55 protein-coding genes and 1 pseudogene (2 of these 56 only partly in view) are annotated in these 55,167 nt (G+C 72.6%); 23 read left to right on the forward strand and 33 right to left on the reverse strand.

Annotated elements, in window-relative coordinates; all coding sequences use genetic code 11:
- The 7 genes from pulA to ASF78_RS05810 form a co-directional block, all read right to left on the reverse strand.
- Window positions 1-3,824 carry the 5' portion of a pullulanase-type alpha-1,6-glucosidase gene (gene pulA / locus ASF78_RS05780; RefSeq protein WP_056585643.1) on the reverse strand. It extends 1,948 nt beyond the left edge of the window, so the window shows 3,824 of its 5,772 coding nt (coding positions 1-3,824); the start codon lies at window positions 3,822-3,824; its stop codon lies beyond the left edge, outside the window.
- Between the two features lie 187 nt (window positions 3,825-4,011).
- Window positions 4,012-4,734, reverse strand: coding sequence for a cysteine hydrolase family protein (locus tag ASF78_RS05785; RefSeq protein WP_056585645.1), 723 nt, complete (start codon window positions 4,732-4,734; stop codon window positions 4,012-4,014).
- A complete protein-coding gene (locus tag ASF78_RS05790; RefSeq protein ID WP_056585647.1) occupies window positions 4,731-5,291 on the reverse strand; it encodes a cysteine hydrolase family protein in 561 nt (186 codons plus the stop codon). The genes ASF78_RS05785 and ASF78_RS05790 overlap by 4 nt, the downstream gene beginning before the upstream one ends.
- 52 nt (window positions 5,292-5,343) lie before the next feature.
- Window positions 5,344-6,495: a BMP family ABC transporter substrate-binding protein gene (locus ASF78_RS05795; protein WP_056585655.1), complete on the reverse strand. Its 1,152-nt coding sequence runs from the start codon at window positions 6,493-6,495 to the stop codon at window positions 5,344-5,346.
- A 32-nt stretch (window positions 6,496-6,527) separates the two neighbouring features.
- Window positions 6,528-7,439, reverse strand: a complete 912-nt coding sequence (locus ASF78_RS05800; protein WP_200940519.1) for an ABC transporter permease — start codon at window positions 7,437-7,439, stop codon at window positions 6,528-6,530.
- On the reverse strand, window positions 7,436-8,527 hold the full coding sequence (locus ASF78_RS05805; protein WP_082494811.1) for an ABC transporter permease: 1,092 nt from the start codon (window positions 8,525-8,527) through the stop codon (window positions 7,436-7,438). Before ASF78_RS05805 ends, ASF78_RS05800 begins: the two co-directional genes overlap by 4 nt.
- Complete coding sequence (locus ASF78_RS05810; protein WP_056585658.1) at window positions 8,524-10,050, reverse strand: ABC transporter ATP-binding protein; 1,527 nt, start codon at window positions 10,048-10,050, stop codon at window positions 8,524-8,526. Before ASF78_RS05810 ends, ASF78_RS05805 begins: the two co-directional genes overlap by 4 nt.
- Window positions 10,051-10,186: 136 nt before the next feature.
- Between ASF78_RS05810 and ASF78_RS05815 the strand changes: the two genes are divergently transcribed.
- A complete protein-coding gene (locus tag ASF78_RS05815) occupies window positions 10,187-10,831 on the forward strand; it encodes an alpha/beta fold hydrolase (RefSeq protein ID WP_056585660.1) in 645 nt (214 codons plus the stop codon).
- A 13-nt stretch (window positions 10,832-10,844) separates the two neighbouring features.
- Here the strand turns inward: ASF78_RS05815 and ASF78_RS05820 are convergent, their stop codons facing one another.
- The 3 genes from ASF78_RS05820 to ASF78_RS05830 form a co-directional block, all read right to left on the reverse strand.
- Window positions 10,845-11,234 (reverse strand): hypothetical protein, encoded by a 390-nt coding sequence (locus ASF78_RS05820; RefSeq protein WP_156374049.1) that lies wholly within the window; start codon window positions 11,232-11,234, stop codon window positions 10,845-10,847.
- A 13-nt stretch (window positions 11,235-11,247) separates the two neighbouring features.
- Window positions 11,248-12,237, reverse strand: coding sequence for a malate dehydrogenase (locus ASF78_RS05825; RefSeq protein ID WP_056585664.1), 990 nt, complete (start codon window positions 12,235-12,237; stop codon window positions 11,248-11,250).
- 104 nt (window positions 12,238-12,341) lie between these two features.
- Complete coding sequence (locus ASF78_RS05830) at window positions 12,342-13,559, reverse strand: NADP-dependent isocitrate dehydrogenase (protein ID WP_056585665.1); 1,218 nt, start codon at window positions 13,557-13,559, stop codon at window positions 12,342-12,344.
- 272 nt (window positions 13,560-13,831) lie between these two features.
- On the opposite strand from ASF78_RS05830, the gene ASF78_RS05835 reads away from it, so the two are divergent.
- Window positions 13,832-14,902 (forward strand): aquaporin, encoded by a 1,071-nt coding sequence (locus tag ASF78_RS05835; RefSeq protein WP_056585667.1) that lies wholly within the window; start codon window positions 13,832-13,834, stop codon window positions 14,900-14,902.
- Between the two features lie 64 nt (window positions 14,903-14,966).
- Here ASF78_RS05835 and ASF78_RS05840 read toward each other — a convergent pair whose 3' ends face one another.
- On the reverse strand, window positions 14,967-15,320 hold the full coding sequence (locus ASF78_RS05840; protein ID WP_235518406.1) for a DUF3017 domain-containing protein: 354 nt from the start codon (window positions 15,318-15,320) through the stop codon (window positions 14,967-14,969).
- A gap of 131 nt (window positions 15,321-15,451) precedes the next feature.
- Between ASF78_RS05840 and ASF78_RS05845 the strand changes: the two genes are divergently transcribed.
- Window positions 15,452-16,714: an NAD(P)/FAD-dependent oxidoreductase gene (locus tag ASF78_RS05845; RefSeq protein ID WP_235518407.1), complete on the forward strand. Its 1,263-nt coding sequence runs from the start codon at window positions 15,452-15,454 to the stop codon at window positions 16,712-16,714.
- A 3-nt stretch (window positions 16,715-16,717) separates the two neighbouring features.
- Here the strand turns inward: ASF78_RS05845 and purH are convergent, their stop codons facing one another.
- A complete protein-coding gene (gene purH / locus ASF78_RS05850; RefSeq protein ID WP_056585673.1) occupies window positions 16,718-18,313 on the reverse strand; it encodes a bifunctional phosphoribosylaminoimidazolecarboxamide formyltransferase/IMP cyclohydrolase in 1,596 nt (531 codons plus the stop codon).
- Between the two features lie 204 nt (window positions 18,314-18,517).
- On the opposite strand from purH, the gene ASF78_RS05855 reads away from it, so the two are divergent.
- Window positions 18,518-19,309: an alpha/beta fold hydrolase gene (locus tag ASF78_RS05855; RefSeq protein WP_056588240.1), complete on the forward strand. Its 792-nt coding sequence runs from the start codon at window positions 18,518-18,520 to the stop codon at window positions 19,307-19,309.
- Between the two features lie 15 nt (window positions 19,310-19,324).
- Entirely contained in the window at window positions 19,325-20,116 is a 792-nt protein-coding gene (locus tag ASF78_RS05860; protein ID WP_056585675.1) for a MerR family transcriptional regulator, read from the forward strand.
- A 58-nt stretch (window positions 20,117-20,174) separates the two neighbouring features.
- Here ASF78_RS05860 and purN read toward each other — a convergent pair whose 3' ends face one another.
- Window positions 20,175-20,765: a phosphoribosylglycinamide formyltransferase gene (gene purN / locus ASF78_RS05865; protein ID WP_056588244.1), complete on the reverse strand. Its 591-nt coding sequence runs from the start codon at window positions 20,763-20,765 to the stop codon at window positions 20,175-20,177.
- A gap of 139 nt (window positions 20,766-20,904) precedes the next feature.
- Here purN and ASF78_RS05870 point away from each other — a divergent pair, with 139 nt between their 5' ends.
- Window positions 20,905-21,432: a hypothetical protein gene (locus ASF78_RS05870; RefSeq protein ID WP_056585677.1), complete on the forward strand. Its 528-nt coding sequence runs from the start codon at window positions 20,905-20,907 to the stop codon at window positions 21,430-21,432.
- A 6-nt stretch (window positions 21,433-21,438) separates the two neighbouring features.
- On the opposite strand, the gene ASF78_RS05875 is transcribed toward ASF78_RS05870, so the two are convergent.
- The 3 genes from ASF78_RS05875 to sucC all read right to left on the reverse strand — a co-directional run bounded on the left by ASF78_RS05875 (window position 21,439) and on the right by sucC (window position 24,930).
- Window positions 21,439-22,722 (reverse strand): DUF6350 family protein, encoded by a 1,284-nt coding sequence (locus ASF78_RS05875; RefSeq protein ID WP_056585678.1) that lies wholly within the window; start codon window positions 22,720-22,722, stop codon window positions 21,439-21,441.
- 108 nt (window positions 22,723-22,830) lie between these two features.
- Window positions 22,831-23,706, reverse strand: a complete 876-nt coding sequence (sucD, locus tag ASF78_RS05880) for a succinate--CoA ligase subunit alpha (protein ID WP_056585680.1) — start codon at window positions 23,704-23,706, stop codon at window positions 22,831-22,833.
- 42 nt (window positions 23,707-23,748) lie between these two features.
- Window positions 23,749-24,930 (reverse strand): ADP-forming succinate--CoA ligase subunit beta, encoded by a 1,182-nt coding sequence (gene sucC / locus ASF78_RS05885; RefSeq protein WP_056585681.1) that lies wholly within the window; start codon window positions 24,928-24,930, stop codon window positions 23,749-23,751.
- 224 nt (window positions 24,931-25,154) lie between these two features.
- On the opposite strand from sucC, the gene ASF78_RS05890 reads away from it, so the two are divergent.
- The 3 genes from ASF78_RS05890 to ASF78_RS05900 all read left to right on the forward strand — a co-directional run bounded on the left by ASF78_RS05890 (window position 25,155) and on the right by ASF78_RS05900 (window position 26,864).
- Window positions 25,155-25,847 (forward strand): uridine kinase, encoded by a 693-nt coding sequence (locus ASF78_RS05890; RefSeq protein WP_056585684.1) that lies wholly within the window; start codon window positions 25,155-25,157, stop codon window positions 25,845-25,847.
- Between the two features lie 256 nt (window positions 25,848-26,103).
- Complete coding sequence (locus ASF78_RS05895) at window positions 26,104-26,316, forward strand: hypothetical protein (RefSeq protein ID WP_056585686.1); 213 nt, start codon at window positions 26,104-26,106, stop codon at window positions 26,314-26,316.
- Entirely contained in the window at window positions 26,316-26,864 is a 549-nt protein-coding gene (locus tag ASF78_RS05900; protein WP_056585687.1) for a Clp protease N-terminal domain-containing protein, read from the forward strand. Before ASF78_RS05895 ends, ASF78_RS05900 begins: the two co-directional genes overlap by 1 nt.
- A 52-nt stretch (window positions 26,865-26,916) precedes the next feature.
- Here the strand turns inward: ASF78_RS05900 and pcrA are convergent, their stop codons facing one another.
- Genes pcrA through ASF78_RS05915 form a run of 3 tightly spaced genes read right to left on the reverse strand, consistent with a single transcriptional unit; the run spans window position 26,917 to window position 30,267 of the window.
- Window positions 26,917-29,358 (reverse strand): DNA helicase PcrA, encoded by a 2,442-nt coding sequence (pcrA, locus tag ASF78_RS05905; protein ID WP_056585689.1) that lies wholly within the window; start codon window positions 29,356-29,358, stop codon window positions 26,917-26,919.
- A 59-nt stretch (window positions 29,359-29,417) separates the two neighbouring features.
- Window positions 29,418-29,900, reverse strand: coding sequence for a DUF456 domain-containing protein (locus tag ASF78_RS05910; protein WP_056585691.1), 483 nt, complete (start codon window positions 29,898-29,900; stop codon window positions 29,418-29,420).
- A 19-nt stretch (window positions 29,901-29,919) separates the two neighbouring features.
- The gene (locus ASF78_RS05915; RefSeq protein ID WP_056585693.1) at window positions 29,920-30,267 is read right to left on the reverse strand and encodes a hypothetical protein; all 348 of its coding nucleotides are present in this window, start codon (window positions 30,265-30,267) and stop codon (window positions 29,920-29,922) included.
- Window positions 30,268-30,373: 106 nt separating this feature from the next.
- On the opposite strand from ASF78_RS05915, the gene ASF78_RS05920 reads away from it, so the two are divergent.
- The 9 genes from ASF78_RS05920 to ASF78_RS05960 all read left to right on the forward strand — a co-directional run bounded on the left by ASF78_RS05920 (window position 30,374) and on the right by ASF78_RS05960 (window position 38,226).
- Complete coding sequence (locus ASF78_RS05920; RefSeq protein WP_056585695.1) at window positions 30,374-31,126, forward strand: SDR family oxidoreductase; 753 nt, start codon at window positions 30,374-30,376, stop codon at window positions 31,124-31,126.
- Window positions 31,127-31,141: 15 nt separating this feature from the next.
- A complete protein-coding gene (locus tag ASF78_RS05925; protein WP_056585697.1) occupies window positions 31,142-31,717 on the forward strand; it encodes a TetR/AcrR family transcriptional regulator in 576 nt (191 codons plus the stop codon).
- Between the two features lie 4 nt (window positions 31,718-31,721).
- The gene (locus ASF78_RS05930) at window positions 31,722-32,699 is read left to right on the forward strand and encodes an NADPH:quinone oxidoreductase family protein (protein WP_056585699.1); all 978 of its coding nucleotides are present in this window, start codon (window positions 31,722-31,724) and stop codon (window positions 32,697-32,699) included.
- Window positions 32,696-33,427 (forward strand): glucose 1-dehydrogenase, encoded by a 732-nt coding sequence (locus ASF78_RS05935; protein WP_056585701.1) that lies wholly within the window; start codon window positions 32,696-32,698, stop codon window positions 33,425-33,427. Before ASF78_RS05930 ends, ASF78_RS05935 begins: the two co-directional genes overlap by 4 nt.
- Window positions 33,428-33,526: 99 nt before the next feature.
- Window positions 33,527-34,267, forward strand: a complete 741-nt coding sequence (locus ASF78_RS05940; RefSeq protein ID WP_200940520.1) for an ABC transporter ATP-binding protein — start codon at window positions 33,527-33,529, stop codon at window positions 34,265-34,267.
- A complete protein-coding gene (locus ASF78_RS05945) occupies window positions 34,264-34,974 on the forward strand; it encodes an ABC transporter ATP-binding protein (RefSeq protein WP_056585705.1) in 711 nt (236 codons plus the stop codon). The genes ASF78_RS05940 and ASF78_RS05945 overlap by 4 nt, the downstream gene beginning before the upstream one ends.
- The gene (locus ASF78_RS05950) at window positions 34,974-35,852 is read left to right on the forward strand and encodes a branched-chain amino acid ABC transporter permease (protein ID WP_056585707.1); all 879 of its coding nucleotides are present in this window, start codon (window positions 34,974-34,976) and stop codon (window positions 35,850-35,852) included. Before ASF78_RS05945 ends, ASF78_RS05950 begins: the two co-directional genes overlap by 1 nt.
- The gene (locus tag ASF78_RS05955) at window positions 35,849-36,955 is read left to right on the forward strand and encodes a branched-chain amino acid ABC transporter permease (protein WP_082494812.1); all 1,107 of its coding nucleotides are present in this window, start codon (window positions 35,849-35,851) and stop codon (window positions 36,953-36,955) included. The genes ASF78_RS05950 and ASF78_RS05955 overlap by 4 nt, the downstream gene beginning before the upstream one ends.
- A gap of 5 nt (window positions 36,956-36,960) precedes the next feature.
- Window positions 36,961-38,226, forward strand: coding sequence for an ABC transporter substrate-binding protein (locus tag ASF78_RS05960; protein WP_056585708.1), 1,266 nt, complete (start codon window positions 36,961-36,963; stop codon window positions 38,224-38,226).
- A 53-nt stretch (window positions 38,227-38,279) separates the two neighbouring features.
- Here ASF78_RS05960 and ASF78_RS05965 read toward each other — a convergent pair whose 3' ends face one another.
- From ASF78_RS05965 to ASF78_RS05985, 5 genes are read right to left on the reverse strand one after another with little or no spacing between them, the layout of a single operon-like run.
- Window positions 38,280-39,860 carry a long-chain fatty acid--CoA ligase gene (locus ASF78_RS05965; protein WP_056585710.1) on the reverse strand — a complete coding sequence of 527 codons (1,581 nt, stop codon included), beginning with the start codon at window positions 39,858-39,860 and terminating at the stop codon, window positions 38,280-38,282.
- A gap of 1 nt (window position 39,861) precedes the next feature.
- Window positions 39,862-41,058, reverse strand: a complete 1,197-nt coding sequence (locus tag ASF78_RS05970; RefSeq protein ID WP_056585712.1) for an acyl-CoA dehydrogenase family protein — start codon at window positions 41,056-41,058, stop codon at window positions 39,862-39,864.
- The gene (locus tag ASF78_RS05975; protein ID WP_056585714.1) at window positions 41,058-42,137 is read right to left on the reverse strand and encodes a phosphotransferase family protein; all 1,080 of its coding nucleotides are present in this window, start codon (window positions 42,135-42,137) and stop codon (window positions 41,058-41,060) included. The genes ASF78_RS05970 and ASF78_RS05975 overlap by 1 nt, the downstream gene beginning before the upstream one ends.
- A gap of 58 nt (window positions 42,138-42,195) precedes the next feature.
- Entirely contained in the window at window positions 42,196-42,606 is a 411-nt protein-coding gene (locus ASF78_RS05980; protein WP_056585716.1) for a thioesterase family protein, read from the reverse strand.
- Complete coding sequence (locus ASF78_RS05985; RefSeq protein WP_056585718.1) at window positions 42,603-43,238, reverse strand: QsdR family transcriptional regulator; 636 nt, start codon at window positions 43,236-43,238, stop codon at window positions 42,603-42,605. The genes ASF78_RS05980 and ASF78_RS05985 overlap by 4 nt, the downstream gene beginning before the upstream one ends.
- A 101-nt stretch (window positions 43,239-43,339) precedes the next feature.
- Here ASF78_RS05985 and ASF78_RS05990 point away from each other — a divergent pair, with 101 nt between their 5' ends.
- The gene (locus ASF78_RS05990; protein ID WP_082494813.1) at window positions 43,340-44,557 is read left to right on the forward strand and encodes an acyl-CoA dehydrogenase family protein; all 1,218 of its coding nucleotides are present in this window, start codon (window positions 43,340-43,342) and stop codon (window positions 44,555-44,557) included.
- On the forward strand, window positions 44,557-45,780 hold the full coding sequence (locus ASF78_RS05995; protein WP_056585720.1) for an acetyl-CoA C-acetyltransferase: 1,224 nt from the start codon (window positions 44,557-44,559) through the stop codon (window positions 45,778-45,780). The genes ASF78_RS05990 and ASF78_RS05995 overlap by 1 nt, the downstream gene beginning before the upstream one ends.
- A 96-nt stretch (window positions 45,781-45,876) precedes the next feature.
- On the opposite strand, the gene ASF78_RS06000 is transcribed toward ASF78_RS05995, so the two are convergent.
- The 3 genes from ASF78_RS06000 to ASF78_RS06010 are packed head-to-tail and all read right to left on the reverse strand — an operon-like array spanning window position 45,877 to window position 48,193.
- A complete protein-coding gene (locus ASF78_RS06000; protein ID WP_056585722.1) occupies window positions 45,877-46,332 on the reverse strand; it encodes a MaoC family dehydratase in 456 nt (151 codons plus the stop codon).
- Complete coding sequence (fabG, locus tag ASF78_RS06005) at window positions 46,329-47,078, reverse strand: 3-oxoacyl-ACP reductase FabG (RefSeq protein ID WP_056585724.1); 750 nt, start codon at window positions 47,076-47,078, stop codon at window positions 46,329-46,331. Before fabG ends, ASF78_RS06000 begins: the two co-directional genes overlap by 4 nt.
- Window positions 47,075-48,193, reverse strand: a complete 1,119-nt coding sequence (locus ASF78_RS06010; protein ID WP_056585726.1) for an alcohol dehydrogenase catalytic domain-containing protein — start codon at window positions 48,191-48,193, stop codon at window positions 47,075-47,077. The genes fabG and ASF78_RS06010 overlap by 4 nt, the downstream gene beginning before the upstream one ends.
- A gap of 138 nt (window positions 48,194-48,331) precedes the next feature.
- Between ASF78_RS06010 and ASF78_RS06015 the strand changes: the two genes are divergently transcribed.
- On the forward strand, window positions 48,332-49,468 hold the full coding sequence (locus ASF78_RS06015; RefSeq protein WP_056588248.1) for a serine hydrolase domain-containing protein: 1,137 nt from the start codon (window positions 48,332-48,334) through the stop codon (window positions 49,466-49,468).
- An 83-nt stretch (window positions 49,469-49,551) separates the two neighbouring features.
- Here the strand turns inward: ASF78_RS06015 and ASF78_RS06020 are convergent.
- From ASF78_RS06020 to ASF78_RS06040, 5 genes and pseudogenes are all read right to left on the reverse strand, one after another.
- Window positions 49,552-49,962, reverse strand: a pseudogene (locus tag ASF78_RS06020) (NUDIX hydrolase); the annotation flags it as partial.
- Between the two features lie 10 nt (window positions 49,963-49,972).
- Window positions 49,973-50,398, reverse strand: coding sequence for a type II toxin-antitoxin system VapC family toxin (locus tag ASF78_RS06025; RefSeq protein WP_056585728.1), 426 nt, complete (start codon window positions 50,396-50,398; stop codon window positions 49,973-49,975).
- Window positions 50,395-50,637 (reverse strand): type II toxin-antitoxin system prevent-host-death family antitoxin, encoded by a 243-nt coding sequence (locus ASF78_RS06030; RefSeq protein WP_056585730.1) that lies wholly within the window; start codon window positions 50,635-50,637, stop codon window positions 50,395-50,397. The genes ASF78_RS06025 and ASF78_RS06030 overlap by 4 nt, the downstream gene beginning before the upstream one ends.
- Window positions 50,638-50,673: 36 nt before the next feature.
- Window positions 50,674-51,330: a response regulator transcription factor gene (locus tag ASF78_RS06035; protein ID WP_056585732.1), complete on the reverse strand. Its 657-nt coding sequence runs from the start codon at window positions 51,328-51,330 to the stop codon at window positions 50,674-50,676.
- Window positions 51,327-52,631, reverse strand: a complete 1,305-nt coding sequence (locus ASF78_RS06040; RefSeq protein ID WP_056585734.1) for an ATP-binding protein — start codon at window positions 52,629-52,631, stop codon at window positions 51,327-51,329. Before ASF78_RS06040 ends, ASF78_RS06035 begins: the two co-directional genes overlap by 4 nt.
- Window positions 52,632-52,789: 158 nt before the next feature.
- On the opposite strand from ASF78_RS06040, the gene ASF78_RS06045 reads away from it, so the two are divergent.
- Both ASF78_RS06045 and ASF78_RS22935 read left to right on the forward strand, forming a co-directional pair.
- Window positions 52,790-54,190 carry a PspC domain-containing protein gene (locus ASF78_RS06045; protein ID WP_056585735.1) on the forward strand — a complete coding sequence of 467 codons (1,401 nt, stop codon included), beginning with the start codon at window positions 52,790-52,792 and terminating at the stop codon, window positions 54,188-54,190.
- A complete protein-coding gene (locus tag ASF78_RS22935) occupies window positions 54,190-54,846 on the forward strand; it encodes a hypothetical protein (protein WP_056585737.1) in 657 nt (218 codons plus the stop codon). Before ASF78_RS06045 ends, ASF78_RS22935 begins: the two co-directional genes overlap by 1 nt.
- Before the next feature lie 63 nt (window positions 54,847-54,909).
- Here ASF78_RS22935 and ASF78_RS06055 read toward each other — a convergent pair whose 3' ends face one another.
- Window positions 54,910-55,167, reverse strand: partial view of an aromatic ring-opening dioxygenase LigA gene (locus ASF78_RS06055; protein ID WP_082494816.1) — the final stretch only. Its footprint extends 312 nt past the window's final position; only the last 258 of its 570 coding nucleotides appear in the window; the start codon falls outside the window, past its right edge — the gene reads right to left on this strand; it ends in the stop codon at window positions 54,910-54,912.

Consider the following 55,167-nt stretch of genomic DNA (forward strand, 5'->3'; position numbering starts at 1 on the left):
TCGACCGGCCGCACGACCGGCTGCTTCGCCTTCTCCCACTCGCGCGGACGGAACGCCTTGTCGGCGAGGTCCACGAGCACCGAGTGGGTGGAGTTCAGCGTGAGAGCCACCGAGTACGGGTCCGTGACCCGGTTGACCTCGACCTGGTCGGTCGTCGGCGCGTACACCGTGACCTCCCAGAGGTACCGGGCGCCGGCCCAGGACTTCTTGCCGTCCACCGTCCAGGAGCCGTCCGACTGCCGCTTCGCGGCCACGCGCTGGTCGGTGCCGAGCAGCAGCTCGACCTTCTGGGCCGTCGGCGCCCAGAGGGCCAGCGACGGGACACCCTTCTTCCACGTCGCGCCGAGCGTGCGCTTGGCGGCCTTGGCCGCGTACAGGTCGTCCAGGACGCCCGGGACCTGCACCCCGGTCGCCGCCTGGTACGTGCCGTCGGCCGCGGCCTGGGTGACCAGGAGCGCACCGCGCAGGAGCTCCGCGACCGGCGTCCCGTCGGGCACGCGCAGGGCGAGGTAGCCCGCGAGCGCCGGGAAGCGGTCGAGCTGTGCCTCGGACAGACCGGCCGGGTCGAACGTCAACGGCACGGCCGGGCCGTCGCCGAGGTCACCCACGGACAGCCCACCGGTCGGCGACCCGTGCAGCGCGAAGGTGCTGGTCGCCGGGGTCGGTGCCCAGGCGGCCGGCCACGCGATCGTCTCCGCGTCGATCCAGTGCGCGCTCTCCTCCCCCGTGCCGGGCAGCGGCGGGTCCGTGACCTCGATCGTCAGGACATGGGTGGCCAGCACGTAGGAGAAGGTCACGGGCTTGCCGCCGGGTGCGGAGAACGGGATGTTCGCCCCGTCCCGCACGCCACCGGCGCCGTAGTTCTCCGCCCAGCCGAGGTCGTGCGCGACCTTCGCCTCGTACGCACCCTCGGGCAGGTCGGTCGCGGTGAACGTGTACGTCCCATCGCCGTCCAGGTCCTGCAGCCAGGACTTCAGGCAGTCCGGCATCCAGTCGCCGGAGCAGCCGAGCTCGCTGTTGGCGGAGCCGGGGACCGTGAGGATCGGACCCTGCGCGGTCGACGTGAAGTAGTGCGTGGTCGCGTCGTAGTAGAACGTCACGGGACCGGCCGTCGCGACCGTGTAGGCCACGTTCGCCCCGCCGAGGGCGCCGCCCGCGCCGTAGTTCTCGTCCCACGAGCCGCCCACGGCGACCTTGTACTCGTAGCTGCCCGCGGGCAGCGTGAACGTGCCCGCGTAGACGCCGTCGGTGCGCTTGGTCAGCTGGGCCTCCGCGCAGTCCGGCTGCCAGTCGCCCGGGCAGCCCATCGCGGCGTTGTGGCTGCCGGGGACGGTGACGAAGAGGTCCTCGCCCGGGTCCGGGCCGGGGTCGACCACCCCGTCGATCGCGCCGCCGACGCCGCCGTACGTCGACGCGGCCGACTGCTGGCCCGCGGCGTCGACGGTGACCGCGCGGTACTCGACGACCGCGCCGTCGGGCAGGTCGGCGATCGTGTGGAACACGCGCGGCGACGTCGTCTCGGACGTGCCCAGCGGGGTCCACTCGTCGTCGCCGAGCACGCGGTAGGCGAACGACGTCTGGCTCCACACGTCGTCGGCCACGTCCGCGGTGACCGCGACGTCACCCGTCAGCCCGGCGCCGGGCGCCGGGGCCGTGAGGGTGAGGTCACCGGCGATGGCCGGTGCACCGACGGTCGTGCCGGCCCGCAGCACGATCGCGCCCAGGGCAGGGACCGTCACGGAGACGGTCCCGTCGGCGGCTGCCGTCACGCCCGTGGACGTCCCGTACAGGGGCGCGAACGTCGCGCCCGGCGTCAGGGTGTCGACGGTGACGGTCGCCGGGGCGGTGCCGTTGTTCGTCGCGACGAGGTGCTCGACCTTCTCAGCGGCGTCGACCCGGCTGAACGCGTAGACCGCGCCGTCGGCGTACCGCTCGATCTGGGCGCCCGTGCGCAGGGCCGGGTGCGCGCTGCGGAGCGCGGCCAGCTCGGCGATGTGGTCGTACAGCGCGGTGTCGGTGTCGTACCGGCCGACGGAGCCCGCGAGCGTCCCGTCGAGCAGGTTCTGGTCGGCGTACTCGTCCACCTGCGTCGCGAACATCGACTGGCGGGCGTCCTTGTCTCCACCGGTACCGACGAACCCCTGCTCGTCGCCGTAGTAGACGACCGGCTGACCGCGAGTCAGGTACATCAGCGAGTGCGCGAGCTCGGAGCGCTGCTCGCGGTTGTCCGCGTCCTTGACGAAGTACCCGATGCGGCCCATGTCGTGGTTGCCGAGGAACGTCGGCAGGGCCTGCGCGTTCGTCGTCGGCGTCGTGTACCGGTCGTCGCCCGCGTACAGCGCCGCCAGCCCGCCCGACGAGAAGCCCTTGGCGTAGTTGCTGGCCGCCGACTGGAACGTGAAGTCGAGGACCGCGTTCATGTCGCTGTCGCGCAGGTACGGTGCGAGCTTGACCGGGTCGGCGTCGTAGACCTCGCCGAACATGAAGAAGTCGTCGTTGCCGATCGAGGCCGCGTGGTCGCGCACGCCCGTCGTGAACTTCTCCCAGAACTCGAAGTTCACGTGCTTGGCGGTGTCGATGCGGAACCCGTCGACGCCCAGGTCGACCCACTGGTTGTAGACGTCCACGAAGCCGTCCACGACCGCCGGGTTCTCGGTCATGAGGTCGTCCAGGCCGGAGAAGTCGCCGTACGTCGTCGACTCCCCGGTGTAGGTCGAGTTCCCGCGGTTGTGGTAGAGCGTCGGGTCGTTCAGCCAGCCCGGGACCTTGACGTCGACGTCCTCGGGGTCGATCACCGGCGTGTACGGGAAGCTCGTGGCGGGGTCCAGCGTCGGGAACGTGTCGGTGCCGGCGTAGGTGTCCGGGTCGAACACGGTTCCCGCGGCGTCCGTGTAGGGCGACGCCGCCTTGTCGACGTAGCCGTACTGGCCCTCGGCGTAGTCGATGACGTCGGCCGTGTGGTTGGTGATGATGTCGAAGTAGACGTCGATGCCGCGTGCGTGGGCGTCGGCGATCAGCGCCTCCAGCTCCGCGTTGGTGCCCAGGTGGGGGTCGATCTGCGTGAAGTCGGTGATCCAGTACCCGTGGTACCCGGCCGACACGTCCGCGCCGGAGCCCTGCACCGGCCGGTTCTTGAACGACGGGGTCAGCCAGATCGCCGTCGTCCCCAGGCCCTCGATGTAGTCGAGCCTGTCGTGCAGGCCGGCCAGGTCGCCGCCCTCGTAGAAGCCCTTGTCGGTGGGGTCGAAGCCCGTGACCAGGCGGTCTCCCGTGAGCCCGCCGGTGTCGTTGGAGTCGTCGCCGTCGGCGAACCGGTCGGTCATGACGAAGTAGAACTGCTCGTCGGCGCCGGGGTCCCGCACGGGGGTCGCGACGAGGGCGTCGTCGGCCGCGGTGTACTCGCCGCCGAGGTCCAGCGGGGTCAGCGCGATGCGGTGCGTGGTGTCGTCGTACGTGAAGCGCAGGCTCGACGGGCCTGCGACGACCAGCGGGATGTTCGCGTCGCCGCCGTCCTTGCCGTACGCCTCGTCCCAGCTGTCGTCGAGGGCGACCTTGTACTCGTAGGAGCCCGCGGGGACCGTGAAGTCGGCGGTGTACACGCCGGCCGTCCCGGTCGGGGCGAGCTCGGTCGCGGCGCAGGCGGGCTGCCAGTCCTCGGGGCAGCCGAGCTCGCTCTGCAGCGAGCCGACCAGCGCGACCGTGCGGTCCGCTGCGGTGGCGGGGGTCACGGCGGCGGCGACGATCCCGACACCGGCGACCGCGACGGCGGTCAGCGCGGCGAACGCTCGGGAGAGGCGACGGACGGGGGCGTCGACGGGCGACATGGCGACTCCTTCGTCTCCCCGCACGTCGATGTGCGGGGCAGGTGTCGCCGACCGTATCCGCTTGCAGCAAGTTGCAGCAAGCGATACGGGCGAATTGCTGAAGCCGGGAGGGATCGGACGCGCCGAACCGGCCCTGAGTGACGCGACGAGAGAGTCAACCGTCACTCAGGGCCGGTTCGCGCACCGATCAGGCCGGACGCGGGTTCGTCAGCGACGCCAGCAGTGCCGCCGAGTCCGCGACCGCCCCGAACACGCCGCCCTGCATCGTCACCATCTTCAGCGCCGCCAGGTAGTTGCCGTAGTCCGTGGCACCCGTGCAGTCCGACAGCAGCAGGCACTCGTACCCGCGGTCGTTGGCGTCGCGCATCGTCGTGTGCACGCAGACGTCGGTCGTGATGCCGGTCAGGATGATGTGCGTGATCCCGCGGCTGCGCAGGATCAGGTCCAGGTCGGTGGCGTAGAACGACCCCTTGCCGGGCTTGTCGATGACCAGCTCCCCCGGCAGCGGCGCGACCTCGGGCACGATCTCCCAGCCGGGCTCGCCGCGCGTGAGGATGCGACCGCACGGGCCGAGGTCCCCGATGCCGGCGTCGATCCGTCGCGAGCGCCACAGCTTGTTCGCCGGCAGGTCCGACAGGTCCGGACGGTGGCCCTCGCGCGTGTGCAGGATGTGGAACCCCAGGTCACGGGCCACGGCGAGCATCGCCGCCGTCGGCTCCAGGCCCGCACGGGTGAGCGCCAGGTCGTAGCCCATCGCGTCGACGTAGCCCCCCGGACCGCAGAAGTCCTGCTGCCAGTCGATGTTGAGCACGGCGGTCGTCGCGGCGGAGAAGGAGCCGTCGTACGGCCAGGCGTAGGGGTCGGCCTCGACGGGACCGAAGGTCGTGGTGGTGGTCAGCAGCTCGGTCATCGCAGGGCTCCAAGAGGCTCGGGAAGGCTGGACAGGGCGGTCATGACCTCGGCGCTGGTGCCGACGGCCCCGAAGATGCCGCCCGACATCTCGATGCTCGACACCGACGCCGCCACCAGGGAGGGGTCGACCGGGACGCACACGTCGAGCACGAGCAGGCACTCGTACCCGCGGTCGTTGGCGTCGCGCATCGTGGAGTGCACGCAGGTCTCCAGACCCACACCCGCGAGCAGCAGCCGACGGACCCGACCCGTGCGCAGGACGAGGTCGAGGTCGCTGGCGTAGAACCCGTCGACGCCACCCGCGGTGAGGTCGAGGTCGGCGACGCCGGCTGCAGCCTCCGACGGGATGCCGGGTGGGCGCAGCGCGCCCGGTGCGGGTGCTGTCGTGCGCACGACGACGACCATTCCTCCCGAGGCGCGCACCGCGGCGGCCAGGGGCTCCGTGTCCTCCGGCGGGTCGACGCCGGCGGGCAGGACGACGAGCAGCGCGGTGCCTGCCCCGCGCAGGTCGCCGTCGTACGGCCAGGGGTAGGGCGTGGTGCCGGAGACGTGCATTGCCCCTCCAGGAAGAGGACGGGGGCCGGCGTACGCCGGCCCCCGCCAAGGGTCAGGAGACGGTGCCGGTCACGCCCTGGACGAAGTAGTCCATCTGCTCGATGGTCTCGATCGGCGGCGTCTCGCCGTCGGGCACCGCCACGGAGCCGTCCTGCGCGGTGACCGGTCCGGTGAACGGGCTGCCCCCCGCCTCCAGCTCGGCGGCCGCGGCGGCGATGAGCGCCTTCGTCTCGTCCGTGACGCTGGACCCGAAGGCCGAGGCGACGAACGGGTTCTCGCCGCTGGCCATGGTCGCGCGGTAGTTGGCGTTGTACTCGCTGCCCGTGAAGCCGCCGTCGATCGCCGTCTGCACGATGTCCGTGTACAGCGGACCCCAGTCCCACTCGGACCCCGTGAGCCAGCCGTCGGGCGCCAGCGACGACGCGTCCGCGTGGTAGCCGACCGTGTACGCGCCCGCGGCCTCGGTCGCCTCGATGATCGTCTTGGTGCAGTCCTGGTGCTGCGTCATCACGTCGACACCCGAGCTGAGCAGCGACGCCACCCGGTCCGCCTGCGTGGCCGGGTCGCACCAGCTGGTCGTCGAGACGGCCGTGACGTCGACGTCCGGCCGGACCGACTGGGCGCCGAGCGTGAACGCGTTGATGTTGGCCAGGGTCTGCGGGATCGGGATCGCGTAGACGTACCCGAGCTTCCCGGTCTCCGTCGCGGCGCCCGCGGCGATGCCCGCCAGGTACACCGGCTCGAACACGCTCCCGAAGTACGTGCCCATGTTGGCGGGCACCGGGTCGAGCAGGCCGCCCTGGTGGACGACGACGACCTCGGGGTGCGCCTCGGCCACCTGCTTGGCGGCGTCCAGGTGGCCGTAGCTCGTCGCGAAGATGATCGTCGCGCCCTGCGCGACCATGCTCTCCATCGTCGTGGCGGCCGTGTCGTCCTCCGGGATGTTGTAGGCCTCGAGGACGTCCAGGTCGGGGAACTCCTCGCGCAGCGCCTCGACGCCCTGGAAGACGGCCTGGTTGTAGCCGAAGTCGTCCTTCGGCCCGACGGCGATGACGCCGACCGTCGTGGCGTCCGCGCCCGGGGCCGAGTCTCCGGCCGGCGCGGAGCCGTCGGTGTCGGGGGCGCTCACGGCGGGGCTGCACGCGGCGAGGACCGCGACCACCGCCGCGACGAGACACACGCGTGCTGTTCGGGAGATGTGCATGGTGGACCTTCCGTTCACGGGGGTGGGGACCGTCAGGTGGTGCGGCTGTTGTCGAAGACCTTGAGCAGCTCGTCCGGGGCGGCGAGCATCGTGCGGCGGCCCAGCACCGCCAGGACCACGAGGGTGAGCACGAACGGCACGGCGTTCAGTGCGAACTGGTTCACGGCGATGCCGGAGGTCTGCAGCACCGACGCCAGCGACAGCGCGGCACCGAACAGGTACGCGCCGGCCATGATCCGGATCGGGTTCCACATCGCGAAGATCACCAGGGCGACAGCGATGAAGCCGCGGCCGGCGATCATGTTCTCGAACCAGCTGTTCGCGTACGCGATGGAGATGTGCGCGCCGCCGATGCCGGCCAGCGCGCCGCCCGCGACGGTCGCGCAGTACCGGACGGCCTTCACCGAGTACCCGTGCACCTCGAGCGCCTCGGTCCGCTCACCGGCCGTGCGGACCAGCAGACCGACGCGGGTGCGGAACAGGACCCACCAGATGACGGGTGCCGCGACGTACGCGATGTACACCAGCGGGTCGTGGTCGAACAGGATCGGGCCGATGCCCGGGATCTCGCTCAGGCCCGGCACGGCGACCGGGGTGAACGCGTTGATCTGCCGGCTCACGTAGCCGACGCCGAACAGCGCGGTCACGCCGAGCGCGAGGAAGTAGAGCGTCAGGCCGCTGGCGAACTGGTTGGCCCGCCGGCTGACGACGAGGACCGCGTGCACCAGGCTCAGCAGCGCGCCGGCCAGCGCGCCGCCCAGGACGCCGAGCCACGGGTTGCCGGTCTCGGCCGTCACCGCGTACGCACCGAGGGCTCCGAGCAGCATCGCGCCCTCGGTGCCGAGGTTGATGACGCCGCCCCGCTCCGAGATCGTCTCCCCCAGCCCCGCGTACATGATGGACGTTCCGCCGCGGACCGCCCCGGCCAGGATGTCGATGATCACGAGCGCACCTTCCGCGGGCTGGTCCAGCCGAGGACGGCCAGCAGCACCAGCCCCATGAGGATGTTGACGCTCGCGGCCGGCAGGCCCGAGCCGATCTGGAGGCTGTTCCCGGAGACGGCGATCGCGGCGAGCACCAGCGACGCGATCAGCAGCGGCAGCGGCCTGTGCCGCGACAGCCAGCTGGCCAGGAACGCGACGTACCCGATGGTCAGCCCGAAGGTCGGCCGCAGCTTGTACTCCATCCCGGCGAGCTGGATGAAGCCCGCCAGACCGGCCAGCGCACCGCCGATGAGCAGCGCGGTGAGGAGCAGCGTCACCACCGGCAGCCCCGCCCGGCGGGCCGCCTCCGCGTTCCCCCCGACCACGGAGAGCCGGAAGCCCCACGTCGTGCGGGTCAGCGCGAACCAGACGGCTCCCGCGGCGACCACCGCGAGCGCCACCCCGACGTGGATCGCGGTGCCGCCGAAGACCGGCAGCTTCATCGCGTCGTTCAGCTCCACGCTCGTGGACTGCCCGAGCGCCGCCGGGTCCTTCCACGGGCCGAGGATGAGGAAGAGCATCGAGTAGAGCGCGACGTAGTTCAGCAGCAGGGTGGTGACGGCCTCGTTGACCTTGACGACGAGCCGCATCGCCGCGGCGATGCCTGCCCAGGCCGCTCCCGCCACCGCCGCGCCGACGACCATGAGCAGCAGGACCAGCCACGGCGACGCGACCGGGGTGAGCCACAGCGCGACACCGGCCGCCGCCACGGCACCGATGATGAGCTGCCCCTCACCGCCGACGTTGACGAGGCCGGCGCGGGCGGGGACGACGACGGCCAGCCCGGCGAGCGCGATGGGTGCCGCCCGCAGCACGATCTGCTGGAACTGCCCCGGCTGGGTGAGGGTCGACGTCCAGATGTCGGCGTAGACGGCGAACGGGTCGGCACCGTTGGCCAGCACGAACGCGCCGAACACGACGAGGCCCGCGATCAGCGCGCCGACCCACCGCAGCAGGCCGGTACCCCGGGTCAGCAGCCGGCGCCGGGGCTCGACCGATGGCGCGGGCGCGGGCCGCGCGGGCGCCTCCTTCGACACGTCCTGGCTCATGCCACGCCTCCGAGCATCAGTCGTCCGATGGACATCCGGTCCGCACCGGCGGTGTCGACGACCCCGACGAGGTGCCCGTCGTGCATGACGGCGATCCGGTCGGCCACGGCGATGAGCTCGTCGAGGTCCTCCGAGACCATGAGCACCCCCGCGCCGCGCGCCCGGTGCTCCAGGAGCAGCTCCTGCGTGCGGCGGGTGTTCGCGACGTCCAGCCCGCGGCTCGGGTAGGCCGCGACGACGAGCGACGCGTCCTGGCCGAGCTCCCGCGTGAGCAGGACCCGCTGGATGTTGCCCCCCGACAGCGACGAGAGGGTCCTCTTCGTCGGCGCCATGTGCAGCCCGACGCGCTCGTCCAGCACCGCGGTCCGCGCTCCGACGGCCGGCCAGTCGATCCCGAGCCCACGCCGCGGCACCGCCCGGCCGTCGAGCACCATGTGCTCCAGCACCGTCAGCCCGGGCACCACGGAGTCCACGACCGGGTCCTCCGGCACGGCGACCGCCCCGGTCAGCCCGGGCACCGACTCACCGACTCGGACCGTGCCCGACGTCACCGGCCGCAGCCCGAGTGCGACCTCGCACAGCTCCTTCTGGCCGCTCCCGGCGACCCCGGCCACGCCGACCAGCTCGCCCGGGTGCACCTCGAGGTCGACGCCCTTGAGCGCCACGTGCCCGCGGTCGCCGAGCGCCGTGGCACCCACGAGCTCCAGCACGGCACGGTCCCGCGGCGGGACCGCGACGCGTTCCACGGCGAGCGGCGGCACCCGTCGGCCGACCATCGCCTCGACCAGGTCGGCGTCGGAGAAGTTGCCGGGGTCCTCGGCGTTGAGGATCACCTGCCCCCCGCGCAGGACGGTCACCTGGTCGGCGATCGTGCGGACCTCCCCCAGCTTGTGCGTCACCAGCACGACGCCGAGGCCCCGGTCGCGCAGCTGCGCGACGACGCCGAACAACGCCTCGACCTCCTGCGGCGCGAGCACGCTCGTCGGCTCGTCGAGGATGACCAGCCGCGCACCGGTCATGAGGACCTTGAGGATCTCCGCCCGCTGCCGCTCGCCGATGGACAGGTGCCGGACCCGTGCGGACGGGTCGACGGCGAGCCCGTAGGCCTCCGACGCCTCCGTGATCCGCGCCGCCAGCCGGGCCAGCCGCAGGGTCGGCCCACCGGGGAGCGCGAGGGCGATGTTCTCCGCCACCGTCAACGCCGGAACCAGCCGCAGGTCCTGGAACACCATGCCGATGCCGAGCGCCCGCGCGTCGGCGGGACTGCCCGGCGACACCGGGGCGCCGTCGACGAACATGCGTCCCTCGTCGGGCGTGTAGACGCCGTAGATCATCTTGAGCAACGTGCTCTTGCCGGCGCCGTTCTCCCCGATCAGGCCGTGCACGGTGCCGGGCAGGACGGTGAGGTCCACGTCCCAGTTGGCCTGCACCTCGCCGAAGCGCTTGGACAGGCTGCGCACCTCGAGGAGCGCGGCGGGCTTGCCCACCCGGCCCCGGGCGCGGGCGACGGCGTCGGTGGTCATGCGCGTGGCCGCTGCGTATCCAGAGGCGTATCCGCTGGCGTATCCATGACGGGAGGCTAGAAGTGCGATGTTTCGGACATTCGAGACATAGGTAACGCTTGCGTGTCTGACCTGGGACGCCGCCTACGCTCACGCCATGGCGACCACCCGCGTGCTCCTCGTGCACGGCGCAGCGACGACGGCAGGGGTGTGGGACCGGGTGCGGGGTCTCCTGCGCGACGACGGCCTCGACGTCGTCGCCCCCGACCGGGCAAGCGGCGGCGACCTCGGCGGCGAGCTCACGGCACTGGGAGGCGACACGGACGGCACGGTCGTCGTGGGCGTCTCCGGAGGCGCGACCCTCGGTCTCGCCCTCGCCTCGGACCGGGTGCTCGCGGGTGCCGTCCTGCACGAGCCGGCCGTCGGGTCCCTGGTCCCCGGCCTGCTCGACCATGTGGTCGCAGGGTTCACCTCAGGGGGCGTCCCCGGCTTCGGAGCCGCGCTCTACGGGCCCTCGTGGACGCCTGCGATGGCGCCCGCCGACCCGGACGCCGTCGCGCGCGACCTCGCGATGTTCCGCAGGTTCGAGCCGACCCCGCTGCACCCCGGGCAGGGTCGGGTGATCGTGACCGTCGGCGAGCTCTCCCCTCCGGCGCGGCACCGGGCGGCCTGGGCGCTGCACGACCTGCTCGGGGTGGAGGTGCGCGTGCTGCCCGGCGCCGGACACTTCGTCCAGCACGACGATCCCGAGGCGCTGGTCGCCGTGGTGCGGTCGGTCGTCCGGAGCGCTCAGCCCCGCTGACCCGTGCCGCGCCTCAGACCCGTCGGGTGCGGACGAACAGCACGACCCCGACGACGACCACGACCACGCCCACGAGCACGTACGGCCACGGGTTCGACTGCACGACACACGCGGACGCACCGGTCACCCCCTCGCTGCAGAACGTCCCCGGGCCTCGCCGGTTCAGCCACGCGAGCGCGAACGGGAGGGCGGCCAGGCCCGTGACGACGCCGAGCTGCGCGGGCTGCAGGCCCTGCCGCACGACGAGCAGACCGCCGACGAGCAGCAGCGCCAGCGCGACGAACAGCCCGCCCGGGATCCCGAGCCCGAAGCCTGCGCCGATGCCCGCACCGAGCAGCACCCACCCGAGGAACGCCGCGACGCCCGTGCCGGGACGCGAGACATGCACTTCCTCGGCCCACATGGTGAGCAGCAGCTCAGAGCAGGCCCAGCGCCTGCACCGCGTCGCGCTCCTCGACGAGCTCCGCGACGGACGCATCGATCCGGGACCGCGAGAACTCGTCGACCGTCAGGTCGGGGACGATCTGCCAGCGACCGTCGACCGCCGTCACCGGGAACGACGAGATGAGCCCCTCGGGCACACCGTAGGAGCCGTCCGACACGATGCCCGCCGAGGTCCAGTCGCCCGCGGGAGTGCCGTGCACCCAGGTGTGCACGTGGTCGATGGCCGCGTTGGCCGCCGACGCCGCCGACGACGCCCCGCGCGCCTCGATGATCGCCGCACCCCGCTTGGCCACCGTCGGGATGAACGACTCACGCACCCACGCGTCGTCGCCCACGACCTCGAGCGCGGGCCGCCCGCCCACCGTGGCGTGCGACAGGTCGGGGTACTGCGTCGCGGAGTGGTTGCCCCAGATGGTCAGCCTCGCGATGTCCCCGACCTTCGCGCCGGTCTTCGTCGCCAGCTGCGACACCGCGCGGTTGTGGTCCAGGCGCGTCATGGCCGTGAAGCGCTCACGCGGGACGTCCGGCGCGTGCGACGCCGCGATGAACGCGTTCGTGTTGGCGGGGTTGCCGACGACGAGCACCCGCACGTCGTCCGCGGCACCGGCGTTGATGGCCGCACCCTGGGGCTTGAAGATGCCGCCGTTGGCCGACAGCAGGTCGCCGCGCTCCATGCCGGCCGTCCTCGGTCGCGCCCCGACGAGGAGCGCGACGTTGACGCCGTCGAACGCGGCCGTCGCGTCGTCGTAGATCTCGACGCTGTCCAGCGTGGTGAACGCGCAGTCGTCGAGCTCCATCGCGGTGCCCTCCGCCGCCTTGACGGCCTGCGGGATCTCCAGCAGGCGCAGGCGCACCGGCGTGTCGGGGCCGAGCAGCTGGCCGGACGCGATGCGGAAGAGCAGCGCGTAGCCGATCTGCCCGGCAGCTCCGGTGACGGTGACGGTGACGGGCGAGCTGGCCACGGAACGGGCTCCTTCGATCGGCGACGACGGCGCCCTCACGCTACCCCGCAGACGACGGACGGCGCCCACCCTGGTCGGGTGGACGCCGCCTCTCGTGAGCCAGGTCAGGCGAGCTTGGCCGCCAGGTTGGCGTCGAGCGTCGCGAGGAACTCCTCGGTGGTCTGCCACGCCTGGTCGGGGCCGACGAGGGCCGCGAGGTCCTTCGTCATGGCACCGGACTCGACGGTCTCGATGACGACCTGCTCGAGCGTCTCGGCGAACTGCGTCACCTCGGGGGTGCTGTCCAGCTTGCCGCGGTGCTTCAGGCCACCGGTCCAGGCGTAGATCGACGCGATCGGGTTGGTCGACGTCGGCTTGCCGGCCTGGTGCTGGCGGTAGTGACGCGTGACGGTGCCGTGCGCGGCCTCGGCCTCGACGGTCTTGCCGTCGGGCGTCATGAGCACGGACGTCATGAGGCCGAGCGAGCCGAAGCCCTGCGCGACGGTGTCGGACTGCACGTCGCCGTCGTAGTTCTTGCAGGCCCAGACGTAGCCGCCCTCCCACTTCATGGCCGCGGCGACCATGTCGTCGATGAGGCGGTGCTCGTACGTGAGGCCGGCGGCCGCGAAGTCGGCGGCGTACTCGGCGTCGAACACCTCCTGGAAGATGTCCTTGAACGCACCGTCGTAGGCCTTGAGGATCGTGTTCTTCGTCGACAGGTACACCGGGTAGCCGCGCTGCAGGCCGTACGCGAACGAGGCCCGCGCGAAGTCGCGGATCGAGTCGTTGAAGTTGTACATGCCCATGGCCACGCCGCCGCCGTCGGGGTACGTGACGACGGTCTGGTTGATCGGCTCCGAGCCGTCCGCGGGCGTGTACGTCAGCGTCAGCGTCCCGGCGCCGGGGACCTTGAAGTTGGTCGCCTTGTACTGGTCGCCGTGGGCGTGACGGCCGATGATGATCGGCTTGTTCCAGCCCGGCACCAGGCGCGGGATGTTGCTGATGATGATCGGCTCGCGGAAGACGACGCCGCCGAGGATGTTGCGGATCGTGCCGTTGGGCGAGACCCACATCTTCTTCAGGCCGAACTCCTCGACGCGCGCCTCGTCGGGCGTGATCGTCGCGCACTTGACGCCGACGCCGTGCTCCTTGATGGCGTTCGCCGCGTCGATGGTCACCTGGTCGTCGGTGGCGTCGCGGTGCTGGATCGACAGGTCGTAGTAGCGCAGGTCGATGTCGAGGTACGGGTGGATCAGGCGGTCCTTGATGAACTGCCAGATGATGCGCGTCATCTCGTCGCCGTCGAGCTCGACGACCGGGCCGACAACCTTGATCTTCGCCATGCGGGGATCTCCTGTGCTGGGGACGGAAGGGGGCACGGCACGGGTGCTGCGGGGTGCCGGCGCGGGTCCGGGGACAAGATTACTCGACGTCGAGAGATCTGCGTGAGTCCGCCCCTCGGCGCTCCCCGTGACCGAATCCGCCGGGACTGGCATGCTGGCACCCGCCAGGGGCACGACGCCGACCCACCGCGTTCGCCACGACCGCACCGCCGGACGTGGCACGCTCCGCGCGCACCGCCCTTCCACCGACGAATACTGACGACAGGATCGACATGTCACAGGACAACCCCGACAAGGCCGCAGGCTCCCCGGAGCCCGACGAGGCCACCGCCGGCACGCCCACACCCGAGGAGGCGACGGCAGCAGCAGACGCCGACGCCACCGCGCCCGCCGCCGCCGAGCCGGTCGCGGCGGAGCCGGTCGCCGCCGCGCCGGTCGCCGCCCCCGACGAGGACGAGGACGAGGACGTCGTCGTCGAGGAGCTCGACGCCTACGTCGTCCCCGCGGGCACGGTCGTCGTGACGGGCCCGAGCCTGGTCGCCCGCCTCGGCGCCGAGGCGTTCGGCACGTTCGCGCTCGTCCTCGTGGGCCTGGGCATCGCGCTGTACACCGGCCTGAGCCAGCTGAACGGCCTCGCGGTCGCGCTCGGCTTCGGCCTCGCGGTGCTCGCGGCGATCATCGCGGTCGGCCACGTCTCGGGCGGCCACTTCAACCCGGCGGTGACGCTCGGTGCAGCGATCGGTGGCCGCACAGCCTGGAAGGACGTCCTTCCCTACTGGCTCGCGCAGCTGGTCGGCGGCATCCTCGCGGCCGCGATCCTGTTCATCACGATCCCGAGCACCCTGCCGAGCCTGATCGCGCAGGGCCAGGAGGGCGCCTCCGCGCGCACCTTCTTCACCAGCGTCGCCAACGGCTTCGGCGAGCACTCGCCGCTGGCCACCCTGTCGCAGGGCCAGGTCGAGTTCTCCCTGGTCACCGCTCTGCTGGTCGAGATCGTCGCCGCCGCGGTGTTCGTCGGCATCATCCTCGGCGCCACGGACCGCCGCTCCGCCAACGTGCAGGCACCGTTCGCCATCGGCCTGGCGCTCGCGGTGCTCATCCTCGTCGCCATGCCCGTCACCAACGCGTCGCTCAACCCGGCGCGCTCGTCGGCAGCGGCGATCTTCTCCGAGGGCTGGGCCCTCAGCCAGCTCTGGCTGTTCTGGGTCGCCCCGCTGGTCGGCGCGGCCCTGGCCGGGCTGATCTACCGCGCGTTCGCCGCGGAGCCGGCCGAGGACAACCTGCTCGAGGAGGACGACGCGTACGTCACGACGGACGACGTCCTCGTGGTCTCGGAGCGCTGACAGCGCGCCTGACCCCGCACGACCGGACGCCCGGGACCTTCGCGGTCCCGGGCGTCCGTGCGTGTCAGCGAGGCAGGATCTGCGCGAGCACCGTCAGTCCCGCCCCCAGCAGGACGAGCACGGCGACGTCCAGCGCCCGGGCGCGCACGGTGATGGCGACGGGACCCGGTGACGGCAGCACGGCGCGCAGCACGGCGCACACGAGCACGACTCCCGCGAGGACGAACGCACCCGCGCGGGTGCCGACGACGAGCGCCACGACCGTGGCGACGACGATGCCGGAGCTGGTCCACCACAGCGACACGTTGCGCGCGGCGTCGAGCGACGCCCGTGCGATGGCCCGCGGGTCCAGGGGAACCTGCTCGACGGGGATCGGGCCCGTGGACGGGGGCAGGTCGCGAGCCGGCCAGTCAGGCACAGGAGCCTCCTGACGGACAGGGTCGACGGTGTGCGGGTGAGCGCCAGTGGCGCGGCGTACCCCGGCTGCCCCGCTCATGCGCTCCTTCACCATCTCGCTCGTGCCTCCCGACGGGAGACTACCGTTGCGAGGTGACCGACCGGACCCACGACGACCACCTGGACTTCCGACCACCCGGTGAGGTGCTCGTCGTCGGGGCCGGTCTGGCGGCCACGCAGACGGTCGCGGCGCTGCGTGAGCGGGGGTACGACGGACGGGTCGTGGTCCTCGGTGCCGAGGGGGTCGCCCCGTACGACCGCCCGCCGCTGTCGAAGCACCTCCTCGACCGGCCGCGTCCGACGTGGCTCGCCGACGAGCTCGGTGCCGACCTGCTGACCCTCGCGGACGAGGTCCACCTGAGCACCCCGGCACGGGCCCTCTCACTGTCCGGGGCCCGCCCGCAGGTGCTCACCGACGACGGCCCCGTGACCGCGGACACCCTCGTGGTGGCCAGCGGCGCGCACGCGGTCCGCCCACCGGGCTGGGAGGCGGCCCTGACCCTGCACACGGCGGCCGACGCCGAACGGCTCCGCGAAGCGCTCGTGCCGGGCGCCCGGCTCGTCGTGATCGGCGCGGGGTGGATCGGCGCAGAGGTCGCGGGCGTCGCCGCCGCAGCCGGTGTCGAGGTCGTCGTGGTCGAGGCGAACGGGTGCCCGCTCGCGGCAGCGCTCGGCTCGACCGTCGGGGAGCTGACCGCACCCTGGTACGCCGCGGCGGGCGTCCGGCTCCTGACCGGAGAGCACGTGGTCGAGGTCGGTACCAACGGGGTGGGCCTCGCGGACGGCAAGCTGCTCGCCGCCGACGTCGTGCTCGCGGCGGTGGGTGCGCGCCCGACGACCGACTGGCTGGCCGGTGCGCTGCCCCGGGAGCCCGACGGTTCGCTACGGGTCGACGAGCACCACCGGGTCGTCGGCGCGCCGCGCAGCGTCCGGGCGGTCGGCGACGTCGCGCTCCGTCGCTCCCCACGCCACGGGTGGGTTCCCGGCGGGCACTGGGACGGCGCGCTCCGCGGACCGGCCGGGCTCGTCGCGGACCTGCTGGGCAGCCCGGACGAGGGCACCGACGTGGCGCCGTACGTGTTCTCGACGCAGCTGGGCCACGAGCTCGCCCTGTTCGGCAGCCCGCACGTCGACGACGAGGTCGTCCTGCGCGGGGACCCGGCCGCCGCCGGGGAGGGCTGGGGTGCGCTGTGGTTCCGGCGGGGTTCCGACGAGGTGGGCGCGATCCTCACGGTCGACCGGCCGCGCGACGTCGGCGCCGCGCGGAGGCTGTTCACCGCGACGGGACTGCCCCGGCTCGACCGCACGCTGGCGCTCGACCCGGGGCGGCCCCTGCGGGAGGCGTCCCTCGTGTAGTGCTCAGTGCGCGAAGTGCCGGGTGCCCGTGAGGTACAGCGTCACCCCGGCGGCCTGCGCCGCGGCGACGACCTCCTCGTCCCGGACCGATCCGCCCGGCTGCACGATCGCGCGCACGCCGGCGTCGATGAGGACCTGCGCACCGTCGGCGAACGGGAAGAACGCGTCCGAGGCAGCCACGGCACCGCGGGCCCGCTCGGTGTCCCCCGCGTTGGCGCGCTCGACCGCGAGCCGGCACGAGTCGACGCGGTTGACCTGCCCCATCCCGACACCCACCGAGGCTCCGGCGTCGGCGAGCAGGATCGCGTTCGACTTCACGGCCCGCACGGCCCGCCACGCGAACGTGAGGTCGGCGAGCGTCGCGTCGTCGGCCGCGGCCCCGGCCGCCCGGGTCCAGCCCGACGGGTCGTCGCCGGCCGCGTCCACCTGGTCGAGCTCCTGCACGAGCAGGCCGCCGCTGACGGCACGGCGCTCGGTGCGCACGCCGTCCACGGGGGTCACCTGCAGGAGCCGGATGTTCTTCTTGCGCGCGAGGATCTCGATCGCCTCGGGCTCGAACCCGGGCGCCACGACGACCTCGGTGAACACGGGCGCGATCTGCTCCGCGGCGGCGGCCGTGAGGGTGCGGTTGGTCGCGATGACGCCGCCGAACGCGGAGACCGGGTCGCACGCGTGCGCCTTCGCGTGGGCGTCGGCGACGTCGGTGCCCACCGCGATGCCGCACGGGTTGGCGTGCTTGATGATCGCGACGGCGGGGTCGGCGTGGTCGTGCGCCGCACGCCACGCGGCGTCGGCGTCGACGTAGTTGTTGTAGCTCATCGCCTTGCCGTGCAGCTGCTGCGCTCCGGCCAGCCCGCGTCCCGCCGCGCCGTCGGGCGTCAGGTAGAGCGCCGCCTGCTGGTGCGGGTTCTCCCCGTAGCGCAGCACCTCCCCGCGCACCCAGGTGGTCCCCGTGAACGCCGGGAAGCCGGAGCCCGCAGCCTCCTCGTCCGGCGCGTAGTCGGCGGCGAACCAGCTGGCGACCGCGGCGTCGTACGCGGCGGTGTGCGCGAACGCGTCCGCCGCGAGCAGGCGACGCGCACCGATCGTGAACCCGCCTGCCTCGACGGCGGCCACGACCTCGGTGTACCGCGCGGGGTCGACGACGACCGCGACGCTCGGGTGGTTCTTCGCCGCCGCACGGACCATCGACGGACCGCCGATGTCGATCTGCTCCACGCACTCGTCCGGACCGGCACCGGACGCGACGGTCGCCGTGAACGGGTAGAGGTTGACGACGACCAGCTCGAACGGCGCGATGCCCAGCTCGTCCAGCTGCGCGAGGTGCTCCGGCAGGCGCGTGTCCGCGAGGACACCCGCGTGCACGCGCGGGTGCAGGGTCTTGACCCGGCCGTCGAGGCACTCGGGGAAGCCGGTGAGCTCCTCGACGCGCGTGACCGGGACGCCGGTGGCGGCGATCGTCGCGGCGGTCGAGCCGGTGGAGACGATCTCGACACCGGCCGCGTGCAGGGAGGTCGCCAGCTCGGTCAGTCCGGTCTTGTCGTAGACGCTGACGAGGGCGCGACGGACGGGTCGCTGGTTCTTCTCAGGGGAGGACATGCGCGGCGGCTCCTGATGCAGGGTCGGCTAGGGCGGACCCATGCACCCAGGCGGGCGGTGCGAGGCGGGGCACTGCGGCCGCTCCCCGGTGGTTGCACCCACCTGCGCCAGTCACGACCGGGGTCGAGTCTAGCCGAACGGGGCTTGACCCTGACGCAGCGTCACACCTGCACGCTGGATCGCACGACGCAGAACGGAGGCACCATGATCGACACGACCTCGGCCCCGCCCTGGAGCGGCATGGTGCCGGTCGACGACACTGCTCTGGCCGTCACCGACTCGGGTGGCTCCGGCACGCCGGTGGTCTACCTCAACGGCCAGTTCGCGACCCAGGGCTACTGGCGGCGGGTCGTCGCCGAGCTCGGGCGGGACTGGCGGCACATCACGTTCGACGAGCGAGCCCGTGGGCGCAGGTCCGGACGTTCGGCGGACTACTCGTTCGAGGCCGCCGTCCGCGACGTCGACGCCGTCCTCGACGCGCGAGGCGTCGACCGGGCGCTGGTGGTGGGGTGGTCGTACGGCGCCTTCGTCGCCGCACACTGGGCGAGCCGCCACCCCGACCGGACGATCGGCGCCGTGCTGGTCGACGGAGCCCAGCCGCACGACTGGCTCACGGACGAGATGGAGCAGGGGATCCGCACGGCCTTCCGTCGACTCCAGTGGCTGATGGTGCCCCTCCGCGTGACGGGACTCACGCCGCGCATGACCGCCCGGGAGATGGCGGAGTGCAACATCGACGTCGGCAGGCTCGCGCGTGAACGGGAGCTCGGCCCGGTGATGGACAGGATCACGGTCCCGACCCGATACGTCCTCGCCTCCGGGACGTCGTTCGGCAGCACGGGGGACGGGCAGGAGAGAATCCGCGCCAGCGTGCCCGCGGTGGCCGAGCGCAACCCGCACATCACCCTGCACGCCAAGGTGGCGAGCACGCACGGCGCGATCCTGCGCAAGGACTTCCGGTCGATCGCCGAGGCGGTCCGCGGCGTCGCCACCTGAGGCAGGCTGAGGCCCATGCTCACGATCGGCCAGCTGGCCTCCTACGCCGGGGTGACGGTGCGGACGGTCCGGCACTATCACCAGATCGGCCTGCTCGCCGAGCCCGGTCGCGACCACTCCGGCTACCGCAGCTACGACGCGGCCGCCGTCGTGCGGCTGGTCCGGATCCGCGTGCTGGCGGATGCGGGCGTGCCCCTCGCTCGGGTGCAGGAGCTCCTCGTCGCCGACCCCGACGAGTTCGCCCGAGCGGTCGAGGAGATCGACAAGGCCCTGAGCGCCGACATCCGTCGCCTCCAGAGCAACCGCGAGCGGATCTCCCGGCTCGCTGCCGGGGATCACCTGGCTCTCCCCCAGACAGTCGTGGACTACCTGGACCGGCTGCGGGGGCTCGGCGTCGGCGAGACGTACATCGAGCTCGAGCGGGACGCGTGGATCATGCTCGCCCCGCAGATTCCGCTCGACATCGAGTCCGTGATCGCCGCGAAGAACCGGCAGCTGGACGAGGACCCGGACCTGACCCGCCTCTACCGCCTCCTCAGCTCCGTGTCCGAGTGGTCGGCCGACGATCCGCGGGTCGTCGAGCTCGCCGACATCATCGAGAGCCTCCGTGTCCGCGCTGTGCAGAGCGGTGCGGTGGAGATCGGTGACGCCGATGCGTCGGACCCTTTCGCGGTCCTGCTGGACGCAGCCATGGCCGAGTCCACGCCGGTCGCCCGACGGCTGCTGGCGATCCTCGAGCAGCGCGGGTGGCGCGGCTGGACGCAGCTCGAACGTGTCCCCGAGGACCGGATTCCCCGCGGTCCCTGAGACCCCACCGCGTGCCCCGCACCCGACGACACGGCGCCCGGCCCGGCGGCGCGAGCGCTCAGGAGCGTCCGACGATCGCGTGCCGGCCCTCGACCCGCAGCCCGTCACGGGCGACGCGACCGACCCACTCCACGAGCAACGGCTGCTCGACGGCCTTGATCCGCTCGTGCAGGGTCGCCTCGTCGTCGTCGGGCTCCACCGCGACCGTCGCCTGCGCGAGGATCGGCCCCGTGTCGACGCCCTCGTCGACCACCATGACGGTGCAGCCGGTGACCTTGACCCCGTACGCGAGCGCGTCCCGCACCCCGTGCGCACCGGGGAACGACGGCAGGAGCGCAGGGTGGGTGTTGACGATCCGTCCACCGAAGCGCCCGAGGAACGTGTCCCCGAACAGCTTCATGAACCCGGCCAGGACGATCAGGTCGGGCGAGAACACGGCGACCGTCTCCGCGACGGCGGCGTCCCAGGACGCGCGGTCGTCGAAGTCCTTGATCGACACGACCGCCGTCGGGATGCCCGCCTCGCGCGCGATCTCCAGCGCCCGGATGTTGCCACGGTCCGCGACCACCGCCACCACGCGCGCACCGTAGGCGGGGTCGTCGTGGGCGGCCAGCAGCGCCGCCAGGTTCGAGCCGGTACCGGAGACCATGACCACCAGCCGACCGGTCCCGCGGGTGGCCGGGGCGGGGCGCTGAGGCGTCTCGTGCGTCACGCGCCGACCCTACCGGCGGACGGCTCGCGACGGACGGACCGTCCGGCGCCGGGCATCCGTGGGCGAGAATGCACGCGTGAGCAACCCGTACGCGCCGCCCGAGAACCGTCCCGGCACACCGGACGACGCCCCGGTCCAGGACGCCCCCGTGTGGCCGCCCGCCGGAGGCGCGCCACAGGCTCCGGTCGTCCCGGAGCGGCCGCCGGCCGACCCGGAGGGCGCCGCACGCGCCACGAGCCTCACGCGTCTGTTCGCGGTGCTCGTGCTCGCATCCGTTCTCGTGGCCACCCTCCGGCTGCCCTGGCAGGCTGCCGCTCTCCCGTTCGTGCTCGCGGCGGTCGTGGTCGGTGTCCGCGCGGTGGTGGTCGCCCTTCGCGCCCGGGCGCGGGGACTCGCACCCGTGCTCGCCGTCGGGCTGGTCATCTCCCTGCTCTGGACCTTCAGCCTGCTGGTCCAGCTGGCCCCGTGGCAGGCGCAGCAGGACAAGCAGGACTGCCTCGCACGCGCCCTGACGATCGGGGCGAGGAGCGCCTGCGAGACGCAGTTCGAGAAGGACCTCGACGACCTGTACACCTCTCTGACCGAGCGCAGCACCGGCTCCTGAGCCGCGTCAGGTCGGGTCGCGCCGGACCAGCGCGCGCAGGCCCCGACCGATCTCCGAACGCAGCAGCGCGTCGCCCGGCAGCGCGACGAGCAGGGACCCGGCGAGCACCCCGGCGCCCCCCAGCAGCCCGACGACACCTCCCTGCGCGCCGACCTCCGCCAGCCGGTCCGGGCCGATCCCGCCGCTCGCCAGGGTGACGAGGATCGTGACGATGACGGCGACACCCGCCGCAGCCGTGGCGCACGCGAGCGCCGTGTCCCACCACCGCTGCGGCGTCAGACGGCGGTGGACGTAGAGCCCCACCAGAGCTCCGACGGCCACGAGCGCGAGCGGGACCAGGGCAGTCGCGGGTCCGACCACGTCGGAGGACGGGAGCGCGCCGAGCATCGGCACCGCGGGCAGCGCCCCGCCGACGACGTCGTCGGGTGCGAAGTGCGTCCCCTCACCGACCGCGAACCCCGCACCCGTCAGCCAGGAGAGCGCCCACACCACCAGGTTCGGCAGGTAGGCGAGCTCCGCGACGGCCAGGACCACGCCGCCGACGGCGTCGAGCCCGAGCCCGCGCACGACGTCGCCGATGGTGGCTCGTCCCGCCACGACCCACAGTGCGGTCACCAGTGCGGCGACGAGGACCAGCGCCGCCGACCCGAGCACCCCGCCGGTCGCACCGGTCCGCACGGGTGCCGGGCAGCGGGACCACGCGGGCCGGGTCAGCATGCGGAGCGACGGCGCCTCCGGGCGGGCGAGCAGACCGGCGCCGAGACCGGTCGCGGACACCGCGGCACCGCCCGCGAACGCACGCGCCAGGTCCGCGCCCTCGACCCCGGTGACCAGGGCGAGCAGCACGGCGACCACGGTGTACGTCGCGACGCCCGCCGCGTACCCCGACCAGGTGGCGAGCCCGGACCGGCGGGCCGAGGCGTAGCAGACGAAGAGCGCGACCGCCGTCACCCCGAGCGGCACGAGGGTCACGACGACCGGACCCACGTGTGCCGGGACCCCGTGCCCGAGCAGCCAGAGCGCCGACCCGACGCCGACCGAGCGGAACCAGCCGACCCCGCTGTTCGACGGGTCCGCCGAGGTCGCGACGTACGCCGCGACGGCGGGGAGCGTGAGGACGAGGAACGAGAGGAGCGCGGCCTGCAGCGCGGACAGGACGCCTGCGACCCAGCGCGGCGCACCGTCGAGGGCGCTCGTGAAGAACGTGGGCGTCGGGTCGTCGGACAGCGTGCGGCGACGCCGACGGTCGATGACGGGGGTTCCCCCCGTGCGGGGGCCGGTGGCGCTCACCGTGCCATGGTCGCTGGCGGGCTCGCCGGAGCGACGAACCCGGTGCGGCGCGTCGGCGTCCGGGTACGCGAAAGGCGCCGGTCCGCGGACCGGCGCCTCTCGGACGGGCTAGGAGAGCAGCTGGCGCGCGAGCTCGGCCGTCTCGGACGGCGTCTTGCCGACCTTGACGCCCGCGGCCTCGAGGGCCTCCTTCTTGGCCTGCGCGGTGCCCGACGAGCCGGAGACGATGGCGCCGGCGTGGCCCATGGTCTTGCCCTCGGGAGCCGTGAACCCAGCGACGTAGCCGACGACGGGCTTGGTGACGTGCTCGGCGATGTAGGCCGCGGCGCGCTCCTCGGCGTCGCCACCGATCTCGCCGATCATCACGATGACCTCGGTGTCGGGGTCCGCCTCGAACGCCGCGAGGGCGTCGATGTGCGTGGTGCCGATGATCGGGTCGCCGCCGATGCCGATGGCCGTCGAGAAACCGAAGTCCCGCAGCTCGTACATCATCTGGTAGGTCAGCGTGCCGGACTTCGACACCAGGCCGACGCGGCCGGGACCCGTGATGTCCGCCGGGATGATGCCGACGTTGGACTTGCCGGGGCTGATCAGGCCGGGGCAGTTGGGGCCGATGAGCCGCACGCCCTTGTCCAGCGCGAGCGCGAAGAACTCGGCGGTGTCGGCCACCGGGACGCCCTCGGTGATGATGACGACGAGCGGGATGCCGGCCTCGATCGCCTCGACGACCGCGGCCTTGGTGTGGGCCGGCGGCACGAAGACGACGGAGACGTCGGCACCGGTGGCGTCCATGGCCTCGGCCACAGAGCCGAACACGGGGACGTCGGTCTCACCGAACGCGACAGAGGTACCCGCCTTGCGGGGGTTCACCCCGCCGACGACGGACGTGCCGGACGCGAGCATGCGGGTCGTGTGCTTCTGGCCCTCGGAACCCGTCATGCCCTGGACGATGACCTTGGATGCCTCGGTCAGGAAGATCGCCATGGTGGTGTCTGCTTCTCTCTGCGTCTGTCTCGGTCAGCGGTCTCAGGCAGCGGCGTGGGCGAGCTCGGCCGCCTTGTCGGCGCCGCCGTCCATCGTGTCCGCGATCGTGACCAGCGGGTGACCGGCCTCGGCGAGGATGCGACGACCCTCGAGCACGTTGTTGCCGTCCAGGCGGACGACCAGCGGCTTGGAGGCCTCGTCGCCGAGGATCTCGAGGGCCGCCACGATGCCGTTGGCGACGGCGTCGCACGCCGTGATGCCGCCGAACACGTTGACGAACACGGCCTTGACCTGCGGGTCCGTGAGGATGATGTCCAGGCCTGCGGCCATGATCTCGGCGCTGGCGCCGCCGCCGATGTCCAGGAAGTTGGCCGGCTTCACGCCACCGTGCGCCTCACCGGCGTACGCGACGACGTCGAGCGTGCTCATCACGAGCCCGGCACCGTTGCCGATGATGCCGACCTCGCCGTCGAGCTTGACGTAGTTGAGGTCCTTCTCCTTGGCGCGCGCCTCGAGCGGGTCCGCCGCGTCGGCGTCCTCGAGCTCGGCGTGCTCCGGGTGCCGGAAGTCGGCGTTCGCGTCGAGCGTGACCTTGCCGTCGAGCGCGACGATCTCGCCGTCCTCGGTGAGCACCAGCGGGTTCACCTCGACGAGCGTGGCGTCCTCGCTGCGGTAGACGGTCCAGAGCGTCTGCAGGACCGCCGCGACCTTGGGCGCGATCTCGGCATCGAAGCCGGCGGCCGCCACGATCTCGTCGGCCTTCGCCTGGTCGATGCCCGTGCGCGGGTCGACCGCGACCTTGGCGAGCGCGTCGGGACGCTCCACCGCGAGCTGCTCGATGTCCATGCCGCCCTCGACCGAGCACATCGCCAGGTAGCGGCGCTCGGCGCGGTCGAGCAGGAGGGAGAAGTAGAACTCGGTGGCGATCTTGGCGCCGGCCGCGATCATCACGCGGTGGACCGTGTGGCCCTTGATGTCCATGCCGAGGATCTCGGTGGCCTTCTCGGCCGCCTCGTCCGCGGACCGGGCCAGCTTGACGCCGCCCGCCTTGCCGCGGCCACCGACCTTGACCTGCGCCTTCACCACGACGACGCCGGGCTGGCCGCCCAGGAGCTGCTCCGCGCCGGCGCGAGCCTCCTCGGGAGTCGTGGCGACGACGCCGCCGAGCACGGGGACGCCGTGCTTCTCGAAGATGTCACGTGCCTGGTACTCGAACAGGTCCACCTGGTCTGGGTCCTCTCATCACCGGCGTTCGACGGCCTCTGTGCGGCCGAAACGCCCCGGTCGATGGTAGCGGGCACCCACAGATATCTTCACATCGAGAGATGTGGCGTACGCGACGCTGAATCGTCCACACATTCTCCGCAACCCCTCCCCCGAAACGTCCCGATCCGCTACGTTCCCCGCATGGATCCGGATGCGGTCGTGGCTGCACTGCCTCACGCCCGATGAGCGCCCCCTCGGACACGGCGCCCACGGCGTCCGTCGCGCGCCTCGCCGTGCTGCGGGAGGTGGCGCACAGGATCGCCGACCCCCGCGCGCTCGGCCGCCCCGTCCTCGTCGGGATCGACGGCATCGACGGCGCGGGCAAGACCAGGTTCGCCGACGAGCTCGCCGCCGAGCTCCTGCGCGAAGGGCGCACCGTCGTGCGAGTCAGCGTCGACGGTTTCCACCGCCCTCGCGACGAGCGCTACCGTCGCGGCCGGCACTCCCCGGAGGGCTTCTGGGCGGACTCCTACGACTACGACGCCTTGCGCACCCAGGTCCTGGAGCCGTTCGCGCCCGGCGGGTCCCGGCGCTTCCGTCGGGCGGTGCGCGACGTCGCGACGGACACCGCACTGGACCTCCCGCGCGAGCACGGCACGGACAGCACGGTGCTCGTCGTCGACGGGATCTTCCTGCACCGCGACGAGCTGGCCGCCTGGTGGGACTTCTCGGTGTACCTCGACGTCGACTTCGCGGAGACGTTCGCCCGCATGGCCGTCCGTGACGGGTGCTCACCGGACCCGACCCACCCCGCCAACACCCGGTACGTCGAGGGGCAGCGCCACTACCTCGCCGCGTGCCGGCCGGCGTCCCGCGCCACGGTCGTCATCGACAACCGCGTCCTGACCCACCCCCAGGTCATCCCTCACCCCTGACCCCACGTCGGGTCGGACGTCCGCGAGCGCGCGGTCGTCCGCGGGGATGCGAACACCCGTCCCCCCGGACGTCCGCAGATCCGGTCGTCCCGACGCGCGACTGTGCGGACGCAAGGCCTCCCATCCCCGGACGTCCGCAGATCCGGTCGTCCCGACGCGCGATTGTGCGGACACATCGCCGTGCTAGCAGGCTGCAGAACGAGTCCCGTGTCAACATCGGTTGACGTTTCTGGGGTGTCAATGTAAGTTGACGACCATGTCCGATGAGCTCATGACCGCAGCCGCCAGCGCGGCCGAGCCTGCCGACGGTCTGCGTGCCGTCCGGTCGCTCCGGGCGCTGGCCGACCGGCTGGAAGCCCTGCACGTCGAGCGCGCCCGGCGGCTCGGGTGGTCCTGGCAGCAGGTCGCCACCGCCCTCGGGGTCTCCCGGCAGGCGGTCCACAAGAAGTACGGGAAGAGGTTCGGCTGATGTTCGAGAGATTCGCCAAGGACGCCCGCGAGGCCGTCGTCCACGCCCAGGACGAGGCACGCACGCTCGGTGCGGACCGGATCGGGCCCGAGCACGTGCTGCTGGGTGCGGTGCGGACACCGGGCACGGTCGCTGCACAGGCACTGGGCCGTCTGGGTGTCAGCCATGCCACCCTGCTCGCCGCGGTCCGCGCCCTGCCCGCGCACACCATCGACGCCGACGCACTGGCGGGGATCGGCGTCGACCTGGAGGCCGTCCGGGCACAGGTCGAGGCGTCGTTCGGTCCGGGAGCGCTCGACGCCGTGAGCACGTCGGCCACCCCCAAGGGGCACGTGCCGTTCGACGCCGACGCCAAGAAGCTGCTCGAGGTCGCGCTGCGTGAGGCCATCCGCTGCAAGCACCGCCGGATCGACAGCGGCCACCTGCTGCTCGCGGCCGTCCGGCTGGACGACACCACCGCCTACCGCGCGCTCGCCGCGGTCGGCGTCGGACCGGCCGCGGTGCGCGAGGCCGTCACCGCCGTGTGGACCGAGGTGCCGGTCGGCTGACGACCTGGACGCTCGCGACGGTCCCGCGGACCCGCGCGTGGGTGTCGGCGCGTCAGAGCTTGGTGACCGGGGAGAACCGCAGCAGCAACCGCTTGACGCCGTCGGTGCCGAAGTCGACCTTGGCCACCGCGTTCGGGCCGGCCCCTTCGAGCGCGATGACGGTGCCCAGACCGTAGGAGTCGTGCGTGACGCGGTCCCCCACCGCGAGCTGCGGAATGGCGGAGTCGGGCCGCGGCTTCGCGGAGCCGAACGTCGCCCCGGTGGACGGCAGCACCGGACGCGCCTCGCGCTCGACCCTGGGCGCCGACGACGCCCGGTAGCCACCACCGCCGGAGCCGTAGCCCGAGCCCCACCCGCCGCGCAGCTGCGAGGTGGACGACTCGCGCCGCCGCCAGTCGATGAGGTCGTCCGGCAGGTCGTCGAGGAACCGGCTGGGCGGGAACTCGTTGGGCACGCCCCAGGCAGTACGGACAGCGGCGCGCGAGATGTACAGACGCTCACGCGCTCGCGTCAGCCCCACGTACGCAAGCCGGCGCTCCTCCTCGAGCTGCTGCGAGTCCGACAAGGACCGCTGGTGCGGGAAGGTGCCGTCCTCCATCCCGGTGAGGAAGACGACGGGGAACTCCAGGCCCTTGGCGGTGTGCAGGGTCATCAGCGTGACCACGCCCGGGTCCGGGCGGGCCTCACCGTCGTCGTCCCCACCGTCGTCGTCCGGGATCTGGTCGGAGTCCGCGACGAGCGAGACGCGCTCGAGGAAGTCGGCGAGGACCCCCTCGGGGTCGCTCTGCTCGAACTCCGAGGCCACCGCGTGCAGCTCGGCCAGGTTCTCCACCCGGGAGCCGTCCTGCGGGTCGTCGCTGGCCCGCAGCTCGGCGAGGTAGCCGGAACGCTCGAGCACGGCGCCCAGGACCTCGGCGGGGCCGGCGCTGGCGGCGAGCGTGCGCAGGTCGGTCATCATCGCCGCGAACGCCGACAGCCCGGTGATCGCGCGGGTCCCCAGGCCAGGGACCTCGTCCAGCCGGTCGAGCGCCGCGCCGAACGAGATGCGCTCGCGCTCGGCGTACGACGCGACCATCGCCTCCGACCGGTCCCCCAGCCCGCGCTTGGGCACGTTGAGGATGCGACGCACGCTGACGTCGTCGTCGGGGTTGTCGAGGGCGCGCAGGTACGCGACCGCGTCCTTGATCTCCTTGCGCTCGTAGAAGCGCGTGCCGCCGACCACCTTGTACGGCAGCCCGACGCGGATGAGCACCTCTTCCAACGCCCGGGACTGCGCGTTCGCGCGGTAGAACACGGCGACGTCGCCGGGCCGGACGCCGTCGGAGTCCCCCAGCCGGTCGATCTCCTCGGCGACGAACCGGGCCTCCTCGTGCTCGGTGTCCGCGACGTACGCGACGATCTGCGCACCCGCACCCGAGTCGGTCCAGAGACGCTTGTTCTCCCGGCCGGGGTTCCGGCTGATCACCGCGTTGGCGGCCGAGAGGATGGTCTGCGTCGACCGGTAGTTCTGCTCCAGCAGGATGGTCCGCGCGTCCGGGTAGTCCACCTCGAACTCCAGGATGTTCCGGATCGACGCACCCCGGAACGCGTAGATCGACTGGTCCGCGTCACCGACGACCGTCAGCTCCCCGCGCGGCAGCTCCATGTCGGTCGAGTCGTCGACGATCCCCCGCGACGAGCCGACGAGCTCGCGCACCAGCGCGTACTGCGCGTGGTTGGTGTCCTGGTACTCGTCGACCAGCACGTGCCGGAACCGGCGCCGGTAGTGCTCCGCGACGGCCGGGAACGCCCGCAGCAGGTGGACCGTCGTCATGATCAGGTCGTCGAAGTCGAGGGCGTGCGCCTGCTTCAGCCGCGCCTGGTAGCGCGTGTAGACCTGCGCGAGCGCGGTGTCGAAGTCGTTGGCCGCGCCGCCACCGGACGTCGCGGCGAACGTCTCCGGGTCGACGAGCTCGTCCTTGAGCGAGGAGATCTTGTTCTGCAGCGCCTTCGCCGGGTACCGCTTGGGGTCGAGGTCCAGCTCCCGCGCGACCAGCGTGAGCAGGCGCTGCGAGTCGGCGGAGTCGTAGATCGAGAAGCTCGACCGCAGGCCCAGGGTCCCGGCCTCCCGGCGCAGGATCCGCACGCACGCGGAGTGGAACGTGGACACCCACATGCGGCCGGCGGCCGGCCCGACGAGCCCTTCGACTCGCTCGCGCATCTCGGCGGCGGCCTTGTTGGTGAACGTGATCGCGATGACCTCACCGGCGCGCGCCCGGCCGGTGGCCAGCAGGTACGCGATGCGGTTGGTCAGCACGCGCGTCTTGCCCGAGCCGGCGCCCGCGACGATCAGCAGCGGTCCGCCCTGGTGCAGGACAGCCTCCCGCTGCTGCGGGTTGAGGCCGCGGAGCAGGGCCTCCGCCTCGGTGCGGCGACGGGCCGCGGCCACCTCGCCCGAGGGGTCCGCGGAGGCACCCGGGATGGGCAGGGCGAGGTTCTCGAAGAGCGACGTCATGGCCCCTCCAGGATAGGCGCCGGGACCGACAGACCGGTGCTGCCTGTGGAGCGCGCCGGTCAGGTCAGCGCGAGCGCGGTCAGCCAGGCACCCGTGGACACGAGGGCCGCGGCGAGCTCCACCAGGATGGTCAGGCCCGTGGCCTGCAGCGCCGCCACGGTGGCCCGCCACGCGGGTCGCGGCTCGCGCGAGCGCAGCCACTCGGCGAGGTAGATCCCGAGCACGAAGCCGACGAACAGGCCGACCACGGGAATCACGAAGAACCCGATCACGCCCGCGATCCCGCCCCAGATCAGCGTGGAGGACGGCACGCCCGCGCGCTTGAGGTGCCGGCCCGCCAGCAGGTACTTGCCGATACCCGCGAGCACGGTGACGACCACCGTGATCGCGACGACCGTCCACCCCGCGGCACCCCCGGTGACGACGCCCCAGACGACGATCGCGCCGGCGACCAGCAGGCCACCGGGCAGCACCTGGACGACGACGCCGAACAGCCCGACGAGCACGACGAGCCCGACGAGGAGGTCACCCACGGAGTTCACGGGGTGGACGGTACCGTCCTCAGCGCCAGAGGACCGCGATCGCGACGTTCAGCGCGGTGAGACCGGCGATGGCGCCGAGGTAGCCGGTGGTCACGCGTGACGGCTTGCGCACCCCGAGGATCACGAGCGTGGCCACGACGAGCGCGACGACGAGCTTGACGGCGATCTTCGTCGTGTTCGGCTCGTGGCCGGCCAGGCCGGCGGACGCGATGCCGACGATGAGGATGCCGGTGACCAGCGCGGTGAGGATGCCGTGCAGGACACCCGTGGCGATCTTCGGCGTGCGCAGGTTGACCAGGGTGCCGCCGAGCACGATGGCCCAGCCGAGCAGGTGGAGGACGACGAGCAGGTTGTAGACGAGATCCATGCCGCGCAGCCTATCCGTATCTGACGCAGAGTCAGAAAACGACGGACGGGAGATGCGCTACTGTCTGGCGACATACCGAACAGTCGGTATCGAGAAGGGTGCAGGGATGCGCAGGTTCGAGGGCAGGGTCGCCCTGATCACCGGGGCGAGCCGCGGGATCGGTCTGGCCGTGGCAGAGCGGCTGGTGTCCGAGGGCGCCTCCGTCGTCATCACCGGACGCAAGCCGGAGTCGCTCGCAGCGGCCGTCGAGCAGCTCGACGCGATCGCCGCCGGTCATGCCGTCGGCATCGCGGGCAGGGCCGACGACGCGGAGCACCGCGCGGACGTGTTCGCCCGGGTCACCGAACGGTTCGGCCACCTCGACCACCTGGTCAACAACGCCGGCATCAACCCGGCGTACGGCCCGGCGCTCGAGATCGAGAGCGCGGTCGTCCGCAAGATCCTCGAGGTCAACGTGGTCGCCGCCCTCGACTGGACACGGTCCGCCGTCGAGGCAGGGCTGAGCCGCTCGATCGTGAACACCGGCTCGGTGGCGGGCCTGTCGGCCAGCCCGGGCGTCGCGTTCTACGGCGTGTCCAAGGCCGCGCTGCTCAACCTCACGCAGCAGCTCGCCGTCGAGCTGGCACCCGGCCTCCGCGTCAACGCGGTCGCTCCCGCCGTGGTCCGCACGCGGCTCGCCCAGGCGCTCTACGAGGGCGACCGTGAGGCGGCGCTCGCGAAGGTCTACCCGCTCGGCCGCATCGGCGAGCCCGAGGACGTCGCCGGCCCGGTCGCGTTCCTGCTCTCCGACGACGCCGCATGGATCACCGGTCATACGCTCACCATCGACGGCGGCGCCAGCGCCGTCGCCGTCGGCTAAGAGAGGCACACACCCATGGCAACCTCCAGCGTCGTCGACGACATCACGCGGGCGGCCGTCGACCTGTTCTCCACCCAGGGGTACGCCAACACCTCGGTGCAGCAGATCGTCGAAGCGGCCGGCGTCACCAAGGGCGCGATGTACCACTACTTCGAGTCGAAGGACGACCTCCTCTTCTCGGTCTACGAGCGGATGCTCTCGCTGCAGACGAGCCACCTCGAGGAGATCGTCGGCCGCGGGGCACCGACCGCGCAGACGCTGCACGACGTGTGCGTCGACGTCATCGAGACGTCGATCGACTTCCTGCCCGAGGGGACCGTCTTCTTCCGCAGCGTGCACATGCTCTCCGAGCCGCGCCAGAAGGAGGTCACGCGTCGCCGCCGGCAGTACCACGACGTGTTCGCGAGCCTCATCGAGCGTGGCCAGGAGGAGGGCCTGTACCGCACGGACGTCCCGCGCGCCGTCCTGGTCGCCCACTTCTTCTCCGACGTGCACTACCTGTCGAACTGGTACTCCCCCGAGGGTCCCGAGGACAAGGTGCTCCTCGCGCAGCAGCTGACCGACCTCTTCCTCGTCGCGATCAGGGCCTGAGCGGGTGCGCGCCTGGCAGGTGGCCCGCTACGGCGAGCCCGCAGAGGTCCTCGAGGTCGCCGACGTGCCGGACCCGACGCCCGGCCCCGGCCAGGTGCTCGTCCGCGTGCGTGCCGTCGCGGTCAACTTCCCCGACGTGCTGCTCGCCCGCGGCGAGTACCAGGTGCGGCCGCCGCTGCCCTTCTCCCCCGGGATCGAGCTGTGCGGCGAGGTGGTCGCGCTCGGCGACGGCGTCACCCGCGCGGCGCTCGGTGACCGTGTCGTGGCGTCGCGGATCGGCGTGCTCTCCGAGCTCGCCGTGCTGGACGAGCGGGAGGTCTTCCCCGCGCCCGCAGCGCTGGACGACGCCGAGGCTGCGGCCCTGACGATCGGGTACCAGACCGCCTGGTTCGGCCTGCACCGGCGGGCAGCCCTGCAGCCGGGCGAGACCCTGCTGGTGCACGCGGCGGCCGGAGGCGTCGGTACGGCTGCCGTGCAGCTCGGGGCGGCCGCGGGTGCGCGGGTGATCGGGGTCGTCGGCGGCGCGGCGAAGGCGGAGGTCGCACGGAAGGCCGGCGCGGACGTCGTCGTCGACCGGTCGGTCCAGGACGTCGTCGCCGTGGTGAAGGCGGAGACCGGGGGTGCAGGCGCCGACGTGGTGTTCGACCCCGTCGGCGGGACCGCGTTCGAGCAGTCCACCAAGTGCATCGCGTTCGAGGGGCGGATCGTCGTCGTCGGGTTCGCGGGCGGGACGATCCAGGCCGTCAACGCCGGACATGCGCTGGTGAAGAACTACGGCGTGCTCGGCCTGCACTGGGCGCTCTACGCGCAGCGCCGGCCCGAGCTGGTCGACGCCGCGCACGTCGAGCTGACCCGGCTGGTCGACGCGGGGAGCATCCGGCCCGTCGTCGGCGAGGTCGTCGCGTTCGAGGACGCCGCCGCGGCGGTGCAGCGGCTCGCGGACGGCGCCACGACAGGCCGCCTCGTGGTGCGCGTCTCATGAGGCTCGAGGGGCGGGTCGCGATCATCAGCGGCGGCGCTCGCGGGCTCGGTGCGGCGTTCGCGCGTGCCCTGCACGCCGCCGGCGCGAGCGTGGTGATCGCGGACCTGCTCGTGGACGACGCCGGGGCGCTTGCCGCCGAGCTCGGCGACCGCGCGCTCGCCACCCACCTGGACGTCACCTCGCCGGAGAGCTGGGCAGCCACGGTGGACGCCACCCGGAACGCGTTCGGCACCGTCGACGTGCTGGTGAACAACGCGGGCATCGCGAACGCCGGGCCGATCGACCACTACCCCCTGGCGAAGTGGGACGCCGTCATCGCGGTCAACCTCACAGGGGTGTTCCTGGGCGTGCAGGCGGTGGTCCCGACGATGAAGGCGGCCGGCCGCGGGTCGATCGTCAACATCTCGTCGGTCGAGGGCATGCTCGGCGGCTCCCACCTGCACGGCTACGTGGCCTCCAAGTTCGGCGTACGCGGCCTGACCAAGTCGCTCGCGGTGGAGCTGGGCCCCGACGGGATCCGGGTCAACTCCGTGCACCCGGGATTCGTCCGGACGACGATGACGTCGCGCCTGGACCCGACCGCGGTGCCGATCCCCCTGGGCCGCCCGGCGCTCCCGGCGGACGTCGCGGGCACCGTGGTGTTCCTCGCGAGCGACGACTCGGCCTACACGACGGGCACCGAGCTGGTGGTCGACGGGGGCATGATCGCGGGCGTCCCGCACTCGTAGAACCCCTGAGGAAGTGCGTGATCGAACCGTGTCCTGAATGACATACCGTCCGGTCGGTTTCTGTTGTACTTTCGTCCTCACCGACACGAAGAGGTGCCGATGTCTGCGCAGATGACGCCCGTCAGAACGGGTGAGCCGCACTTGGCGGTGCAGGGCCTGAGCGTGCGCTTCGGGGGCCTGAGCGCCCTCGACGACGTGAGCCTGGACGTGCACGAGGGCGAGGTCGTCGGCCTCATCGGCCCGAACGGCGCCGGCAAGACGACCCTGTTCAACGCCGTGTGCGGGCTCGTCCGGCCCAGCGCAGGCACGATCACCGTCGAGGGCGTCCCGCTCCCCGGCGACCCGACGCGGCTGTCCGCCCGCGGCGTCGCCCGCACGCTCCAGGGCCTGGGTCTGTTCCGCGGCCTGACCGTCCGGGAGAACGTGCTCGCCGGTCGCCTCGGCGCCACCGACCCGGGCACGGACGCGCAGCGCCAGCTCGACGCGCTCGACCTGGCCGCGCACGCCGACCGCCCCGTCGGCGATCTGCCCTACCCCGAGCAGAAGAAGGTCGCGCTCGCCCGGGCGCTCGTCGCCCGGCCGCGGCTCCTCCTGCTGGACGAGCCTGCCGGCGGCCTCGGCTCCGACGACATCGCGGCGCTGGGCGACCTCGTCCGGCACACCGCCGCCACCGGTTGCGCCGTCCTGCTGGTCGAGCACCACGTCGACTTCGTGATGAGTGTGTGCGACCGCGTCGTCGTCCTCGACTTCGGGCGCGTGATCGCATCCGGCACCCCCGACGAGGTCGCCGGCGACCCCGCAGTCGACGAGGCGTACCTGGGAATCGAGGTGACCGCGTGAGCGCCCTGCTCGAGGTCCGTGGCCTCACCGTCGGCTACGGCGGCGCACCCGTGCTGCGCGACGTCGACCTCGACGTGCCCGCCGGCAGCATCGTCGCCCTCGTCGGTGCGAACGGGGCCGGCAAGACCACCCTGCTGCGGACCCTGTCGGCCCTGGTCCCGCTGACGCGCGGCAGCATCCGGCTCGCCGGGCAGGACCTCGCCGGGGTGAGCGTCGAGGACCGCGTCCGGCGCGGGCTCGCGCACGTCCCGGAGGGTCGCGGCGTCGTCGCGGAGCTGACGGTCGACGAGAACCTGCGGCTCGGCGGGTTGTGGCGCGGGCCCGACCGCCGCGCGGCCGTCGCCGAGGTCTACGAGCTGTTCGAGCCGCTGGCCCGGCGCCGGGACAACCCGGGACACCAGCTCTCCGGCGGTGAGCGGCAGATGCTGTCGCTCGGTCGGGCGCTGGTCGCGCGGCCGACCGTCCTGCTGCTCGACGAGCCGTCGCTCGGGCTCGCGCCCCGCGTCGTCGCCCAGATCATGGGCGTCCTGCGCTCGCTGGCCGACCGCACCGGGCTGACCGTCCTGCTCGCCGAGCAGAACGTCGTCGGCGCGCTGTCCGTCGCCGACCACGGCGTCGTCCTGGGGCTCGGTGAGGTCGTCGCGTCCCGGCCCGCGCACGAGCTCGCGGCCGACGACAGCCTCCGCCACGCCTACCTGGGGTTCTGATGGACCGACTCGTCTTCCTCCTGGGCACCGGCCTCGCGCGCGGTGCCGTGCTCGCGCTGTTCGCCCTCGCGCTCGTGCTCATCTGGCGTGGGGCGCGCGTCGTCAACTTCGCGCAGGGCGCCATGGCGGTGGTCAGCACGTACGTCGCGTTCGAGGTGACGTCGCTGACCGGCAGCTACTGGCTCGGCCTGCTGGCCGCGCTGCTCGCCGGCGGGCTGCTCGGGTTCGCCGTCGAGCGCGGGGTGATGCGGTTCGCGTCGCCCGCGTCACCGCTGTCCGGCGTCATCCTGGCCATCGGGCTCGTGATGGTGCTGCAGTCGGCGCTCGGGATCGTCTTCGGGCCTGACTACCGGCCAATGCGCGTGCCGTTCGACGACAGCGCGATCGTCGTCGGCGGGGTCCCGCTGCTGTCCCCGTACGACCTGTTCGTGCTGGTCGTCGCGGTCGCCGTGATGGGCGCGCTGGCCGTCCTGTTCCGGTGGACGTCGCTCGGGCTGCAGATGCGCGCCGCGGCGTTCGCCCCCGAGGTCTCGCGCCTGCTCGGCGTCCGCGTGTCCCGCACCGTCACCGTCGGCTGGGTCCTGTCGAGCGTCGTCGGGTCCCTCGCGGCGCTGCTGCTGGTGCCGACGAGCCTCGGCCTGAACCCGCACGCCACCGACTCGTTGTTCGTGCTCGGCTTCACGGTCGCGGTGGTCGGCGGGCTCGACTCGCCGGTCGGCGCCCTGGTCGGCGGGGTGACCGTCGGGGTCGCGATGAGCCTGGTGACCGGCTACCTCGGCGCGGGCCTGGTCCCCATCGCGGTGCTCGTCCTGCTGGTGCTGGTGCTCCTCCTGCGGCCCGCAGGACTGTTCGCGGCGGCGGAGGCGAGGCGCGCATGACCGGCCGACAGAGACTCCCCGGACAACGGTCGCTGGCCCGCACCCTCGTGCTCGCGGCGGGCTGGACCGTCGTCGCCCTCGGCGGCACGTTCGCGCTCGACCCGTTCCGCAACTACCAGCTCGCGCTCGTGGCCGCGTACCTGTGCGCGACGGCCGGCCTCACCGTGCTCGTCGGCGCTACCGGTCAGCTGTCGCTCGGGCACGCCGCGCTCATGGCGGTCGGCGGGTACGGCTACGCCCTGACCGTCAACGCGCTGCCGTTCGAGGGCCTGCCGGCGTTCGTGCTGGCGCTGCTGGCCGGCGCGCTGGCGAGCGCCGTCGTCGGCCTGCTCCTCGGGCTCGCCGCGGCCCGCCTGTCCGGGCCGTACCTCGCCGGTCTCACGCTCGCCGTCGTGGTCGCCCTGCCGGCCGTCGCGTCGACGTGGTCGACCGTGCTGCACGGGGACCAGGGCGTGCACGTCGCGTTCCAGGGTGTGCCCGACGGCCTGCGGCGGGTGGTCGCCCTCGAGCAGTGGCAGGCGATGGTGGCCGTCGTCGTCACCGCAGCCGTCGTGACGGGGCTGACGGTGCTGCGCGGCGGTCGGTTCGGGCTGCGGATGCTCGCCGTGCGCGACGACGAGGTCGCCGCCCGCCTGAGCGGCATCCCGGCCGGCCGCGTGAAGGTGCTCGCGTTCACCGCCAGCTCGGTCGCGGCCGGGGTCGGCGGGGCGGTCCTGTGCTTCGTCGCGCAGACCGTGAGCCCCGGCGCCTACACCGTCGGCTTCTCGCTGCTGCTCGTCGTCGCCGTCGTCATCGGTGGGCTGGGCAGCATCCTCGGCGCCGCGCTCGGCTCGGTCGTCATCGTGCTCCTCCCCTGGCTCATCGGCCGGCTCACGGCGAACCTCCCCGCCGACGCCGCCCAACGACTGGACGGGAACCTCGCGGTCCTCGTCTTCGGGCTCCTGCTCATCACGGTGATGGCGGTCGCCCCGCACGGCCTGCACGGGGCGCTCGTCGCCCGACGTCGACGCCGCTCCAGCCGTCGTCCTACCCGGGACGGTCCCGGCCCCACAGAAGAACCCGCACCGCGCAAGGTCCTCGTCCCTACCGAAGAACAGAGGTGACACCGATGTCACAACGCTCCCGGTCCGTCGCGCTGATCGCCACCACCGCCCTCGTCGCTGCCGGCCTCGCCGCCTGCAGCACGCCGGAGCCGTCCCCCGGGGTCTCCGAGGACACGGTCACGGTCGGCACCCACACCCCCCTCACCGGCCCCGCGGCAGCCGGCTACTCCTCCATCTCGGCGGCGACGAAGGCGTACTTCGACTACGTCAACGACAACGGTGGGATCAACGGCCGCAGCATCGAGTACATCGTCAAGGACGACGGGTACAACCCCGCGACGACCTCGACCGTCGTGCGCGAGCTGGTCCAGGAGGACGAGGTCTTCGCGGTCATCAACGGCCTCGGCACGCCCACGCACTCCGCGGTGGTCGACTACCTCAACGAGAACGACGTGCCTGACCTGTTCGTCGCCTCGGGCAGCCCCAAGTGGGACCAGCCCGGCACGTTCCCGAACACCTTCGCGTACAACGCCAGCTACATCGTCGAGGCCAAGGCACTGGCCACCTACGCCCAGGAGACGTGGCCGGACAAGACGTTCTGCGTGCTCGGGCAGGACGACGACTTCGGGACCGACTTCACCACCGGTCTCGTCCAGGTGCTCGGCGCCGACGGGCTCACCTCGACGCAGACCTACTCGGTGTCCGTGCAGGACGTCGTCGCGCAGATCGGCGCGATGCAGGCCGCCGGCTGCGAGGTCAACTTCCTGGCGACCGTCAACGGGTTCACGGCGCTCGCGCTCGGCACGGCCGCCAAGATGAAGTACGGCGCCCAGTGGGTGTCGTCGTCGTCCGGGGGCGACTACCCGACCCTGGTCGGCTACCTCGGCGAGGACGTCGCGCCCCTGCTGCTCCAGGGCTTCGTCAGCTCCAACTACCTGCCGTTCAGCCCCGACGACGCGTGGGTGTCGCTGTTCCAGGAGATCAACGACGAGTACAACGACGGCGCCCCGTTCAGCGGCAACACCGTCTACGGGATGTCGGTGGGCTACCTGTTCGCGCAGGCGCTCGCGAAGGCCGGAGACGACCCGACCCGCGAGAGCCTCCTCGACGCGCTCGAGGTGGGTGCGCTGACGGGCAACGGGATCGTCCCGCTGAGCTTCTCGAAGGACAGCCACGCGGCGTTCCAGGGCGTCGGCATCACCACGGTCGACGAGGGCGTCCAGGACTACGTCGACGGCCAGATCTACACCACGGACGCCGGGAACGGCCCTGTGGAGCCCTACACGGGCGAGGCTGTGGCGCTCGAGGGTGACGGCATCCCGACCGCCTGAGGCCCGCACGACGACGGCCCGGTCCCCCACGAAGGGACCGGGCCTTCGTGCTGTCAGGCGTGCGACGCGGTGGTGGAGAACTGGGCCACGAGCTCGCGCTTGAGCACCTTGCCGCTGCCGCCGAGCGGGAGGGCGTCGACCAGGTGGACGACGCGCGGGAACTTGTACGCCGCGATGCGCTCCTGCACGAACGCGACGAGCTCCTCGGGCGTGGCCTCGTGCCCGTCGAGGAGCACGACGGCGGCGTGCACCTCCTGGCCGCGGGCCTCGTCGGGGAGCCCGAAGACCGCCGCGAACGCGACGGCGGGGTGCCGCATCATGACGTCCTCGACCTCGCTCGGGTACACGTTGTAGCCGTTGCGGACGATCATGTCCTTCTTGCGGTCGACGATCGTGACGATGTCGTCGGCGTCCTTCGTGCCCAGGTCCCCGGTGCGGAACCAGCCGTCGACCACGGCGGCGGCGGACGCCTCCGGGTTGCCCAGGTACCCCTTGAACAGGGCGTGCCCGCGCACGACGATCTCGCCCAGCTCCCCGACGGGCAGGTGGACGATGCGGTCGTCGATGCTCGCGTCGGCGATCTCGATGTCGACGCCCCACAGCGGGCGCCCGACGGTGCCGGGGCGGATCGGCTCGCCCACGTGGTTGAACGCGACCGCGGGCGAGGTCTCCGTCAGGCCGTAGCCCTCATGCACCTCTGCGCCGAACTCCCGGTCGAACGCCTCCAGCACGGCGACGGGCAACGCAGCACCCCCGGAGACGGCGTACCGCAGCGGCGGGCGGGCGGTGCTGCGGGCGGCGGCCTGGATGAGCCCGATGTACATCGTCGGGACGGCCGTGAACACGGTCGCGCCATGGCGCACCATCTCCGCGAGCGCCTGGTCCGGGTCGAACTTCGGCAGCAGGATCACCGCGGCGCCGCGGCGGAACGCGGTGTTCATGACGGACACCTGGCCGAACGTGTGGAACAGCGGCAGGCCGCCGAACACGACGTCGTCGCGCACCATGTCGAAGAGGTCGATCAGGGCGACGTTGACCTGCTCGATGATCGCCAGGTGCGAGCCGACGGCTCCCTTGGGCCGCCCGGTGGTGCCGCTGGTGTAGAGGATCGTGGCGGGGCTGATCGGGTGCACCGACTCGTACAGGTCGATCGCGTCGGCCGCCGCCGCCTCGTCCTCCAGGCGCGGGAACGGGACCGCCATCCCGTCCGGGACCAGCACCGTCAGCAGCGGGATACCGACGCGTGCGGCCGCGGGGGCGGCCTCGGCGAGCATCGGCGCCGCGGCCACCAGGACCGTCGCGCCCGAGTCGCGCAGGACGAACTCGATCTCGTCGGCCTTGAACAGCAGATGGACGGGCACGACGACCGCGCCGAGGGCCAGCACGCCGTAGTAGACGCGGGCGAAGTCGGGCACGTTCGGCACGATCATCGCGACGCGGTCGCCCGGTCCGATCCCGCGGGCGCGCAGGGCACCCGCGTACGCGCGGGTCTGGTCCCACAGGTCGCCGTACCGGACCACGTGGTCACCCAGGAAGAACGCCGTGCGGTCGGGGGTGCGGTGGGCGGTCTCGGCGAGGATCGCCGCGACCGACATGCTCCCGTAGCCCGCACCGTCGAGGGCCTGATCAGTCATGTCACTTTCCCTTCGTGAGCTGGGCTCGCCCGAGGGAGGCGAGGTGGACCTCGTCCGGACCGTCCGCCAGGCGCAGGGCCCGGGCGGCGGCGAACATCTCGGCCAGCGGCTGGTCGCCGGACAGGCCGGCCGCGCCGAACAGCTGGATGGCGCGGTCGAGGATCTGCTGCACGGCCCGCGGGACCGCGATCTTGATGGCCTGGATCTCGGTCATCGCCGCACGGTTGCCGACGGTGTCCATGAGCCAGGCGGTCTTGAGCACCAGCAGCCGCAGCGCCTCGACCTGGAGGCGGGACTCGGCGACCCACTCGCGCACGACACCTTGGTCCGCGAGCGGCTTCCCGAACGCGATCCGCGTCGTCGCGCGCTCGACGACGAGGTCCATCGCGCGCTCCGCCATGCCCAGGGACCGCATGCAGTGGTGGATCCGGCCCGGACCGAGCCGGGCCTGCGCGATGGCGAAGCCCTGCCCCTCGCCCGCGAGGATGTTGGCCACGGGCACGCGCACGTCCTCGAACACGATCTCCGCGTGGCCCCCGTGGTCGCGGTCGTCGTAGCCGAACACGGTCAGCGGCCGCACGATCCGGACGCCGGGGGTGTCCCGTGGGACCAGGACCATGCTCTGGCGACGGTGCCGCTCCGCGGTCGGGTCGGTGGCACCCATGACGACCAGCAGCGCGCAGTCGGGGTTCATCGCGCCGGTCGACCACCACTTGCGGCCGGTGATGACGTACTCGTCGCCGTCGCGGACGATGCGGGTGGCGATCTGGGACGCGTCCGACGAGGCCACGTCCGGCTCGGTCATGCAGAACGCCGACCGGATCTCGGCGTCCAGGAGCGGCTCGAGCCACTCGTCCTTCTGCTCGGGCGTGCCGAACTCGGTGAGCAGCTCCATGTTCCCCGTGTCCGGGGCGGCGCAGTTGAACGCGGCCGGCGCCAGGCGCGGGCTGCGGCCGGTGAGCTCGGCGACGGGGGCGTACTGGAGGTTCGTCAGCACGCTCGGCAGGAACAGGTTCCACAGGCCCTGCTCGCTGGCCAGCCCTTGCAGACGCCGGACCACGGGCCGCGTGCCCCACTCGGTCGGGGTCGCCGCCAGCTCGGCCTCCAGCACCGGCTCGGCCGGGTAGACGTGCTCGTCGAGGAACCGCTGCGCGCGCGCGACGACGTCGACCGTCGTGGCGTCGGGGGCGAAGTCCATCAGCGCACCACCCCCGCCAGCTGCGCGAGGCCCTCGTCGGCGAGCGGGGCGACCAGGGCGCCGATCCGGTCGAAGCCGTCGCCCACGGTGTCGCCCCCGAGGAACCGGAAGTGGATGCCTTCGAGGATGACCGCGAGCTTGTACGCGGCGAACGCCCGGTACCAGCCGAGGTCCGGGACGCTGCTGCCCAGGCGGGCGCTGTACGCGTCGACGAGCTCGTCGAACTCCGGGTAGCCGGCGGCCGGGTCGACGGCGCTGGGTGCGACGCTGCCGCCGCCCTCGATGCGCCGGATGTGCCAGTAGAGGCCGAGCATGCCCAGATCCACCGCGGAGTCGCCCAGGGTCGCCATCTCCCAGTCGAGGATCGCCGTGATGCGCGGGCTGCCGCCGGTCGACGTTCCCACGAGCACGTTGTCGAGCCGGTAGTCGCCGTGCACGATGCTGCTCCGGCGGGTGGTCGGGACGCGTTCGGCGAGGCGTCCTTGCAGGTCGTCGAGGCTGGGCACCGGCCGCGAGCGCGACCCGTCGAGCTGCGTCCGCCAGCGTCGCAGCTGCCGGTCGAGGTACCCGTCGGACCGCCCGAGGTCCGCGAGCCCGACGTCGGCCGGCTCGATCGCGTGCAGCTCGGCTAGCAGGGTGGCCAGCTCGATGCTCACGGCGCGGAGCTCGTCGGCGGTGTACGTGGTGTTCTGCGACGGGTGGGCCAGCACGGTGCCCTCCACCAGGTCCATGACGTAGAACACGCCGCCCGTGCCCGCGGACGGGTCGTCCACCAGCGCGACCAGCGGCGGGACCGGGACGCGCGAGCCCTGGAGCGCCGAGATCACGCGGTGCTCGCGGGCCATGTCGTGCGCGGTGGTCTGCACGTGCCCGAGCGGTGGCCGGCGGACCACCAGCGGCCGGGCGCCCCCGTCGACGCGGTACGTCAGGTTGCTGCGCCCTCCGGCGATGACCCGCGCGGACAACGTGCCGTCGCCCACCACGTCCGGGTGCTCGCGGCGCAGGTACGCCTCGAGCTGTGCCACGTCGAGCCCGGGTGGGTCCGGCAGGCGTTGGGTCGCGTTCCAGCCACCAGTCATCGTCGACCACCTCTCCGGGTGGCACCTCGTCATACCGCCCGGTCGGTATGCTACCGGATCAGAGGACCAGGTCGCGCTCGATCGCCGCACGGATCCCGTCGGGGATCGGGACGGGTCGGCGCGTCTCGTCGTCGACGAAGACGTGCACGAAGCGGCCCTCGGCGAGCAGCTCGCCGTCGCGCAGGATGCCGAGCTCCCAGGTCACGCTCGACGTCCCCAGCCGACCGGCGCGCAGGCCGACCTGCAACGGCTCGGGGAATGCCGCGGAGGCCGTGAACTCGCACGACGACGAGACGCAGACGCCGATCGGGCCGCCGCCCGACGGATCCAGGCCCGACGCCAGGAGCCAGACGTTGATCGTCGTGTCCATCGCCTCGTAGTAGACGGTGTTGTTGAGGTGGCCGTAGACGTCGTTGTCGTTCCAGCGCGTGCCAAAGGGGGCAACGTGGCGCCACCGCTGCTCCGTCACGGCCGCAGCACCAGCTCGAAGGCCGCGCGCGCCCGTTCGGCACTCGGCCGGTCGCCGTTGATGAGGTCCGCGTAGGTGAACGACTCCGAGATGCGGACCAGCAGGTAGGCCAGGTCGTGCGCGCTCACGCCGCGACCGAACGGCTGCTCGCCCAGCTCCCGGCGCACGAGCGCCTCGACGACGGCGACGTACCGCCGCTGGATCTCGCTCTCCTTGGTCGTCAGCAGCCGCAGCGCGCGCGCCGGCTCGCGCTGCAGGAAGCCGCGGAAGTAGTCGGCCGTGATGAGGTCGCCGGCGAAGTGCGTGAGGACCGCGGACACGCGAGCGGCACCCTCCGTGTCGCGCGTCGCGGCCTCGGCCTGCTCGAGCGTGGGGACGGCCAGGGACCACAGGACCTCCGACAGCAGCGCGTCGCGGTTGCCGACCCAACGGAACAGCGAGGTCCGGTCGACCCCGAGCTTGGCCGCGAGCCGCCCCATGTCGATGCGCGCACCCTCGATGAAGGTCGCGCGGGCGGCGACGAACGCCCGCACCGCTTCCGCGTGCTCACCGTCCTCCAGCCGTTGGGACAGCCACGAGGGGGCGACCTGCGTGCCGATGCGGCCGAGGCTGAGCGCGTCAAGGTTCGACATGGCGGCAACCTACTCCTCTCCGTCGGGGTCTATGCAACATCTCAGAAAATGATGCACACTCGATGGGTGATCAGAGCGGATCAACGAACGGAGCTCTCGGCATGACTGCAACAACTCGCACTGACGTGCCCCAGACAGACCTGTCCCACGCCCTCCTGACGAGCGACTTCTACTCGTTCCAGGACCTCCTGACCCCGGACGAGAACGCGCACGTCATGGAGATCCGGGAGTTCCTGGAGCGCGAGCTGCGCCCGATCGCCGACGACTACTGGGACCGCGCCGAGTTCCCGATGCACCTCATCCCCGAGGTCGGGCGCCTCGGCATGCTCGGTCCGGTGTGGCCGGAGACCAAGCGCTTCGAGAACACCGCGCTCTACCGCGGGTGGGTCGCCCTCGAGCTCGCCCGCGTCGACCCCGGCTTCGCCACGTTCGTCGGCGTGCAGAACGGGCTGACGATGGGCGCGATCGGCGTCGGCGGCTCCCCGGAGCAGCGCGCCGAGTGGCTCCCCCCGATGGCCCGGGGCGAGGTCATCGGCGGCTTCGGCCTGACCGAGCCGCTGTCCGGCTCCGACACCGCCCGCGGCCTGCGCACCACCGCGCACCGCACGGGCGACACCTGGGTGCTCAACGGCGCCAAGCGCTGGATCGGGAACGCGACGTTCGCGGACGTCGTCGTCATCTGGGCCCGCGACACCGCCGACGACCAGGTCAAGGGCTTCCTGGTCCGCCGCGGCACCCCCGGGTTCACCGCGACGAAGATCGAGCGCAAGCAGGCGCTGCGCACCGTGCAGAACGCCGACATCCTGCTCGACGGCGTGGTCGTCGACGAGTCGGACCGGCTGCCGAACATCCACTCGTTCAAGGACGTCGCGATCGTCCTGCGCCTGACCCGCGCGGAGGTCGCCTGGCAGGCGGTCGGGGTCTCCGTCGGCGCCTACGAGGCCACTGTGCGGTACGCGCTCGAGCGTGAGCAGTTCGGCAAGCCGATCGCGTCGTTCCAGCTGGTCCAGGACCGGCTCGCGCGCTGCCTCGGCAACATCACCGCGAGCATCGCGATGTGCGTGCGGGTGTCCCAGCTCCAGGACGAGGACCGCCAGTTCGACCAGCACTCGGCACTCGCCAAGGCGTACACGACGTCGGTGATGCGCGAGACCGTGGCTCTCTGCCGCGAGACGCTCGGCGGCAACGGCATCCAGCTCGACCACGGCGTCGCCCGCTACATGGCCGACGCCGAGGCCGTCTACTCGTTCGAGGGGACCCACGACATGAACAACCTCATCGTGGGGCGTGCCATCACCGGCATCGCGGCGTTCGTCTGATGGCCGAGGCGTACATCGTCGCGACCGCCCGCTCCCCCATCGGCCGCGCGTTCAAGGGCTCGCTCAAGGACGTCCGTCCCGACGACCTCGCCGCGTCGATGGTCCGCGCCGCCCTCGCGCAGGTGCCGGACCTCGACCCCGGTCGCGTCGAGGACCTGCTGCTCGGCTGCGGCATGCCCGGCGGCGAGCAGGGTATGAACATGGCCCGGATCGTCGCTGTCCTCCTGGGGCTCGACGGCGTGCCCGGCACGACCGTCAACCGGTACTGCTCGTCGTCGCTGCAGACCACGCGCATGGCGTTCCACGCGATCAAGGCCGGCGAGGGCGACGTGTTCGTCTCCGCCGGGGTCGAGTGCGTGAGCCGGTCCGCGATCGGGAACTCCGACTACATCCCGGGCGCCTCCCTGGAGAACCCGCGGTTCGCGGACGCTGTCGGGCGCACTGCCGCGCGAGCGGTCTCCGCCGAGGCGTGGGTCGACCCGCGCGACACCGGTCTGCTCCCCGACGCCTACATCGCGATGGGCCAGACGGCGGAGAACGTCGCGGCGCTCACCGGCACCACCCGCGCCGAGCAGGACGAGTTCGCGGCGCTCAGCCAGAACCGTGCCGAGAAGGCCCTGGCCAACGGGTTCTGGGCCGAGGAGATCACCCCGGTGACCCTGCCGGACGGCACGGTCGTGTCCGCCGACGACGGCCCGCGCGCGGGTGTCACCGTCGAGTCGCTGGCGGGGCTGAACCCGGTGTTCCGGCCCGACGGCACCGTCACGGCCGGCAACTGCTGCCCGCTCAACGACGGCGCCGCCGCGATCGTCGTCGTCAGCGACCGGGTCGTCGACGAGCTCGGCCTGACCCCGCTCGCCCGCATCGTCTCCACGGGGGTCAGCGGCCTGTCGCCGGAGATCATGGGCCTCGGGCCCGTCGACGCCTCGCGGATGGCCCTCGCGCGTGCGGGGCTGACCATCGACGACATCGACCTGGTCGAGCTCAACGAGGCGTTCGCGGCGCAGGTGCTGCCGTCGGCGCGGGCGCTGGGGATCGACCACGAGGTGCTGAACGTGCACGGCGGCGCGATCGCGGTCGGGCACCCGTTCGGGAGCACGGGCGCCCGGCTGACCACGACCCTGCTGCACGGTCTGGCCGTGCGTGACGCCACGTTCGGTCTGGAGACCATGTGCGTCGGCGGCGGCCAGGGCATGGCGATGGTGGTCGAGCGCGTCTCCTGACACACGACGGCCGAGCGGGGGCACCCTCGGCCGTCGTGGTGTCAACGTCCGAGGAAGTGGCTGCTCTGGCGCTCACTTCCTCGGACGTTCTCGTGGTCAGGCGGAGAAGTACAGGACGACCGTCTCCGCGACCAGGGCCGGCTTGGATCCGCCCTCGATCTCGATCGTGATCGTGAACGTCGCGCGGACGCCCTGCGCCGTCGGCTCGGCGGACGTCACCGTCGACGACGCGCGGATGCGCGAGCCCGCCGTGACCGGCTGCAGGAACCGGACCTTGTCCAGCCCGTAGTTGACCACCAGCCCGGTCCCGCCGACCTCGACCAACCCGTCGGTCAGCGACGGGATCAGGGCCAGCGTCAGGTAGCCGTGCGCGACGGTCGCACCGAACGGGCCCTGTGCCGCCTTCACGGGGTCGACGTGGATCCACTGGTGGTCGTCGGTGGAGTCGGCGAACGCGTCGATCCGGTCCTGCTCGACGGCGAACCACCCGTCGGCGGTCACGGACTGCCCGATCACGTCCACCAGACCGCCCGGCGTGGCGACCGCGATCATGCCTTCGGCCCGCCTGCCACGTAGAGGACCTGCCCGTTGACGAAGCCGGCCGCCTCGGAGCAGAAGAACGACACGGCGTTCGCGATGTCCTCCGGCACGCCGATGCGACCGACGGGGATCTCCTTGGCCGCGGCCTCGACGAACTGCTCGTACGTGAGGTGCATGCGCTCGGCGGTCTGCCGGATCATGTCGGTCCCGATGAACCCGGGCGCCACGGCGTTCGTCGTGATCCCGTACCGGCCGAGCTCGAACGCGAGCGTCTTGGTGAAGCCCTGGATCCCGGCCTTGGCCGTCGCGTAGTTGGCCTGCCCGCGGTTGCCCAGCGCCGACGTGCTCGACAGGTTCACGATCCGCCCCCAGCCGGCCTCGACCTGGTGCTTCTGCACCGCGCGGCTCATGAGGAACGCCCCGCGCAGGTGCACGGACATCACGGAGTCCCAGTCGGTCTCCGTCATCTTGAACAGCAGGTTGTCGCGCAGGATCCCGGCGTTGTTGACCAGCACGGTGGGGGCGCCGAGCTCGTCGACGACGCGCGCGACGGCTGCGGCGGAGTCCTCCGTGCTGCCGACGTCGGCCCCGAGCCCGAGGGCGGAACCCCCGGCGGCGCGGATGGCGTCGACCGTCTCCGCGCAGTCCTCCTCCCGCAGGTCGAGGACGGCGACCCGGAGGCCGTCGGCGGCCAGCCGGAGCGCGGTCGCGGCGCCGATGCCACGGGCGGCTCCGGTCACGAGGGCAGTTCTGGTCACAGGACAGTCCTTTCGTCGAGAACGATCAGCTGGCGGAGCTCGCCACCGGCCGCGAGGCGGTCCATGGCGACGTCGAGGTCGTGCAGGGTGATCCGCGAGGAGACGAGGCGTTCGAGCGGCAGCCGCCCGGAGCGCCACAGGTCGACGTAGAGCGGGATGTCCCGCGCCGGGACGGCCGACCCGAGGTAGCTGCCGACCACGGTCCGCGCCTCGGCGGTCAGGGTCAGCGGGCTCATCGACGCGCGCGCGTCCGGCGCCGGCAGGCCCACGGTCACGGTCGTGCCGCCCGGGGCGGTCGCCGCGAACGCGGTCTCGAACGCACGGGCGTTCCCGGCGGCCTCGATCACGACCGGCGCCCGGACGCCGGCATCCGCCAGTGCGCCCGGCGTGAAGACGGCAGACGCCCCGTTCGCCCGCGCCGCGTCGAGCTTGTCGGTGAGCGCGTCGACCCCGACGACCTCGAAGCCGAGCGCGACGGCGACCAGCAGGGCGGCCATGCCCACACCCCCGAGCCCGACGACCATCACCGTGTCACCCTCCCGCGGACGGCCCGCGTTGACCACCGCGCCGCCGCCGGTGAGCACCGCGCAGCCGAGCAGCGCGGCGACCTCCGGCGGGACGTCGGGGTCGACGCGCACGACGGAGGTCCGGCTGACCACCGCGTGGCTGGCGAACGCGGACACACCGAGGTGGTGGTGGACGGGTCGACCGTCGCGAGACAGTCGTCTCACGTCCCCGACGAGGGAGCCGAGCCCGTTCGCGGCGCTGCCGACCCGGCACGGCAGCCGTCCGTCGGTCGCACACTCGGGGCAGTCGCCGCATCGTGGCAGGAACGTCATGACGACGCGGTCGCCCGTCGTGAGGTTGTCGACGCCGTCGCCCAGCGCCTCGACGATCCCCGCGGCCTCGTGCCCGAGCAGCATGGGGGTCGGCCGGACGCGGTTGCCGTCGACGACGGACAGGTCGGAGTGGCACACGCCCGCGGCCTCGATCCGGACCAGCACCTCGCCCTGTCCGGGGCCGTCGAGCTCCAGGGGGCCGACGGTGAACGGCTTCGACCGCGCGAACGGCGCGGGCGCGCCGGAGCGTTCGAGCACGGCACCCACGATCTGCACCAGGACCTCCCGGGTCGACGACGTTGTCTGCGGGTCTGTCGGGGAAAGGCCGGGCGTGCCAGGCCTTTCAACGCATACCGACCGCGCGGTATGTTGCAGCCACACAGTACACACGATCCGCCGATGCAGGAGGGCTCGATGACGAGCACACCGGTCCAGGGCTTCGCCGACGAGCGGTTCTCCGCCGTGCGCGACGCGTTCCAGCAGCACCTCGACACCGCCGACGAGCTGGGCGCGAGCCTCGCCGTCGCCGAGCACGGCACGCTCGTGCTCGACCTCTGGGGAGGCTGGGCGGACCAGGAGCGGACGACGCCGTGGGCCGCGGACACGCTGACCAACGTCTGGTCGATCTCCAAGACCATGACGTCGCTGACCGCGCTGCTCCTGATCGACCGCGGGCTCCTCGACCCCGACGAGCCCGTCGGCACCTACTGGCCCGAGTTCAAGGCCGCCGGCAAGGAGGGCGTGCTCGTCCGGCACGTGCTGAACCACACCTCGGGCGTCTCCGGCTGGGACCAGCCCGTGACGGGCGAGGACATCCTCGACGTCCCCGCCGCGACCGCCCGCCTCGCCGCGCAGGCGCCGTGGTGGCCGCCGGGTGCCCTGTCCGGCTACCACCTGCTCGACTACGGGCACCTGGCCGGCGAGCTGGTCCTGCGCGTCACCGGCCGGACGCTCGGCGAGTACTTCCGCGCCGAGATCGCCGAACCCCTCGGCGCCGACTTCTGGCTCGGCCTGCCGCAGTCGCAGGACGGCCGCGTGAGCCACGTCGTCCCGCCGCCGCCGTCACAGCTCGACCTGTCCCAGCTGCCGCCCGAGGCTCCGGCCCGACGCACGCTCGGCGGCCCGGGGCTCGACGCCTCGATCACGTGGACCCGCGCCTGGAAGGCCGCGGGCCTCGGCGGCGCGGGCGGCCACGGCAACGCCCGCTCGGTGGCGAGAGCACAGTCCGTGCTCACCAACGGCGGCGGAGGCCTCCTGTCCCCGGAGACGGTCGACCTGGTGTTCGCGCAGCACACCGACAACGTCGACCTCGTCCTCGGCCTGCCGCTGCGGTTCGGCCTCGGCTACGCGGTGTCGAACCCGGCGAGCACCCCGTACATCCCCGAGGGACGCGTCGCGTTCTGGGGCGGCTGGGGCGGCTCGCTCGTCGTCAACGACGTCGACCGGGGTCTCACGTTCGCCTACGTGATGAACCGCATGTCCCCGGGCATCCTCGGCTCACCGCGCTCGGACGCCTACCTGCAGGCGTTCTACGGCTCGCTCGACGCCTGAGCGTCGGCATCTCCCGCCCGGCGGGCGAGAGTGAGCAGACCCTGCGCCCCGGCGGTCCGGCCGTCGTCGTCGGGCACCGCGAACCCCGCCATCCGCAGGGCGATGTCGACGAGCTCGACCCGGTCGAGCGCCGCGAGGTCGGCCAGGTCGAACCACGCCGCGGTGTCGGTGCTGCCGTCCACCTCGTCGCGCAGCTCGCCGCCCACGACGTGCGCTCGGTAGACGATCCGCAGCCCGTGCAGAGGTCCGTCACGCGGGTCGAGGCGCATCTCGGGCGGCACGACGATCGAGTCGATGCCGAGCAGCCCGTCGAGCTCCACGTCGTACCCGGTCTCCTCGAGGACCTCCCGCACCGCGGCGTCGGCCGGGTCCTCCCCCGGGTCGATGCCGCCGCCAGGAAGGGTCCACCCCGACCGACCACCCTCGACCCAGTGCGGGAGCAGCACCCGCCCGGAGTCGACGACGACGGCGTAGGCGGCGACACGTTGCTTCACCCGCAGGAGCCTAGGCCCGCACGCCCTGCCACGGGTTGACGATCGCCAGTCCCGGGATCCCCGCGAAGTCGTGGACGTTGCGTGTGACGATCGCCATGGAGTGGACGAGTGCGGTCGCCGCGATCAGGCCGTCGGTGTGCGGGCGCCGGTCGGGATCGGACAGACCCGCCGCTCGGAGGGCGACCTCGCCGTCGACCGGGAGCGTCCGCTCCGCGAACTCGGGAAGCACCTTGCCGACGAACCACGCGCGCAACGACGCCCCCTGGACGGGATCCCGGCGCTCCCTGGCGAGGATCCCGAGCTCGATCTCGAACAACGTCATCGCCGAGACGTAGAGACTCCCGCTCGGTCGGGAGTCGACCCACGCGACGACTCCCCGGTCGGCGTCCCGCTTCCGAAGCTCGGACAGGACGTTGGTGTCGAGCAGATGGCTCACAGGTCCGCCTGGCCGGCGGACACGGCGACGCGGGGCGGGTCGAACTCGACGTCGGTCGCGTCGTCCATGCGCAACGCCTCGCTGAACAGGCACTGCGGTCCGGTCATCCGCTCGAAGTCGTCGAACGTGACGAGCACGTGGGAGGGCACACCCCGATCGGTGATCACCACCGGGCCGGATCGCGCGGCCCGCTTGGCCGCCGACACGTCGTGGTTGAACTCGCGCGACGTCATGCGCATCCCGATCACCTCACCAGATGTAGGTACGTACCTACGTTACAGCAGCCGTCGGGCCGCCGCCCAGCGCGTCAGCTCGTGCCGGCTGGACAGCTGGAGCTTGCGCAGCACCGCGGAGACGTGGGTCTCGACGGTCTTGATCGAGATGAACAGCTCGGAGGCCACCTCGCGGTAGGAGTACCCGCGCGCGATGAGCCGCATGACCTCGCGCTCCCGGGCCGACAGCCGGTCCAGCTCGTCGTCACCGATCGCCACGTCGCCCGCGGCCGCGCCGAACGCGTCGAGCACGAACCCGGCCAGCCGCGGGGAGAACACGGCGTCGCCGCCGGCCACGCGACGGACGGCGTCGGACAGGTCGGTGCCGTCGATCGCCTTGGTGACGTACCCCCGGGCGCCGGCCCGGATGACCGCGACGACGTCCTCCGACGCGTCGGACACGGACAGTGCGAGGAACCGCGTCTCGCCCAGCAGGTCGGTGCACGCCTTGATGACCTCGGCGCCGCCGCCGCCGTCGCCCCCGGGCAGGTGCACGTCGAGCAGCACCACCGGCGGCTTGAGCTCGTGGACCAGCCGGATGGCCTCGTCGACCGAGTCGGCCTCGCCGACGACGCGGACCCCCGCGTCGAGGGACGCCTTCACGCCCGTCCGGAACATGTGGTGGTCGTCGACCAGCACCACGTCGACTGCGTCGCTCATGCCTGCGCTCCTTGTTCGTCGCCCACGCGGACGGGCACCACCAGGTGCACCTCGGTCCCGCGTTCCGGGCTGCTGGTCACCTTCGCCGTGCCACCACGACGCCGCACGCGCCCGATGATCGACTCGCGCACCCCGAACCGGTCGGTGCCCACCTCGTCGAGGTCGAACCCGTCGCCATGGTCCCGCACGAACACCTCGACCTCCGACGCGCCGACCTCCAGGTACAGCGACACGGGCGGGCGGCCGTGCACCACCGCGTTGACCAGAGCCTCACGCGTGGCCTGCAGGAGCGCCTCGGTGTCGGCGTCGGGCACGCGGTCGCCGACCACCACCGACTCGATGGCGACCGGGTCACCCGTCGGACCGGACCGGGAGTCCTCGACCTCGGCGACGATCCCCCGCAGCGCCGCAGCGACCGAGGTGCCCGGCGCAGGACGGTCGTCGTAGAGCCACTCACGCAGCTCACGCTCCTGGGCGCGCGCCATGCGGGCGACCTCCGCGGAGTCGTCGGCCCGCGAGCGGATGAGGGCGAGTGTCTGCAGGACCGAGTCGTGCAGGTGCGCGGCGATGTCGGCACGCTCCGACTCCCGCGCGCGGGCGGCCCGCTCGTCGCCGAGCTCGCGCACCAGCCGCAGCCACCAGGGCGTCAGGACGAGAGCCACCCCGCCGAGCATGACGACCGCCGCGACGATCGACTGCACGAGGGTCGCGGCCTCGACACCCTCCCCCGACGCCAGCCCGACGAACAGCAGCACCCCGACCCCCGCCAGCAGGATCCCCCCTGCGACCCGCAGCAGGCTCACCGGCGTCCGCCCGCCCGCCCGGTCCTTCAGGCGACCGCGCTGCACGGCGTCGAGCTGGCTCCACGCCAGCCACAGACCCGCCAGGACGATCACCGCGGGCAGCAGCCAGTCCGCCTGCACGTCCGCGCCGGACCGGACCGCGATCAGCAGGGCGGCCGCGACGACGAGGACCCCACCGATCGCGATGTCCGTCACGGGGATCCGTCGGCCCGGCTCGACGATCGCCTGGCGCCGCGCGAGCCTCGTCAGCGCGCTCGGCCGCACCTCCTGCGCCGCATCGGCCGGGTCCCCCGCCGGGATCGCCAGCCACCAGAAGGCGTACAGCACGAGGCCGATGCCGGCGACGGGCGTGAACAGGACGAACGCGAGCCGCACCAGAGCGACCGGCACGTCGAGGTGCGCGGCGAGCCCGAGCGCGACCCCGCCGACGACCCGGCCGCGCGCGGGTCGGCGCAGCGGCAGCCGGCGGGTCGCGGCGACGGTCGGGGCGGGGTGCACGGTCCGATCGTCACATGCCCTGAGCCGTTCCGGGGTCGCGTCCGGGGTCCGTTCAGGGGTGCTGAGCACCAGGTTCAGGGGTGCTGTGCACAAAGTTAAGGGTGCGGTCAGGGGACCACCCGATGCCGCGCGCTCGTCGTGACCGTCAGGATCGAGACATGGACACGACCACCCCGACCGGCCCCGCCGGACCCGACCCGGCGCCGGGCAGCCCCCCGCCGGACCCGACCCCCGCGCCGAACAGCTTCTTCGCCGCCGTCCGCCGTCTCGCCATCACCCGCTCCGACGACCGCTGGATCGGCGGCGTCAGCGGTGGGCTCGGGGACCGGTTCGGCATCGACCCGCTGCTGGTGCGCGGGATCTTCTTCGCGACGCTCCTGCTCGGCGGGCTCGGGCTCGTCGCGTACGGCGTCGCCTGGGCGCTGCTCCCCGAGCGCCGCGACGGTCGGATCCACCTGGAGGAGATGATCCAGGGCCGCTTCGACATCGCCCTGCTGGGTGCGCTGGCCTTCGTCATCGTCGGATTCGGCCGCGGCGACAACTGGTTCTTCTTCTGGGCTCCCCCCGAGTGGGTCCAGGCGATCCTCTGGATCTCGTTCATCGGCGGCGTCGTGATGCTGATCGCCATCGTCTCGAACCAGCAGTCCGGGAAGCCCCGACCGCCCGCCGCCCCGTACGTGCCCCCCGCGGGCTACCCGGCGGCGAGCTACCCCGCGGCGAGCTACCCCGCTGCGACCTACCCGTCGGCGCCCGTCAGCTCCCCGGAGCCGAGCGCCCCGGCACCCGCCTACGGCGCCCCCTCGGACGCGCCGGCCTGGTCCACCTCGTACACCCCCACGCCGCCCCCTCCCGCCCCGCGGCCCGTGGCGCCGCCGCGTCCGGTCACCCCGCCGCGTCCGCGCACCCCGGGTGCCGGGGTCGGCACCGTCGGCGTGGTCGTCGCGCTGAGCCTGCTCAGCCTCGCGCTCCTGCTGATCGCCGAGCGGTCGGGCGACTTCACCGGTCCCGTCGGCCTGACCGCGCTCGGCGTGGGCATCGTGCTCTGCGGCCTGGGCATCATCGTCTCCGGCCTGCGCGGCCGGACCAGCGGCGGCCTCGGCGGGCTCGCGGTCGTCGGCATCCTCGTCGCGGTGCCCGTCGGTGCCGTGCAGAACGCCACCTGGGTCTGGTCGGGCGACTCGCAGCACGACTTCTCCGCCGACGGCACCATCGTGGTGACCGACCGCACCGAGGCCGCGGACGGCTGGTCGGTGGGCTTCGGGGACGTCACGATCGACCTGAGCGCGGTCCCGATGACCTCCGAGACCCTCGAGGTCCCCGTCTCGCTCGCCGCCGGCGACCTCACGGTCGTCGTCCCCCGCGACGCCAGCATCTCCGCTGACGTCGACGCCGGTGCCGGCACCGTGCGCTGGGAGGTCGACGGGGAGACCAAGAGCGTGGACGGGGTCGGCCTGAACCCCCGCACCTTCACCGCCGGCGCCATCGACGACGACGGACCCCAGCTCGCGCTGCAGGTCCAGATCGGCGCCGGCGACGTCTCGATCATCGAGGAGAACTGATGTCCACCGACAAGACCCCGCGCGACGCCGACGAGACGCTCGCCCTGCCGGTCACCGACCAGGGACCTGCGACCGACGCGTCGACCAGCGACGACGACACCACCGTCATCGCCGCCGACGACACCGCGGTGCTCTCAGCCGACGCCGACGCCGACCCCGCCGCACCGTCCGTCGACGACACCGCGGTGCTCCCGGCCGACCCGGCGGCCTCGCCCGTCGAGGACACCGCGGTGCTCCCGGCTGCGGAGCCCGAGCCGGCGGTGGAGGAGACACGAGCGTTGCCGACGACGGACGAGGCCGACCCGTACCCGAGCACCTCGGCATGGTCGTCGCAGGGCGAGCCCGCCGCGTACACGTCGCCGATCGGCGCCCTCTACGCACCCACCGACCGACCCGCCGACCGCGTCGCCCCGGACCCGGTCGCCGAGCCCGCCCCGGTCGTGGAGCAGGCACCGACCGACCCGCCGCGCCGCCGGCTCCGCGTCGGCACCGTGGTCTGGGGCCTGGTCATCGCCGCGATCGGCGTCGGCCTGCTCGCCTGGGCCGCCGGCTTCGCGATCGACCTCCAGCTGGCGATGATCGTCCTGCTCGCGGTCGCCGGCACGGCGCTGCTGGTCGGGTCGATCGTCAGCGGGGCGCGGGCCGCCCGTCGCTGACCGGCGCGCGACGTCCGAGCAGGCAGGGCCCTGGGCCCCGCTGCTCGGACGTCGCCGTGCGGCTCAGGCCTTCGGTCCCGTGGGGGCCGGGGGCGGGGTGGTGGTCGAGGTCGGGGCCGGAGGCGCGGTCGGCCTCCCGGCGGGGACCGGGTCCGGGTAGCTCGACGAGCCGGTCGACGTGACCGACGAGGTCGCGACACCGCCGCCGGCGGCCGCCTTGCGCAGGGCCCACCCGATGAGGATGAACACCACGCCGATGCCCACCACGAGCAGGGCTACACCGAACGCGACCACGGACGTGAACAGCGAGGCCCGCAGGAA

This window comes from Cellulomonas sp. Leaf334 (assembly GCF_001424195.1).
Classification (GTDB): Bacteria; Actinomycetota; Actinomycetes; order Actinomycetales; family Cellulomonadaceae; genus Cellulomonas.

Excerpts from the sequence above, each read along its gene's own strand:
- ASF78_RS05790 (WP_056585647.1), bottom strand. The coding sequence starts at position 5,291 with ATGCACGTCTCCGGCACCACGCCCTACCCCTGGCCGTACGACGGCGAC.
- ASF78_RS05955 (WP_082494812.1), top strand. The coding sequence starts at position 35,849 with ATGACCGGCCGACAGAGACTCCCCGGACAACGGTCGCTGGCCCGCACC.
- ASF78_RS05785 (WP_056585645.1), bottom strand. The coding sequence starts at position 4,734 with ATGACCGAGCTGCTGACCACCACCACGACCTTCGGTCCCGTCGAGGCC.
- ASF78_RS05795 (WP_056585655.1), bottom strand. The coding sequence starts at position 6,495 with ATGCACATCTCCCGAACAGCACGCGTGTGTCTCGTCGCGGCGGTGGTC.
- ASF78_RS05940 (WP_200940520.1), top strand. The coding sequence starts at position 33,527 with ATGTCTGCGCAGATGACGCCCGTCAGAACGGGTGAGCCGCACTTGGCG.
- ASF78_RS05810 (WP_056585658.1), bottom strand. The coding sequence starts at position 10,050 with ATGACCACCGACGCCGTCGCCCGCGCCCGGGGCCGGGTGGGCAAGCCC.
- ASF78_RS05860 (WP_056585675.1), top strand. The coding sequence starts at position 19,325 with ATGCTCACGATCGGCCAGCTGGCCTCCTACGCCGGGGTGACGGTGCGG.
- pcrA (WP_056585689.1), bottom strand. The coding sequence starts at position 29,358 with ATGACGTCGCTCTTCGAGAACCTCGCCCTGCCCATCCCGGGTGCCTCC.
- ASF78_RS05935 (WP_056585701.1), top strand. The coding sequence starts at position 32,696 with ATGAGGCTCGAGGGGCGGGTCGCGATCATCAGCGGCGGCGCTCGCGGG.
- ASF78_RS05990 (WP_082494813.1), top strand. The coding sequence starts at position 43,340 with ATGACTGCAACAACTCGCACTGACGTGCCCCAGACAGACCTGTCCCAC.
- ASF78_RS05965 (WP_056585710.1), bottom strand. The coding sequence starts at position 39,860 with ATGACTGATCAGGCCCTCGACGGTGCGGGCTACGGGAGCATGTCGGTC.
- ASF78_RS05895 (WP_056585686.1), top strand. The coding sequence starts at position 26,104 with ATGTCCGATGAGCTCATGACCGCAGCCGCCAGCGCGGCCGAGCCTGCC.
- purH (WP_056585673.1), bottom strand. The coding sequence starts at position 18,313 with ATGTCCTCCCCTGAGAAGAACCAGCGACCCGTCCGTCGCGCCCTCGTC.
- ASF78_RS06035 (WP_056585732.1), bottom strand. The coding sequence starts at position 51,330 with ATGAGCGACGCAGTCGACGTGGTGCTGGTCGACGACCACCACATGTTC.
- purN (WP_056588244.1), bottom strand. The coding sequence starts at position 20,765 with ATGGTCTCCGGTACCGGCTCGAACCTGGCGGCGCTGCTGGCCGCCCAC.
- ASF78_RS05890 (WP_056585684.1), top strand. The coding sequence starts at position 25,155 with ATGAGCGCCCCCTCGGACACGGCGCCCACGGCGTCCGTCGCGCGCCTC.
- ASF78_RS05835 (WP_056585667.1), top strand. The coding sequence starts at position 13,832 with ATGTCACAGGACAACCCCGACAAGGCCGCAGGCTCCCCGGAGCCCGAC.
- ASF78_RS05820 (WP_156374049.1), bottom strand. The coding sequence starts at position 11,234 with ATGTGGGCCGAGGAAGTGCATGTCTCGCGTCCCGGCACGGGCGTCGCG.
- ASF78_RS05970 (WP_056585712.1), bottom strand. The coding sequence starts at position 41,058 with ATGGACTTCGCCCCCGACGCCACGACGGTCGACGTCGTCGCGCGCGCG.
- ASF78_RS05995 (WP_056585720.1), top strand. The coding sequence starts at position 44,557 with ATGGCCGAGGCGTACATCGTCGCGACCGCCCGCTCCCCCATCGGCCGC.
- ASF78_RS05815 (WP_056585660.1), top strand. The coding sequence starts at position 10,187 with ATGGCGACCACCCGCGTGCTCCTCGTGCACGGCGCAGCGACGACGGCA.
- sucD (WP_056585680.1), bottom strand. The coding sequence starts at position 23,706 with ATGGCGATCTTCCTGACCGAGGCATCCAAGGTCATCGTCCAGGGCATG.
- ASF78_RS05900 (WP_056585687.1), top strand. The coding sequence starts at position 26,316 with ATGTTCGAGAGATTCGCCAAGGACGCCCGCGAGGCCGTCGTCCACGCC.
- ASF78_RS05960 (WP_056585708.1), top strand. The coding sequence starts at position 36,961 with ATGTCACAACGCTCCCGGTCCGTCGCGCTGATCGCCACCACCGCCCTC.
- ASF78_RS06015 (WP_056588248.1), top strand. The coding sequence starts at position 48,332 with ATGACGAGCACACCGGTCCAGGGCTTCGCCGACGAGCGGTTCTCCGCC.
- ASF78_RS05985 (WP_056585718.1), bottom strand. The coding sequence starts at position 43,238 with ATGTCGAACCTTGACGCGCTCAGCCTCGGCCGCATCGGCACGCAGGTC.
- ASF78_RS06030 (WP_056585730.1), bottom strand. The coding sequence starts at position 50,637 with ATGCGCATGACGTCGCGCGAGTTCAACCACGACGTGTCGGCGGCCAAG.
- ASF78_RS05950 (WP_056585707.1), top strand. The coding sequence starts at position 34,974 with ATGGACCGACTCGTCTTCCTCCTGGGCACCGGCCTCGCGCGCGGTGCC.
- ASF78_RS05925 (WP_056585697.1), top strand. The coding sequence starts at position 31,142 with ATGGCAACCTCCAGCGTCGTCGACGACATCACGCGGGCGGCCGTCGAC.
- ASF78_RS22935 (WP_056585737.1), top strand. The coding sequence starts at position 54,190 with ATGTCCACCGACAAGACCCCGCGCGACGCCGACGAGACGCTCGCCCTG.
- ASF78_RS05830 (WP_056585665.1), bottom strand. The coding sequence starts at position 13,559 with ATGGCGAAGATCAAGGTTGTCGGCCCGGTCGTCGAGCTCGACGGCGAC.
- ASF78_RS06045 (WP_056585735.1), top strand. The coding sequence starts at position 52,790 with ATGGACACGACCACCCCGACCGGCCCCGCCGGACCCGACCCGGCGCCG.
- ASF78_RS05855 (WP_056588240.1), top strand. The coding sequence starts at position 18,518 with ATGATCGACACGACCTCGGCCCCGCCCTGGAGCGGCATGGTGCCGGTC.
- ASF78_RS05920 (WP_056585695.1), top strand. The coding sequence starts at position 30,374 with ATGCGCAGGTTCGAGGGCAGGGTCGCCCTGATCACCGGGGCGAGCCGC.
- ASF78_RS05805 (WP_082494811.1), bottom strand. The coding sequence starts at position 8,527 with ATGAGCCAGGACGTGTCGAAGGAGGCGCCCGCGCGGCCCGCGCCCGCG.
- ASF78_RS05915 (WP_056585693.1), bottom strand. The coding sequence starts at position 30,267 with ATGGATCTCGTCTACAACCTGCTCGTCGTCCTCCACCTGCTCGGCTGG.
- ASF78_RS06000 (WP_056585722.1), bottom strand. The coding sequence starts at position 46,332 with ATGATCGCGGTCGCCACGCCGGGCGGTCTGGTGGACGTGATCGGGCAG.
- ASF78_RS05975 (WP_056585714.1), bottom strand. The coding sequence starts at position 42,137 with ATGACTGGTGGCTGGAACGCGACCCAACGCCTGCCGGACCCACCCGGG.